At 69.2% G+C, this 57671-nt stretch carries 56 protein-coding genes (1 of these 56 running past the window's edge); 26 read left to right on the forward strand and 30 right to left on the reverse strand.

Going from position 1 to position 57671, the window contains the following annotated elements:
- Positions 1-401 precede the first annotated feature (401 nt).
- The 6 genes from DFR72_RS42135 to DFR72_RS42160 all read right to left on the reverse strand — a co-directional run bounded on the left by DFR72_RS42135 (position 402) and on the right by DFR72_RS42160 (position 8284).
- A complete protein-coding gene (locus DFR72_RS42135; protein ID WP_090073443.1) occupies positions 402-1529 on the reverse strand; it encodes a sensor histidine kinase in 1128 nt (375 codons plus the stop codon).
- A 3-nt stretch (positions 1530-1532) separates the two neighbouring features.
- On the reverse strand, positions 1533-2216 hold the full coding sequence (locus DFR72_RS42140; protein WP_090073441.1) for a response regulator transcription factor: 684 nt from the start codon (positions 2214-2216) through the stop codon (positions 1533-1535).
- Positions 2217-2262: 46 nt separating this feature from the next.
- Positions 2263-2904 (reverse strand): SPFH domain-containing protein, encoded by a 642-nt coding sequence (locus DFR72_RS42145; protein ID WP_090073516.1) that lies wholly within the window; start codon positions 2902-2904, stop codon positions 2263-2265.
- Positions 2905-3120: 216 nt separating this feature from the next.
- Positions 3121-5034: a 1-deoxy-D-xylulose-5-phosphate synthase gene (dxs, locus tag DFR72_RS42150; RefSeq protein WP_090073514.1), complete on the reverse strand. Its 1914-nt coding sequence runs from the start codon at positions 5032-5034 to the stop codon at positions 3121-3123.
- A gap of 62 nt (positions 5035-5096) precedes the next feature.
- A complete protein-coding gene (locus tag DFR72_RS42155; RefSeq protein WP_090073439.1) occupies positions 5097-6302 on the reverse strand; it encodes a class I SAM-dependent RNA methyltransferase in 1206 nt (401 codons plus the stop codon).
- Positions 6299-8284, reverse strand: coding sequence for an APC family permease (locus DFR72_RS42160; protein ID WP_090073437.1), 1986 nt, complete (start codon positions 8282-8284; stop codon positions 6299-6301). Before DFR72_RS42160 ends, DFR72_RS42155 begins: the two co-directional genes overlap by 4 nt.
- An 82-nt stretch (positions 8285-8366) precedes the next feature.
- Here DFR72_RS42160 and DFR72_RS42165 point away from each other — a divergent pair, with 82 nt between their 5' ends.
- Genes DFR72_RS42165 through DFR72_RS42180 form a run of 4 tightly spaced genes read left to right on the forward strand, consistent with a single transcriptional unit; the run spans position 8367 to position 14869 of the window.
- Positions 8367-9029: a potassium channel family protein gene (locus DFR72_RS42165; protein ID WP_090073434.1), complete on the forward strand. Its 663-nt coding sequence runs from the start codon at positions 8367-8369 to the stop codon at positions 9027-9029.
- Complete coding sequence (locus DFR72_RS42170) at positions 9029-9685, forward strand: potassium channel family protein (RefSeq protein WP_090073432.1); 657 nt, start codon at positions 9029-9031, stop codon at positions 9683-9685. The genes DFR72_RS42165 and DFR72_RS42170 overlap by 1 nt, the downstream gene beginning before the upstream one ends.
- A gap of 50 nt (positions 9686-9735) precedes the next feature.
- Entirely contained in the window at positions 9736-12276 is a 2541-nt protein-coding gene (locus tag DFR72_RS42175; RefSeq protein WP_170176656.1) for a LuxR family transcriptional regulator, read from the forward strand.
- Between the two features lie 43 nt (positions 12277-12319).
- Positions 12320-14869, forward strand: a complete 2550-nt coding sequence (locus DFR72_RS42180) for an AAA family ATPase (RefSeq protein WP_170176657.1) — start codon at positions 12320-12322, stop codon at positions 14867-14869.
- Between the two features lie 418 nt (positions 14870-15287).
- Here DFR72_RS42180 and DFR72_RS42185 read toward each other — a convergent pair whose 3' ends face one another.
- The gene (locus DFR72_RS42185; protein ID WP_090073425.1) at positions 15288-16058 is read right to left on the reverse strand and encodes a DUF3159 domain-containing protein; all 771 of its coding nucleotides are present in this window, start codon (positions 16056-16058) and stop codon (positions 15288-15290) included.
- Positions 16055-16435: an OB-fold nucleic acid binding domain-containing protein gene (locus tag DFR72_RS42190; protein WP_030474780.1), complete on the reverse strand. Its 381-nt coding sequence runs from the start codon at positions 16433-16435 to the stop codon at positions 16055-16057. Before DFR72_RS42190 ends, DFR72_RS42185 begins: the two co-directional genes overlap by 4 nt.
- 69 nt (positions 16436-16504) lie before the next feature.
- Here DFR72_RS42190 and DFR72_RS42195 point away from each other — a divergent pair, with 69 nt between their 5' ends.
- Positions 16505-17161, forward strand: coding sequence for an alpha/beta fold hydrolase (locus tag DFR72_RS42195; RefSeq protein ID WP_090073423.1), 657 nt, complete (start codon positions 16505-16507; stop codon positions 17159-17161).
- Here the strand turns inward: DFR72_RS42195 and DFR72_RS42200 are convergent.
- On the reverse strand, positions 17158-17775 hold the full coding sequence (locus tag DFR72_RS42200; protein WP_090073421.1) for a DUF3710 domain-containing protein: 618 nt from the start codon (positions 17773-17775) through the stop codon (positions 17158-17160). The two genes, DFR72_RS42195 and DFR72_RS42200, sit on opposite strands and share 4 nt — an antisense overlap.
- Before the next feature lie 4 nt (positions 17776-17779).
- Positions 17780-18253, reverse strand: a complete 474-nt coding sequence (dut, locus tag DFR72_RS42205; RefSeq protein ID WP_090073420.1) for a dUTP diphosphatase — start codon at positions 18251-18253, stop codon at positions 17780-17782.
- A gap of 24 nt (positions 18254-18277) precedes the next feature.
- Here dut and DFR72_RS42210 point away from each other — a divergent pair, with 24 nt between their 5' ends.
- Positions 18278-18739, forward strand: a complete 462-nt coding sequence (locus DFR72_RS42210; protein WP_245983915.1) for a DUF3093 domain-containing protein — start codon at positions 18278-18280, stop codon at positions 18737-18739.
- Positions 18740-18802: 63 nt separating this feature from the next.
- Here the strand turns inward: DFR72_RS42210 and DFR72_RS42215 are convergent, their stop codons facing one another.
- Positions 18803-19102, reverse strand: coding sequence for a DUF4193 domain-containing protein (locus tag DFR72_RS42215; RefSeq protein WP_030474775.1), 300 nt, complete (start codon positions 19100-19102; stop codon positions 18803-18805).
- 420 nt (positions 19103-19522) lie between these two features.
- Between DFR72_RS42215 and cei the strand changes: the two genes are divergently transcribed.
- The gene (gene cei / locus DFR72_RS42220; RefSeq protein WP_256240785.1) at positions 19523-20239 is read left to right on the forward strand and encodes an envelope integrity protein Cei; all 717 of its coding nucleotides are present in this window, start codon (positions 19523-19525) and stop codon (positions 20237-20239) included.
- A gap of 388 nt (positions 20240-20627) precedes the next feature.
- Here the strand turns inward: cei and DFR72_RS42225 are convergent, their stop codons facing one another.
- Positions 20628-21422: an inositol monophosphatase family protein gene (locus DFR72_RS42225; RefSeq protein WP_090073416.1), complete on the reverse strand. Its 795-nt coding sequence runs from the start codon at positions 21420-21422 to the stop codon at positions 20628-20630.
- A gap of 117 nt (positions 21423-21539) precedes the next feature.
- On the opposite strand from DFR72_RS42225, the gene ppgK reads away from it, so the two are divergent.
- The 4 genes from ppgK (at position 21540) to DFR72_RS42245 (ending at position 25125) form a co-directional block, all read left to right on the forward strand.
- Positions 21540-22301, forward strand: coding sequence for a polyphosphate--glucose phosphotransferase (ppgK, locus tag DFR72_RS42230; protein ID WP_090073414.1), 762 nt, complete (start codon positions 21540-21542; stop codon positions 22299-22301).
- A 218-nt stretch (positions 22302-22519) separates the two neighbouring features.
- The gene (locus tag DFR72_RS42235) at positions 22520-23836 is read left to right on the forward strand and encodes an RNA polymerase sigma factor (protein ID WP_090073412.1); all 1317 of its coding nucleotides are present in this window, start codon (positions 22520-22522) and stop codon (positions 23834-23836) included.
- A 149-nt stretch (positions 23837-23985) separates the two neighbouring features.
- Positions 23986-24528, forward strand: coding sequence for a helix-turn-helix domain-containing protein (locus DFR72_RS42240; RefSeq protein WP_143087004.1), 543 nt, complete (start codon positions 23986-23988; stop codon positions 24526-24528).
- Positions 24529-24945: 417 nt separating this feature from the next.
- Positions 24946-25125 (forward strand): DUF7455 domain-containing protein, encoded by a 180-nt coding sequence (locus tag DFR72_RS42245; RefSeq protein ID WP_030464836.1) that lies wholly within the window; start codon positions 24946-24948, stop codon positions 25123-25125.
- 61 nt (positions 25126-25186) lie between these two features.
- Here DFR72_RS42245 and DFR72_RS42250 read toward each other — a convergent pair whose 3' ends face one another.
- The 4 genes from DFR72_RS42250 to DFR72_RS42265 form a co-directional block, all read right to left on the reverse strand.
- Positions 25187-26341 (reverse strand): ROK family transcriptional regulator, encoded by a 1155-nt coding sequence (locus DFR72_RS42250; protein WP_090073409.1) that lies wholly within the window; start codon positions 26339-26341, stop codon positions 25187-25189.
- Positions 26342-26345: 4 nt separating this feature from the next.
- Complete coding sequence (locus tag DFR72_RS42255) at positions 26346-27776, reverse strand: sugar ABC transporter permease (protein WP_090073510.1); 1431 nt, start codon at positions 27774-27776, stop codon at positions 26346-26348.
- 23 nt (positions 27777-27799) lie between these two features.
- Positions 27800-28573 carry an ATP-binding cassette domain-containing protein gene (locus tag DFR72_RS42260; RefSeq protein ID WP_090073407.1) on the reverse strand — a complete coding sequence of 258 codons (774 nt, stop codon included), beginning with the start codon at positions 28571-28573 and terminating at the stop codon, positions 27800-27802.
- 78 nt (positions 28574-28651) lie between these two features.
- Positions 28652-29776 (reverse strand): sugar ABC transporter substrate-binding protein, encoded by a 1125-nt coding sequence (locus tag DFR72_RS42265; RefSeq protein ID WP_090073405.1) that lies wholly within the window; start codon positions 29774-29776, stop codon positions 28652-28654.
- A gap of 246 nt (positions 29777-30022) precedes the next feature.
- Here DFR72_RS42265 and DFR72_RS42270 point away from each other — a divergent pair, with 246 nt between their 5' ends.
- On the forward strand, positions 30023-30619 hold the full coding sequence (locus tag DFR72_RS42270) for a class I SAM-dependent methyltransferase (protein WP_245983920.1): 597 nt from the start codon (positions 30023-30025) through the stop codon (positions 30617-30619).
- Positions 30620-30685: 66 nt separating this feature from the next.
- Complete coding sequence (locus tag DFR72_RS47635; RefSeq protein WP_256240768.1) at positions 30686-30811, forward strand: hypothetical protein; 126 nt, start codon at positions 30686-30688, stop codon at positions 30809-30811.
- A gap of 17 nt (positions 30812-30828) precedes the next feature.
- Here DFR72_RS47635 and DFR72_RS42275 read toward each other — a convergent pair whose 3' ends face one another.
- Positions 30829-32514: a DEAD/DEAH box helicase gene (locus tag DFR72_RS42275; RefSeq protein WP_245983958.1), complete on the reverse strand. Its 1686-nt coding sequence runs from the start codon at positions 32512-32514 to the stop codon at positions 30829-30831.
- A 156-nt stretch (positions 32515-32670) separates the two neighbouring features.
- Between DFR72_RS42275 and DFR72_RS42280 the strand changes: the two genes are divergently transcribed.
- Complete coding sequence (locus tag DFR72_RS42280; RefSeq protein WP_245983922.1) at positions 32671-33759, forward strand: YihY/virulence factor BrkB family protein; 1089 nt, start codon at positions 32671-32673, stop codon at positions 33757-33759.
- On the opposite strand, the gene DFR72_RS42285 is transcribed toward DFR72_RS42280, so the two are convergent.
- Entirely contained in the window at positions 33756-34277 is a 522-nt protein-coding gene (locus DFR72_RS42285) for an SMI1/KNR4 family protein (RefSeq protein ID WP_170176658.1), read from the reverse strand. The two genes, DFR72_RS42280 and DFR72_RS42285, sit on opposite strands and share 4 nt — an antisense overlap.
- An 86-nt stretch (positions 34278-34363) precedes the next feature.
- On the reverse strand, positions 34364-34615 hold the full coding sequence (locus tag DFR72_RS42290; protein ID WP_090006425.1) for a DUF3039 domain-containing protein: 252 nt from the start codon (positions 34613-34615) through the stop codon (positions 34364-34366).
- A 31-nt stretch (positions 34616-34646) separates the two neighbouring features.
- On the opposite strand from DFR72_RS42290, the gene DFR72_RS42295 reads away from it, so the two are divergent.
- Positions 34647-35537 carry a pseudouridine-5'-phosphate glycosidase gene (locus DFR72_RS42295; RefSeq protein ID WP_090073396.1) on the forward strand — a complete coding sequence of 297 codons (891 nt, stop codon included), beginning with the start codon at positions 34647-34649 and terminating at the stop codon, positions 35535-35537.
- A complete protein-coding gene (locus DFR72_RS42300; RefSeq protein ID WP_090073394.1) occupies positions 35534-36412 on the forward strand; it encodes a carbohydrate kinase family protein in 879 nt (292 codons plus the stop codon). Before DFR72_RS42295 ends, DFR72_RS42300 begins: the two co-directional genes overlap by 4 nt.
- Positions 36413-36588: 176 nt before the next feature.
- Here the strand turns inward: DFR72_RS42300 and DFR72_RS42305 are convergent, their stop codons facing one another.
- Entirely contained in the window at positions 36589-36927 is a 339-nt protein-coding gene (locus DFR72_RS42305) for a DUF3099 domain-containing protein (protein WP_090073392.1), read from the reverse strand.
- A gap of 69 nt (positions 36928-36996) precedes the next feature.
- On the opposite strand from DFR72_RS42305, the gene DFR72_RS42310 reads away from it, so the two are divergent.
- From DFR72_RS42310 to DFR72_RS42330, 5 genes are all read left to right on the forward strand, one after another.
- Positions 36997-38481, forward strand: coding sequence for a PucR family transcriptional regulator (locus DFR72_RS42310; protein ID WP_090073390.1), 1485 nt, complete (start codon positions 36997-36999; stop codon positions 38479-38481).
- Positions 38482-38509: 28 nt separating this feature from the next.
- Positions 38510-39979: a DUF7782 domain-containing protein gene (locus DFR72_RS42315; RefSeq protein WP_090073388.1), complete on the forward strand. Its 1470-nt coding sequence runs from the start codon at positions 38510-38512 to the stop codon at positions 39977-39979.
- A complete protein-coding gene (gene dtd / locus DFR72_RS42320; RefSeq protein ID WP_090073386.1) occupies positions 39976-40401 on the forward strand; it encodes a D-aminoacyl-tRNA deacylase in 426 nt (141 codons plus the stop codon). The genes DFR72_RS42315 and dtd overlap by 4 nt, the downstream gene beginning before the upstream one ends.
- A 250-nt stretch (positions 40402-40651) precedes the next feature.
- A complete protein-coding gene (locus DFR72_RS42325; RefSeq protein ID WP_090073384.1) occupies positions 40652-41641 on the forward strand; it encodes a sigma-70 family RNA polymerase sigma factor in 990 nt (329 codons plus the stop codon).
- A 274-nt stretch (positions 41642-41915) separates the two neighbouring features.
- Complete coding sequence (locus DFR72_RS42330) at positions 41916-43580, forward strand: fumarate hydratase (RefSeq protein WP_425459947.1); 1665 nt, start codon at positions 41916-41918, stop codon at positions 43578-43580.
- A 279-nt stretch (positions 43581-43859) separates the two neighbouring features.
- Here the strand turns inward: DFR72_RS42330 and DFR72_RS42340 are convergent, their stop codons facing one another.
- From DFR72_RS42340 to DFR72_RS42375, 8 genes are all read right to left on the reverse strand, one after another.
- A complete protein-coding gene (locus DFR72_RS42340; protein ID WP_114773978.1) occupies positions 43860-44390 on the reverse strand; it encodes a hypothetical protein in 531 nt (176 codons plus the stop codon).
- Between the two features lie 169 nt (positions 44391-44559).
- Positions 44560-45030: a hypothetical protein gene (locus DFR72_RS42345; RefSeq protein WP_090073379.1), complete on the reverse strand. Its 471-nt coding sequence runs from the start codon at positions 45028-45030 to the stop codon at positions 44560-44562.
- 66 nt (positions 45031-45096) lie between these two features.
- Entirely contained in the window at positions 45097-46227 is a 1131-nt protein-coding gene (locus DFR72_RS42350; protein WP_090073378.1) for a hypothetical protein, read from the reverse strand.
- Entirely contained in the window at positions 46221-47480 is a 1260-nt protein-coding gene (locus DFR72_RS42355) for a glucarate dehydratase family protein (protein WP_090073376.1), read from the reverse strand. The genes DFR72_RS42350 and DFR72_RS42355 overlap by 7 nt, the downstream gene beginning before the upstream one ends.
- A gap of 13 nt (positions 47481-47493) precedes the next feature.
- Positions 47494-48396 (reverse strand): 5-dehydro-4-deoxyglucarate dehydratase, encoded by a 903-nt coding sequence (locus DFR72_RS42360; protein WP_090073374.1) that lies wholly within the window; start codon positions 48394-48396, stop codon positions 47494-47496.
- An 8-nt stretch (positions 48397-48404) separates the two neighbouring features.
- Positions 48405-49286 (reverse strand): carbohydrate ABC transporter permease, encoded by an 882-nt coding sequence (locus DFR72_RS42365; RefSeq protein WP_090073372.1) that lies wholly within the window; start codon positions 49284-49286, stop codon positions 48405-48407.
- Positions 49283-50173, reverse strand: a complete 891-nt coding sequence (locus tag DFR72_RS42370) for a carbohydrate ABC transporter permease (RefSeq protein ID WP_211335762.1) — start codon at positions 50171-50173, stop codon at positions 49283-49285. The genes DFR72_RS42365 and DFR72_RS42370 overlap by 4 nt, the downstream gene beginning before the upstream one ends.
- A gap of 77 nt (positions 50174-50250) precedes the next feature.
- Positions 50251-51570: an ABC transporter substrate-binding protein gene (locus DFR72_RS42375; protein ID WP_090073370.1), complete on the reverse strand. Its 1320-nt coding sequence runs from the start codon at positions 51568-51570 to the stop codon at positions 50251-50253.
- Positions 51571-51694: 124 nt separating this feature from the next.
- Here DFR72_RS42375 and DFR72_RS42380 point away from each other — a divergent pair, with 124 nt between their 5' ends.
- The 4 genes from DFR72_RS42380 (at position 51695) to DFR72_RS42395 (ending at position 55306) form a co-directional block, all read left to right on the forward strand.
- The gene (locus tag DFR72_RS42380) at positions 51695-52483 is read left to right on the forward strand and encodes an IclR family transcriptional regulator (protein ID WP_245983924.1); all 789 of its coding nucleotides are present in this window, start codon (positions 51695-51697) and stop codon (positions 52481-52483) included.
- A 41-nt stretch (positions 52484-52524) separates the two neighbouring features.
- On the forward strand, positions 52525-53349 hold the full coding sequence (locus DFR72_RS42385) for an NAD-dependent epimerase/dehydratase family protein (RefSeq protein ID WP_090073367.1): 825 nt from the start codon (positions 52525-52527) through the stop codon (positions 53347-53349).
- Positions 53346-54848, forward strand: coding sequence for an aldehyde dehydrogenase (NADP(+)) (locus DFR72_RS42390; RefSeq protein WP_090073365.1), 1503 nt, complete (start codon positions 53346-53348; stop codon positions 54846-54848). The genes DFR72_RS42385 and DFR72_RS42390 overlap by 4 nt, the downstream gene beginning before the upstream one ends.
- 68 nt (positions 54849-54916) lie before the next feature.
- Entirely contained in the window at positions 54917-55306 is a 390-nt protein-coding gene (locus tag DFR72_RS42395) for a class I SAM-dependent methyltransferase (protein ID WP_090073362.1), read from the forward strand.
- Positions 55307-55330: 24 nt separating this feature from the next.
- On the opposite strand, the gene cpt is transcribed toward DFR72_RS42395, so the two are convergent.
- Together cpt and DFR72_RS42405 are read right to left on the reverse strand one after the other, a co-directional pair.
- Positions 55331-55876: a chloramphenicol phosphotransferase CPT gene (gene cpt, locus DFR72_RS42400; protein WP_245983925.1), complete on the reverse strand. Its 546-nt coding sequence runs from the start codon at positions 55874-55876 to the stop codon at positions 55331-55333.
- A gap of 154 nt (positions 55877-56030) precedes the next feature.
- Positions 56031-57350: an NAD(P)-binding domain-containing protein gene (locus tag DFR72_RS42405; RefSeq protein WP_090073356.1), complete on the reverse strand. Its 1320-nt coding sequence runs from the start codon at positions 57348-57350 to the stop codon at positions 56031-56033.
- Positions 57351-57517: 167 nt separating this feature from the next.
- Between DFR72_RS42405 and DFR72_RS42410 the strand changes: the two genes are divergently transcribed.
- Positions 57518-57671: the 5' end (the start) of a hypothetical protein gene (locus DFR72_RS42410; RefSeq protein ID WP_177224658.1), read on the forward strand. Its footprint extends 518 nt past the window's final position; 154 of the gene's 672 nt are visible here — the first part of the coding sequence; the start codon lies at positions 57518-57520; its stop codon lies beyond the right edge, outside the window.

Raw genomic sequence — 57671 nt, forward strand, 5'->3', positions numbered from 1 at the left:
ATAAGGATTGTGTTTGATCGCTCCAGACGGAATATGTCTGGCATCAATCTAGTCTTGCCTCAAAGGAACTACCTCGACGAGGAGGTAATTCATATGTTACTGGCTGTGTTTCGGCACGCTGTTGAGTTCTCAAAGAACACGCGCACACCGCAGCTAGTCTCCGAAGAGAGTCACTTCCGGGGCTGTGTCAGGCTTAGAAGTCTTTCGCCGCACTCCGTTCCGGCTGTGTTTCCCGGCCCGTTCCGTGCTGGCATGGAGAAATTTACACGGGGCCCCCAGGAGATCCAAATCGGGGGTCACTAACGGCGTAACCGCAGGTCAGACACCACGCGGACGGCTCAAACCCGCCGAGATCGACGCAGAGTGTGACCGGGACCACGCCGACAATCTTGTATCCGGCCTCAGCGAGGTGCGGCCGGCAGGTGCACGGTGACCGACAGGCCACCGGTCGGCACGGCCACTGCCTGCGCAAACCCGCCGTGAGCGGCGACCGCGGCGCGCACGATCGAGAGCCCCAGACCCGTGCCGGACTGGCTCGTCCGGTCCTTGACCCCGCGGCGGAACGGCTCGAACAGCTCCTCCACGCGGTCCGGCGGGATCAGCGGACCGGACGACGACACCCGCAGAACGGACCACTGCGGCCCCGTCTCCACCACGGTCTCGATCCACCCGCCGACGTGGTTGTGGCGGACGGCGTTCTCCAGCAGGTTGCCGGCGATCCGCTCCAGCAGCGCGGGATCCCCGATCGCGAGCGCCGGCACGCACCGGAACACCGTGCGCAGGTTGCGTGCCTCGGCCTCGGCCCGTGCGGCCCTCCACGCGGACTCGACCACCGCGGACAGGTCGACCGGTTCCCGGACGGCGAGCCCGATCCCGTCCGTGCGCGCGAGCAGCAGCAGCGCGGACACCAACTGCTCGGCACGCTCCCCCGCAGAACGCACGACGCCGGCCATGCGTCGCAGCTCTTCGACGTCGGCATCCGGATCGGACAGGGTCACGTCCAGCTCGGTGCGCACCACCGAGAGAGGAGTGCGCAGTTCGTGCGATGCGTTCGCCACGAACCGGCGCTGCGAGTCGAAGGCGGCTTCCAGCCGGTCGAGCATCGCGTCGAAGGTGTCCGCGAGCTCCGCGACCTCGTCGCGCGGGCCTTCCAGCCGCAACCGCGACCCCAGCGACTCAGCGGACAACCGGCGGGCAGCACCCGTCACGTCGTGCAGGGGCTTGAGGACGCGACCGGTGAACGTCCAGGTCAGCACTGCGGCGGCGACGACCATGCACGCGAACGCGATGAGCCCGGCACGCAGGAGGTCCTGTCGGGCGGTGGCTGTCAGCGCGTCGGTCAGCACCTTCACGGTGACGGTGACGCCGTCCACCGTGACCTGGGTGTCGGAGGGGAACGAGGGCGACGAGTCGAAGACCCGCCCGACCAGCGTCCACCCGAGGAACAGCAGGACAGCGCTCACCACCGCGACGAGCGCGGTGGTGAGGAGCGTGATCCGAAGGCGAAGCCCTGGTCCGCGCCTTCGCATAGGTCAGTCCTCAGCAGATCCGTTCGAAGCACTCGGCACCCGGTAGCCGGAGCCCACGACGGTGTCGATGATGCCCGGTTCCCCGAGCTTCTTGCGCAACGTCATCACAGTTACGCGCACGGTCGTGGTGAACGGGTCGGCGTTCTCGTCCCACACGCGCTCGAGCAGCTCCTCGCTGCTGACGACCGAGCCCTTGGCCGCGAGCAGCACCTCGAGGACGCCGAACTCCTTGCGGGTCAGCTCGATCGGCTGCCCGCCGCGCGACACCGTGCGCCGCGCCGGGTCCAGTTCCACGTCCTGAGCGGCGAGCAGCGGAGGCGTCGCGGGAGTCGCGCGCCGGGCGAGCGCCCGTACGCGCGCGACCAGTTCGGGGAACGCGAACGGCTTCGCGAGGTAGTCGTCCGCTCCGAGCGACAGCCCGGACACGCGATCCTCGATGGACCCGCTCGCCGTCAGCATCATGACCCTGGTGAGCGCGCCGGAGCTGAGGATCTCCTTGCACAGCTCGTCGCCGGACATCCCCGGCAGGTCGCGGTCGAGCACGACCACGTCGTACCGCGTGACGGTCGACTTCTCGTGCCCGGTCTCGCCGTCGTAGGCGATGTCCACGGCCATACCTTCGCGCCTCAGGCCGCGAGCGATCGCGTCGGCCAGAGGCGCCTCGTCCTCGACTACCAGAATCCGCACGCCTCAAAGGTGCCACACGCACCTGAGAAGGCGCTTAACGACACCTTCACTTCCTGCGTGCAGGCCGATCGACGACGACCGTCGAGGCGGTCTGCAGTGCCCGGAGCTCCAGCAACGCCGGGTGCTCCTCCGCCAACCGGGCCGCGTTCAGCAACGACCGCAGCGCAGCCGTCTCCCCGCGTGCCCGTTCCAGCGCCGCACGGCCCTCGGACGCCGCCACCAGCTCGGCCAGGGCGGCCCGGCGCAGCTCACCGGGCATGACGACGTCGCGCACGGCCACGTCGGCAACGGACACACCCAGCTCAGCGGCCCGCGGAGCCACGCCAGCCAGCACCTCGGCGGCGATGGCGTCGCGCTCGGCATCGACGGCTGAGTGTGCGCGCGTGAGAACCGCACCGCGCAGTGCCAGTTGCACAGCCGTGTAGAGCTCAGCCTCAGGACCGGCCGACGCCACCACGAACGTCGTCGGCGAGGACACAGCCCATCGGACGACGACGGTCACACGGACCAGCACGCCGTCGGACGTGGGGACGTCCTGTGCGGCGGGAGTGAGCGAACGCGGACGAACGTCGACACGGTGCAGCACGACGTGACGCGGGAACTTGTGCTGTCCGGGCTCCACCTCACCCACCAGCACGCCGCGGTCGAACCGAACGCCCCGCTCCCACGGGAACAACGTGTGCTTCATCGTCTCCACCTCCGTCCAGGTAGACCAAGACCCCGGCCGGCGAGGCCGCGAACGGGAGTCCACAAGGGACTCGCAAAGCTCGCGACCCCCGTGTGCGACCGGGGTCTTGGCGTTCAGGATTAGAACCTGGTGCCCTTACAGCGCCATGCGCCGCCCCGATCGCGGAACCCGGCGAGGAAGGCCTGCCGGGCCGCAGGAGGCTGCGCGTGGTGGAGGTTAGCCGATCTGCTTGTCCGCGGGCGCGTCGATTTCCACGGGCAGGCACTCCAGGCGAGCGGCCCACTCCGTCACGCGGCGTGCGACGTCCTGCGCGGTGATGCCGCACAGCGCGAGCACCTCGCCACGCTCACCGTGGTCGTGGAACTGTTGCGGCAGAGCGATGTCGCGCAACGGCACCTCGACGTCGGCGTCGCGCAGGGCGGCCGCGAGAGAGGAACCGAAGCCACCGTGGCGGCCACCGTCCTCAACGGTCACCACGAGCTTGTGCGACGACGCCATCTCCACGAGGTCCACCGACATCGGGTAGATCCACCGCGGGTCGACGACCGTCACGCCGATGCCCTGGTCCTCCAGCCGTTGCGCGGCCTCGAGACCGAGCTCGCCCAACGCGCCGACCGTCACCAGCAGCACGTCGGAACCCGACCGCCGAAGCACGTCCACGGAACCCACGCGCTCCAGGGCGGGCAGGTCCGGGCCGACGGAGGCCTTCGGGTAACGGATCACCGACGGTGCGTCCGAGATCGCCACGGCCTCCCGCAGCTCCTCGACCAGGGTGCCGGCGTCACGCGGCGCCGCCACGTGGACGCCGGGGATCACGCCGAGGATCGACATGTCCCACATGCCGTGGTGCGACGCGCCGTCCGGGCCGGTGACGCCGGCCCGGTCCAGCACGACCGTGACGCCCTGCTTGTGCAGTGCGACGTCCATGAGCAACTGGTCGAACGCCCGGTTGAGGAACGTCGCGTAGACGGCCACGACCGGGTGCAGACCACCGATCGCCAGACCGGCGGCCGAGGTCAGCGCGTGCTGCTCGGCGATGCCGACGTCGAAGAACCGCTCCGGGAACGCCTTCGCGAACGCGTCCAGCCCGGTGGGCCCCTGCATCGCTGCGGTGATCGCCACGACGTCGGGGCGCTCGCGGCCGACCTCCACCAGCGAGTCCGAGAACACGTGCGTCCAGGTGCGGCTGGCCGGCTTGACGTTCTCGCCGGTGATCGGGTCGATGACGCCGGTGGCGTGCATCTGGTCGGCCTCGTGGTTCTCGGCCGGCGCGAACCCCATGCCCTTGCGCGTGACCGCGTGCACGATCACCGGGCCGCCGAACGATTTCGCGCGCTGCAGTGCGGACTCCAGCGTCGCCATGTCGTGCCCGTCGACCGGGCCGATGTACTTGAGGCCGAGGTCCTCGAACATCGCCTGCGGCGCCAGCGCGTCCTTGATGCCGCGCTTGGCGGCGTGCAGGGCGGCGTAGAGCGGCTTGCCGAAGAACGGCGTCTGCTGAAGAGCGCTCTTGCCCTTCTCCAGCACGCGCTCGTAGCCGGGCCGCAGCCGCAGCGACGACAGGTGGTCGGCGAGACCACCGATCGTCGGCGAGTACGAGCGGCCGTTGTCGTTGACCACGATCACGACCGGACGCGTCCTGTCCGCCGCGATGTTGTTCAACGCCTCCCAGCACATGCCGCCGGTCAGCGCGCCGTCGCCGACCACCGCGACCACGTGGCCGTGTGCGCCGTTGAGCTGCTTCGCCTTCGCCAGGCCGTCCGCGTAGGACAGCGCCGTCGAGGCGTGCGAGCTCTCCTGCACGTCGTGCTCGGACTCCGACCGCGACGGGTAACCGGACATCCCGCCGCGCTGGCGGAGCCGGTCGAACCCGTCACGGCGGCCCGTGACGATCTTGTGCACGTACGACTGGTGACCGGTGTCGAAGACGATCGGGTCCTGCGGCGAGTCGAAGACCCGGTGCAGTGCCACGGTCAGCTCGACGACACCCAGGTTGGGGCCCAGGTGCCCGCCCGTCTTGGACACCTTGTCGACCAGAAAACGACGGATCTCCTCACACAGCTGCGACAGCTGCGCCTCGTCCATCCGTTTCAGATCAGCTGGTCCGTGCACGGACTCCAGCAGGGTCACCACGCCCACCTCACTCCTGAAGACTTCGGCTCAGTCTACGGAGACGCGACTGAGACGCAGCTTCAGCTCATCTCAGGTACGAGCAGGGCGATGCACTCCATGTGGTGCGTCATGGGGAACGCGTCGAATGCGCGCAGTTCCGCGAGCCGGTACCCCTGAACTGTGAATTCGGCCAGGTCGCGTGCCAGTGCGGCGGGGTCGCAGGCGACGTAGACGACCCGCTCGGGGCGGCGTCGTGCGACTTCAGCCACAACGACCTTGCCCGCACCCTTGCGAGGGGGGTCGAGGACCACGACATGGGGGTTCTCGACGGGCAGTTTGCGCGTCACGGCGAGTTCCACCTTGTCCGCGACCCACTCGACCTGGGACATGCGCCGGAGGTTGCGCCGGCCGTCCTCCACCGCACCGGGGAAAGACTCCACGACCAGCACGGATCCGCTTTCTCCGACCTGCCGTCCGAGCACGGAGGCGAAGAGCCCGGCGCCGCCGTAGAGGTCCCACGCGCGTTGCCCCGGCTCGGCCGCGGCCCACTCCCCCACGACGGACGCGAACGTGTCCGCGGCGGCCGGGTGGACCTGCCAGAAACCATCCGCGGAAACTCGCCACTTTCGTTGGGCGGCGGTCTCGACGGCCGTACCGGTTCCGGCGCGTCGCGCGGTGTGTCGGCCGCGCACCTCACCCACATGACGGTTGCCGTCACCGTCCTGGACGATCGTCAGCTCCTGCGCCCGCCACTTTCGGTCGGCCACGGCCTCGACCATGCCCGGCCGGGAGATCACACAGTGGTCTACCGGGATCACATCGTGGGAACGCAGGCCCCGGAAACCCGGCTTCCCGTCGCGGCCGACGGCCATCCGGATCCGGGTCCGCCACTCCAGCGGACCGCCCGGCAGCGCCTCGACGACCACGTCCCGTTCGATCTTGGCGAGCCTGGACAGCTGCTCCTGGACGACCTGGGCCTTCAGTTGCCGTTGCGCGTCCCACGCGACGTGCTGGAAGTCGCAGCCGCCGCACATCCCGGGCCCGCTGAACGGGCACGGCGCCTCGACGCGGTCCGGTGACGCCTCCAGGACCTCCACGGCGTCCGCGCGGCAGAACGAGCCGCCGTTGTCCTCGTACACGGACACCACGACGCGTTCGCCGGGCAGCGCGTGACGCACGAACAGAACGCGGCCCTCGTGCCGTGCGATGAAATGCCCGCCGTGTGCGACGGGCCCTACCTCTACCTCGAACCTGCGTCCGGTCCAGTCTTCCTTGGTCGTGCTCATCGGTCGTCAAGTCCCCTTCGGACAGCGCCGGGCGCGATGACGTCCTTGTCCTTGACCTTCACCGAGGACTCGAGCTGCCACGGGACGCTGGTCACCATCACACCCGGCTGGAAAAGCAGCCTTCCCTTGAGCCGCAACGCGCTCTGGTTGTGCAGTAGCTGCTCCCACCAGTGGCCGACGACGTACTCGGGGATGAACACCGTAACAACGTCGCGCGGGTTGTCCGTCCGGACGCGCTTGACGTAGTCGAGAACGGGCTTGGTGATCTCCCGGTAAGGGGACTCGATCACCTTCAGCGGGATCCTGAAGTTCTCCTTCTCCCACTCCGCGACGAGCTTGCGGGTGTCGCCGTCGTCGACGTTGACCGTGACGGCCTCCAGCACGTCCGGACGCACGGCCTTGGCGTAGGACAGCGCCCGGATCGTCGGCATGTGCAGCTTGGACACCAGGACCATCGCGTGGTTGCGCGCGGGCAGCGTGCGCACGCGCTCCTGCTTGCGCAGTTCCTCGGCGACGGTGTCGTAGTGCTTGCGGATCGCCGTCATCAACGCGTAGATGGCGGCCATCGCGGCGATGGCGATCCACGCGCCCTTGGTGAACTTCGTGATCAGCACGATGATCAGCACCGTCGCGGTCAGCGCGAGACCGAACGTGTTGATCGCCTGCGAGCGCCGCATCCGGCTGCGTGCCTGCTCGTCGGTCTCGGTCTTGAGCAGCCGCTGCCAGTGCTTGATCATGCCGAGCTGGCTGAGTGTGAACGACACGAACACACCGACGATGTAGAGCTGGATCAGCCGGGTGACCTCGGCGTCGAACGCGATCACCAGCACGACCGCGAAGCCGGCCAGGAACAGGATGCCGTTGGAGAACGCCAGCCGGTCGCCGCGGGTGTGCAGCTGGCGCGGCAGGTAGCGGTCCTGGGCGAGGATCGAGCCGAGCACCGGGAACCCGTTGAACGCGGTGTTCGCGGCGAGCACCAGGATCAGTGCCGTGACGCCGGCGATGAAGTAGAAGCCGGGCGGGAAGTTGTCGAACACGGCGTGCGCGATCTGCGCGACCATCGTCTTCTGCTCGTAGCCCTGGGGCGCGTTGGTGATCTGCTGGGCGGGGAACTCGGCCATCCGCACGTCGGTCAGCTGGGCGAGCACGATCAGGCCCATCAGCATGACCACCGAGATGCTGCCCATCAGCAACAGCGTCGTCGCGGCGTTGCGGGACTTGGGCTTGCGGAACGCCGGTACGCCGTTGCTGATCGCCTCGACACCCGTGAGAGCGGCGCAGCCGGACGAGAACGCCCGCAGCACCAGGAACACGAACGCGAGCCCCATCAGGTGGTCCTGCTCGGCGTGGATCTCCAGGCCGGAGCTCTCGGCCCGCATGTCGTCGCCCATCACGAACCCGCGGAACAGGCCGTAGCCGATCAGGCCGAAGACACCGATCATGAACGCGTAGACCGGCACGGCGAACGCGCTGCCGGACTCCCGGATGCCGCGCAGGTTCACCGCCGTGAGCAGCACGATGGCCGCGACCGCGAACTCCGCCTTGTGGGTCGCGACGAACGGGATCGCCGAACCGATGTTCGCCGCGGCCGCCGAGATCGACACCGCGACCGTGAGGATGTAGTCGACGAGCAGGGCGCTCGCCACCGTGAGGCCCGAACGGCGTCCGAGGTTGACCGTCGCGACCTCGTAGTCGCCGCCGCCGGACGGGTAGGCGTGCACGTTCTGGCGATAGCTGGCCACCACGGTGAGCATCACCACGACGACCGCGACCCCAACCCACGGCGCCATGGCGTAGGCGCTCAGGCCCGCCACCGACAGCATCAGGAAGATCTCCTCCGGCGCGTAGGCGACCGACGACATGGCGTCGGAGGCGAACACGGGGAGGGCGATGCGTTTGGGCAGGAGGGTGTGCGCGAGGCGATCACTGCGGAACGGCCGTCCGACCAGGAGGCGCTTGGCAGCGGTGGCGAGCTTGGACACGGCCAGAGCGTAAGGGGTCCGCTCACCGGGACGGGCTAATGCTCGGTAGGTTCTGCGGAGAGTTCGCCTGAGGAGGCATGTCGTGCACGTGGTGATCATGGGGTGTGGCCGGGTGGGGGCGTCCCTGGCCAGGGCCCTGGAGCGACTCGACCACCAGGTCGCCGTGATCGACAAGGATTCGCAGTCGTTCCGCAGGCTGGGCAGCGACTTCCACGGACAGCAGGTCATCGGCAACGGTTTCGACCGCAATGTCCTGATCGAGGCCGGTGTCGAGCGCGCGGGCGCGTTCGCGGCGGTCTCCAGCGGCGACAACTCGAACATCATCTCGGCGCGGGTCGCGCGCGAGACGTTCGGTGTCGAGCACGTCGTCGCGCGCATCTACGACCACAAGCGCGCCGCGGTGTACGAGCGCCTGGGCATCCCGACCGTGGCGACGGTGCCGTGGAGCACCGACAGGTTCCTGCGGATGTTGCTGCCCGAAGGGGCGTCGACCGCGTGGCGCGACCCGTCCGGCACCGTGGCGGTGCTGCCGATCGAGGTCGGCGAGGCCTGGGTCGGGCGGCCGGTGCGCGAGCTCGAGGAGGCGATCGGCGCGCGTGTGGCGTTCGTGATGCGCTTCGGCACGGGTGTGCTGCCGGACGCGAAGACCGTCGTGCAGGCCGACGACTCCATCTACGTGGCGGCGCTGTCCGGCACGATCACCGACGTCGCGGCGGCGGCGCTGCAGGCACCGGAGGAGAGCTGATGCGGGTAGCGATCGCTGGTGCGGGAGCCGTGGGACGGTCCATCGCGCAGGAGCTCGTCTCGGACGGGCACCAGGTCATGCTGATCGAACGGGACCGGGCGCACTTCGACCCGAACTCCGTCGAGCAGGCCGAGTGGGTGCAGGCCGACGCGTGCGAGTTGTCCTCTTTGGAGGACGCGGGCATGCAGCTGTGCGACGTGGTGATCGCCGCGACCGGTGACGACAAGGTCAACCTCGTGGTGTCGCTGCTCGCCAAGACGGAGTTCGCCGTCCGGCGCGTCATCGCGCGGGTGAACGACCCGACGAACGAATGGCTCTTCACTGAGTCGTGGGGTGTCGACGTGGCCGTGTCCACGCCACGGCTGCTGGCCGCCATGGTCGAGGAGTCCGTGACGATCGGCGACGTCGTGCGCCTGATGACGTTGCGGCAGGGGCAGGCGAACCTCGTGGAGATCACGCTCGACGACGCGACGCCGTTCGCCGGCCGGGCGGTCTCGGAGCTGTCGATGCCGCGGGACGCCGCCCTGGTGACGATCCTGCGCGGCGGGCGGGTCATCGTGCCGCAGCCGGACGACACGCTCGAGGGCGGCGACGAGCTGTTGTTCGTCACGACCGCCGCCGTCGAGCAGGACATCAAGACCGCTCTGGGGTATTAGGCGCGCGCTCCGCTGCGTATCTGCGCAGCGGAGCCGGGCACCTACTTCGTGTGAGCGATCAGCTGCCCCTGGTCGGGCGCGAAGAAGAGTTGCGGACCGCGGTGCGGGCATTGGCCGTGGACGGCGCGGTGCTGCTTACCGGTCCATCGGGCGTGGGAAAGACACGGCTGGCCTGTGAGGCGCTCGCTGCGGTCCCGCATCCGGTCGTGCGCTGTTACGCCACGGCCGCCACGTCCCGGATCCCCCTCGGCGCGATCGCGTCGCTCGTGCCTACCGATCTGCCCGCCTCGCAGAGGTCGATTCTGCCGTCGTCGTCCGTGCGCGCAGCCGCCGAGCACCTCTCTCGTGGCGGGCGGCGGGTGTTGTCGGTCGACGACGCGCATCTGCTCGACGATGCGTCGTTGTTGGTGTTGCAGCACCTTGTGCGTCACCGGCTGATGCGAGTCATGTGCACCGCACGGCCCGGTTGGGGCATGGAGCGGTTGACTGTCATCGCGGTCGACGCGCTGGATCGGGAGCGCGCGGACGCGTTGCTGGCGACAGCTCTCGGCGGGCCGGCCGATGCCTCGACACGGCACCTGGTGTGGACGAACAGCCGCGGAAACCCGTTGTACCTCAAAGAACTCGTCGCGGCGGGCCGGCACCGCGGCGCGTTGACCGAGACCGTGGGCGGGTGGCACTGGAGCGGGCCGCTGGAGCTGTCCGGGCGGCTCGCCGAGCTCGTCGACCTCGCGCTGGGCCGGCTCGCGGATCCGCAGCGGCGGGCGCTGGAGCTGCTCGCGTACGGCGAACCGCTCGAAGCCGGGCTGATGTCCGTGCCGCAGGACCTCGTGGACATGGGATTCGTGCGCGTCGGTGACGACGGACGGGCGCGTGTCGCTCATCCGCTCTACAGCGCGCGCCTGCGGGCCACCTGTCCGACGTTGCGGGCACGGGCACACCGGCGTGCGTTGGCCGATCGGCTGGAGAGTGCCGGCCGTCCCGGTGACGCGCTGCGCGTCGCGACGTGGCGGATCGACAGCGGGACGGCCGAGTCGCCCGGCGTGCTGGCGCGAGCCGCCGAGCAGGCACTGTCCGCTCAGGACTGGGAACTCGCCGAACGGCTCGCGCGTGCCGCGGTGGCCCGTGGGGCGACAGCGCGCGTGGGACTCGTGCTGGGCCTTGTGCTGATGTACCAGCGTCAGTGCGCACAGGCCGAGGACGTGCTCGCCGAGGCCATGGCGGCGGGCGGCGACACGCTGACGTTGATCCAGGTCGGCTGTACACGCGCGTTCAACCTGTTCTTCGGCCTCGGAGACGAGGACGCCGCCGTGGCCGTGCTGGATCTCGTGACAGAACGGAAACTGTCCGCCGAGCTGGAGCACGCGGTGTTGTTCTTCTCGCTGACGATCGCGCTGGAGGCTGCACCGTTGTGCGTCGCACGGCTGGGCGGTGAACTGCTGCTCGCGGAGGGTGGCTGGGCGGCGACGGCGGGACGGCAGGTGCTGGCGTTCACGGACCAGTTAGCGGGCCGCTACACCGCGGCCATCGCACGGACCAAGGACAACCATCAGGCCGTGCAGGCGACAGCGGGGCGGTTCCCGTCGCTGATGAACGCAGCGCAGGGCGTGCACACCGAGAGCATGCTGCGGTCCGGTGACCTGGTGGGTGCGGAGAGGCGGGCTGCGCAGGCGCTGGCGGAGGTGATCGAGGAGGACCGCTGGGCGGTCACCCAGGTGCCGCCGCGGGTGCTCCTGAGCCAGAGCGCGCGGGTACGCGGGAAGGCCGCGTCGGCCGTGCGGATCTCCGCCGAAGGCGTGCCGGACCCGGCCGCGCTGCCGATGATGTGGGACGTGCTGCTGCTGGCCGAGCTCGCGGCCGGCGCGGCGTTGCAGGGGCAGTCGGATCGTGCTTTCCGGGCCTTGGCACGTGCGGAGACCGGTTTGCGGCCCGCGTGGCGTATCGCGCGGTTCGCCGTAGGGGCCGCACGGTCGTGGGTGCTCGCGGGTGCCGGACGCGTCCACGAGGCGATGCAGGCCGCCCTGCACAACGCCGCCCTGGCTCGGGCGCATGGCGCGAACTCTGAGGAGATCGTGTCGCTGCACGACGCCGCACGGTTCGGTGCGGACACCTCACCTCGTCTGCTGGAGCTCGCGAAGTCACGCAAGGAGCCGCTCACGACCGCGTACGCCTCGCACGCCCAGGCGCGCGCGTTGCGTGACCCGGCGGGGCTGGAGGAGGTGGCGGCGGCGTTCACGGCGTGCGGTGCCACGTTGTACGCGGCTGAGGCGCTCGCGGAGGCCAGCAGGCTGTCGCGTCTGCACGACCGGCCTCGTGAGGCGGACCGGCTGGAACGGCAGGCGGCGGCGCTCTCGGAGACGTTCGACGGCGCGACCACCCCTGGTCTCGTGATGACTCGCACGCTCGCCGCGCTGACGCCACGCCAGCTGGAGATCGCGCGTCTCGCCGTGGCCGGACTGACGAACGTCGAGATCGCCGAACGGCTGGCGATCGCCAAACGGACCGTGGACAACCATCTGCACACGACGTACGCGGCAGTGGGCGTGACGGGACGGGGTGGCTTGCGCGAGTTGTTCGGCCACGGCGCGTAAATCGATGTGCGCGGCGGGCGGGACCTTCGGCACACTGCGAGTCGTGTGGCCGTTCGTGGGCAGGGTGCGGGAGCTCGAGGACGTGATGTCCGCGCTCACGTCAGGCAACGGCGCCGCGCTCGTCGGACCCGCCGGTGTGGGCAAGACGCGACTCACGGACGAGGTCGTGGCACGGCTGGAGCGCTCCGGACTCGCCGTGCGGCGCTGTTGTGCGACGGTGGCGACGTCGGCCATCCCGTTCGGGGCGATGGCCGCGATGCTGCCCGCTGACCTGCGCACGGCGAACCCGCTCGGTCGCGCCGTGGAGCACCTTCTGTCCGAACAGCCGCCGTTGGTGATCGTGGTGGACGACGCACATCTGCTGGACGACGCCTCCATCGCGTTGCTGCACCACGTGATCCGGCACGGACACGCACGGGTGCTCGTGACTTCACGGCCAGGTGAGCGCATGGAGTTGTGGCAGGAGGGGCTGCTGCGCCGTTGCCCGCTCGGCGACCTGTCGCGCGCCGAGTCCGACCTGCTGCTCGAACGCGCGCTGGGCGACCCGGTCGACACGCGGTCGGCGTCGCTGCTGTGGTCCGCCAGCGCGGGGAACCCGTTGTACCTCAGAGAACTCGTCGTTTTCGGGCGCGCGGTGGGCGCGTTGCGCGCAGACGACGGCATCTGGTCGTGGCACGGCCCGATCGAGCTCGGCGGGCGGCTCGCGGAGCTTGTGCAGTCCAACCTAGGCCGGTTGGAACCGTCGCACCGGCACGCGCTGGAACTGCTCGCGTATTCCGAACCGGTGGAACTGGACCTGCTGGCAGCGTTGGTGTGCGAGGAGGCGCTGGACGACCTGGAGACGCGCGGGTTGATCCGTGTCGTGCCCTCAGGGCGTCGCACGGTCGTGCGGCTCGGAGACCCGTTGTACGGCAGCCTGCTTCGTGCGACGTGCCCGACGTTGCGCGCGCGGGCACACCAACGCGCGCTGGCCACCGCACTGGAGGCAACGGGCGCGCGCCGCCGTGAAGACCTCATGCGCATCGCCACGTGGCGGCTCGACGGCGGCTCCCCCACCTCGGTGACCCTGCTCGCCGAGGCCGCCGAACAGGCCTGGGCCGCGCAGGACGTGACGCTCGCCGAACGCCTCTGCCGCGCCGCCGTCGAGGCAGGCGGCCTGAGCCGGGTCGGGCACGTGTTCGGCCAGGTGCTGATGCACGGCCACGAACCGTCGCAAGCCGAAGCGACCCTCGCCGACGTGATGGCCGGCCCGCTGTCGGCGGAGGACCTGAGCCATCTCGCCGCGACCCGCGCGATGAACCTGCACTTCGGCCTCGGCGACGCGGACACCGCCGCCGCGACGCTCGACGCCGCCGACACGCCCGGCCTCCCAGCGGACGTGCACGACTGGCTGCAGGTCGTCCGGGTCATCCTCGACGCACAACACCATCACGTGGCAACGGTGCTCGAACGCAGCTATCGCCCCGTGGCACCGCATCTCTCCGTCCACATGCGACGCACCAGAGCGTTGTGCCTCCTGCACGCGGGCCGTTATCGCGAGGTCGCGCGGGAGATCACCGCCTACGAGGCACTGGAAGACCCTGCCGGACCAGACGACGGCGCACTGCGCATGCATTGCTTCGCACTGGCGTTCGCCGGCCGTCTCGCCGAGGCGGAGGCTCTCGCGCTGACGATGTACGACCGGCCGTTCGACGACCTGGCGTTCACGGGCGCGACATCGCTCTACAGCGTGCTGTCGTTCTGCGCGCGCATGCGAGGCAACGGCACCCAAGCCCTGCGCATGGCCCGCGAAGGCAGCCCGAAATCCCGCACGGGTCCCCTGATCTTCGACGCCATCGCCCTGGCGAACCTGGCCGTCGCCGCGGCGATCTCCGGCGACACCACCCTGGCCCAGCAGTCGCTGGCCCGCGCCGAGAAGGCCCGCCGCCCAGCCTGGCGCCTGACCGGCACCACGGTCTCGGTGACCCGCTCCTGGGTGCTCGCGAGCACCGGCGACATCCGCGCCGCCGCCGACACGGCCATGGCCGCCGCCAACGAGTGCGCCGAACTGGGCGCGCACGGCAGCGAGGCCATGGCACTGCACGATGCCGCCCGCTACGGCGTGGACACGTCCACGCGCCTAACGGCCCTCACAACCACCATGGACGACCCGATGACGAGGGCCTACGCCTCACACGCGACCGCCCTCGCGCACGCCGCACCGACCGCCCTGGAGACCACTGCAACGGACTTCCAGCGCATCGGCGCCACCTTGTACGCCGCTGAGGCCCTGGCCGCCGCCACCCGCCTGCACCGAACCCAGGGGAACGCCCGCGCCGCCTCCCAGGCCTCCGCCCGGCAGGCGCTTCTGATGCGCGACTTCGACGGCGTCCACACCCCGGTCCTGCACGCCGGCGACCTCACCCACCTGACCCGCCGCCAGACCGAGGTGGCGCACCTCGCCACGTCCGGGCTCACCAACCAGCAGATCGCCGGGCGGCTCCACACGTCCAAGCGCACCGTCGACAACCACCTGCACGCGATCTACGGGGTTCTCGGGGTGACGGGCCGCGACGAACTACGTGCCGTGCTCGGCCCTTCCCGAACCAGCTGATATCCAATATATCGCATTTTGCTCAGTAGGCCGCAGGGTCGACATTTCCCTGTCGAGGCGCATTGTCGCTGGTCCAGCCGCCGAGCGCGCGTCTCGGCCGACCGCCTCGTCCTCTGCCCCCTTTGCAATGAGTCTTTTGCCGTCGTCCGCAAACGTCTTTTGCATCCGGTCGGTGCCGAGGCGAGCGCAAAGCAGCACCTAAGTCAGTCGTCGCACGACGCCTGCCGCTGTCTCCAGCGCGACGACTTCGCCGCGGACTTCGCGGCCGACGCTCTCCAGCAGATCCCGTCCCGGTCAGCCTCGAACAGGCCGGCGGCGAAGTGCCCACAGGCCCTCGCACTCGATCACCACATCGCGACCGGAAAACGACGCGGCCGGTGCCCCCGAGAGGAGGCACCGGCCGCGAAGGTGGAGCGGGTCAGTCTCTGGACTTGTCGCGGGACTCGGCGTCGACGACGCGCTTGAGTTCGTCCATGTCCGGCGTGAGCAGGTCGTCGGCCGTGCGTGCGAGCACTGCCTCCGTCGCTGCTTCGGCATCCGCCTTGGCCTTGGCCTCGGCGGCTTCCTCGGCCGCCTTGAGGCGCTTGTCCGCGCGGCGGACCGCCCAGACGGTGGCGAGGAGGGCGATGGCCATCAGCGGGTAGCCCATGCCGAGGCGGGCGACGGCGAGCCAGCCGACCTGGTCCTCGTCGTAGAGCCAGCGCTGGACCACGAAGCGGGCGAAGAACACCAGGGCCCACACGAAGGTCGCGATGTCGTAGTCGCGGACCGAGGCCTTGTCGTCGCGCCAGGAGCGGTCTCTGCCGTTGAGGAACGTCCAGATCACGCCGGCGAGCGGCCGGCGCACGATGATCGACAGCAGGAAGGCGCTGCCGTACACGACGCTCTGCCAGATGCCGAAGAGGAAGAAACCCTTGGCTTCGCCTGTCTTGTACGCGATGAACGCCGCGATGCCCACGCCGAAGACGGCGGAGATCGCGGGCTGGATGGTGCCCTTGCGCACGGCCAGGACCACGCCGATGACGACGGCGGCGGCGAGCGAGCTGATGATCGCGGCCATCAGGTTCTTGGTCGTGAAGTTGACGATCACGAAGACGAGCACGGGCAGCGACGAGTAGAGCATTCCGCTCACGCCGCCCATCTGCTCGAGGACGGTGGGCTGCTTTTCTTCGGTCTTGACTGAAGTCATGAAGCGTTCTGCAACTCGTAATAGGGGTTGTAGAGCACCTTGCGCCCGTCGCGCACGGCGATGCGGCCTCGGGCCTTGATCGTCCGACCAGGCTCGATTCCCGCGATGCGACGGCGGCCGAGCCAGACGAGGGTGACGCCCTCGGTGCCGTCGTAGAGCTCGGCTTCCAGGGTGGCGGCCGCGTCCCGCGGGCAGAGCTCCACACTGCGGAGCCTTCCGAGGACGGTGACCTCCTCACCGGACTTGCAGTCGCAGGCCTTCACCGCGCCGACGGCCTCCGCTTTTCGCGACAGGTCGTCCGCGTCGAGCTCGGTCACGTCGCTGGTCAAGCGACGTACCAAGCGGCGCCAATAGCCGCTCATCCCCGACTCCTGCATTGCTCAGGTGGCCCCGTGGTGTGGACCGTCTGACAGTGAGGGTACGCACGGGCGACGACAATCCCGGGCGTGCCTGCCGAGACTGTGCTCCTCCTGCCCGGAACCGCCTCTGACGAGGTGTTCGTCCGTTCTGTGTTCACCGAGCCGTTGTCGCAGGTCGGTGCCGTTCTCAGCGCACCACGTGTCCGCACACTCGGTGAACGGTTGACGGCCCTCGAAAATGCCCCGGCAAGCCACCCGATCGTGGTGGGTGGTGTCTCGCTGGGCGCGCACGTCGCCGCGCGGTGGGCGGTGGCCAACCCGGACCGGTGCGCGGGCCTGGTCCTGGCGCTCCCGGCGTGGACCGGCGCCCCGGACGAGGCACCGGCGGCGCTCGCGGCCAAGGTGAGCGCCCAGATCGTCAGGACCCAGGGCGTCACGACGGCGCTCGCCGGCACGACCGGCTGGCTGCGCGACGAACTGACGAGGGCCTGGCACGGCTACGGCGACCAGCTCGTGCCGCACCTCGAAGAAGCCGCCGAGTCGCTCGCTCCGACGCTCGAGGAGCTGAAGTCGCTGGACGTGCCGACGGGCATCGTCGGGTGCACCGATGACCCGGTGCACCCGATCGCAGTCGCGCGGGCATGGGCAGAAGCCATCCCACGCGCCGTGCTCGTCACAACGACGTTGGACGCCTACCCGCACGCGTTGGGGCGTGCGGTGCAGGCGTGGCAGCAGGCGCGTTAGCCCTGCTGTTGCTGGATGTGCCGGGCGATCGCTTCCGGCAACTCGACCGGCAGCGGGGTCCGAGGCGGCATCGGCTGCTCTCCACGCACGACCACCGTGCCGCGCAACATCTCGCGCAGCGCCTGCGAGTTCTGCTCGAAGTGCTCTTCGGGACCGGCCGCGACACCGCGCAGCATCCAGCGCGGGCCGTCGACGCCGACGAAGAGGATCTGCACGCCCTGATTGCGCGCGGTGATCTCCTCGCCCCACTCGCCGTTCTCGCGGTTGATGCGGGCGCCGTCCTCCTTGAGGCCGTCGATCAGCTCGGCGCCGACCTCCCGCCACAGGCCGCCCGACTTCGGCGCGGCGAACGCGCTGACCGTCAGCTGGCCGACGGACGTGAGGACGTGCACGGCGCGCACGGAGCCGTTCTGCTGGTCCATCTCGACCTGCAGCTGGGCCTCGTCCGGCATCGGGATCAGCACCGATCCCAGGTCGAGCCGCTCCACGTCGTCCTGGGGAGCGACCGTCGAGTCCCACGGGCCCTCGACGTCGTCGAAGACCTCGTCGTGCTCGGGACCGGTCTCGACCGCCCCCGAGGAGTGACGACCGCGCTTGCGGCGCCTTCCGAACATGCCCCTACCCCTCCGCCTTCATCCGGGCGAGCACCACGTGCCCACCGGTCGAGCCATAGCCTCCCGCACCGCGTTCCGTCTCCGGCAACTCGGTCACCTCCCGGAACACCGCGCGCTCGACGCGTTGCACGACGAGCTGGGCGATCCGGTCCCCACGTGACAGCGCGATCGGCTCACGGAGATCATGGTTCACGAGGCAAACGCGGATCTCACCGCGGTAGCCGGAGTCGATCGTGCCGGGTGTGTTCACCACGCTCAGCCCGACCCTCGCGGCCAGGCCCGACCGGGGGTGGACGAAGCCCGCGAACCCGTCGGGCAGCGCGATGGCGACACCGGTGCCGACCACGGCGCGCTCTCCTGGTGGAATGACCACGTCCGACGTGGTGACCAGATCCGCCCCCGCGTCGCCGTAGCGGGCGTAGGCGGGCACGGGAACCCCCGGATCGAGCCGGGTCAGCAACACCTCGACGCTGGACACGGCGGCCGAGATTACCCTGACGACGTGAGTGAGACTGCCGTGACCGCCACTACGACCTTCCGCGAACGCCTGTACGTGACGTGGTGGATCTGGCCGCTGCCGCTGCTCGCGGCCGCGTTGCTGGCCGCCGAGGTGCACATGGGCTTCCCCGGCGTCAGGTCCTGGCTGCCGTACGTGATCCTGCTGCCGCTGACGGCCGTCCTGATCGCGAAGATGGGGTCCACGAAGGTGGAGGTCGCCGACGGCGAGCTGCGCGCGGGTGACGCGCACATCCCGCTGGAGCTGCTCGGCGACGTCGAGGTCATCGCCCCCGAGGACCGCCGCCGGGCCATGGGCCGCGAGCTCGACCCCGCGGCGTTCGTCGTGCACCGGGGCTGGGTCAAGCCGCTCGTGCGGGTGCGCGTGACCGACCCGGAGGACCCGACGCCCTACTGGGTGATCAGCACGCGCCGGCCGGACGAGCTCGCCGCCGCGATCAAGTCCTGAGAAAACACAACTGGGCGCCACCCGCGAGGGTGAGCGCCCAGTTCTTTCTTCGGCGGACTGAACTCAGGCGCAGTCCCGGCAGATGTACGTGCCGCCGTTGTCCTCGGCGAGCCTGCTGCGGTGGTGCACCAGGAAGCACTTCGAGCACGTGAACTCGTCGGCCTGCTTGGGCAGGACCTTGAACGTGAGCTCCTCACCGGACAGGTCGGCGCCCGGAAGCTCGAAGTTCTCCGCGCTCGCGTCCTCGTCGACGTCCACGACGCCGGACTGCGTCTCGTTCCGCCGGGCTTTCAACTCCTCGAGGGAGTCCTCAGCGAGTTCGTCCGCCTCGCTGCGACGCGGCGCGTCGTAGTCGGTCGCCATCTTCTTCACCCCTGCGGTCTACGGAGACTGTTCGTGTCGCTGGTTAACGCTCCAGCGACCTCTTTTGTGCCCCACGTCAAGGTGACGTAGGTCTCGCACACCCGGCGGGCAAGCCAACCCCCTTGACGTGACCGTCGGCTTGATCGAAATGTGTGCGGAGCGCGCAGAGGGTAGCTCATTGCCCGAGTGCCTCGACATCGGGTTACCCCTTACCGACCGGACGGGTGACACAACCTTTCTACGCTGGACCGATACCCTGTGCGGGAGCACGTGTGCTCCGGCGTGCAACCTGACGCCGGGCCGGTACCGTCCTGACTGTGAGCAATCGGGGCGGTGCAGTGGGTCACGCCCGTCAGGGCGCACATCAGCCGGGTTGGGCCTAGGCTGATCTCAGGGACGGATCACGGGGAGGGCTCGATCGTGGGATCCGCATCGGGAAGCTTGACGCCTTACAAGAGGCGTCGGCCCGTGCCCGCGCTCGTCCTGTTCGCGGTGCTGTTGGTCAGTTCCGTGTTCGTGTGGGTGAAGGTGCTCGGCAACGCGAGCGACGTGGACGCGGCCATCAAGTGCAACGCGCCCGGCAACGTCGCGTCATCGGTGAGCGCCGCCGCGGATCCGGCCGCGGCCTCGACGCCGCAGGCCCCGCCGCTGGGCACCGTCCTGGAGCACGACGCGCTGGACCGCACGAACCCGGTGCCGGTCGGCGAGGTCAACTTCAAGGTCGTCAACGCCTCGACGCAGCGCAACCACGCGAAGGCCGTCGCGACGATGTTCACCGAACTGGGCCTCAAGCAGGCGGCCGAACCCGGCAACGACGCGATCTATCCGGCGGGCGACATGACCTGCCGCGGCCAGATCCGCTTCGGCGCGCCCGGCGCGTCGGCGGCCAGGACGCTGTCGCTGCTGGAACCGTGCCTGGAACTCGTGCGCGACGACCGCCAGGACGCCACCGTCGACATCGCGGTGGGCAAGAAGTTCGACGAGGTCAAGCCGAACAGCAACGCGCGCAAGATCCTCGACCAGCTCAGCGAGTGGGCGGCGCAGCAGCCGGAGCAGCAGGGTGGCCAGGTCGCCGCGGTCGCCCCGCCGACGCTCAACGCCGACAACCTGGTCGGCGCACGCGACGTGACCTGCTGACTTCCTGCTGGATCGCGCGCTACTTGCGCGCATGAGGGCTTTCTGAAGCCGGCCCCGCCGCACCACCCACGTCACCGGCAACGCGTCGTGACCGTTCCCGGAAGACCGGCGCGGTCGGTGAAGCTCGTCGACATCGACGGCCCGTTCCGCGCCGGGGAACTGGACGGGATCCGGACACATCAGGTCCGGCCAGCGGGTCATGCCCAACGATTACGACATCGAACGCGCTAGGTCGTCAACACTGCTGTCAACGTTGACGGGCTCCTCGATCAACGTTGATTCGACGTTGATTCGGAGCCGACCCCCAGCACCCTTGTGCAAAAGACGTTTGCGGACGACCGCGAACGTCTTTTGCACAACCACTACATTAGCGCTCTGACCTGCGGATTCAGACCTTGCCGTAGCCGGACTCGACGAGCGCGCTGTGCATGGCGTCGGCGATGCCGGGTGCGGCGGCGAACGTCGCGTCCTCCCCCAGTTCGGGCGACGACCCCGGCAGCCGCACGACCGCGCCGGCCTCCGCGGCGATCAGCCCGCCGGCCGCCCAGTCCCACCGGCCGAGGCCGTGCTCGGTGTAGGCGTCGAGCCGCCCGGCCGCCACCGAGCAGAGGTCGAGCGACGCCGCACCGGCCCGGCGCAGGTCGCGCACCCGAGCCGCCATCCGCGCCCAGGCGTCGGCCTGGCGCTGGCGCCGCTCTGGCCGGTAGGCGAACCCGTACCCCAGCAGAGACAGGGACAGGTCGGTCGTCGCGGAGACGCGCAACGGCGAACCGTCCAGGAACGAGCCGTAGCCGCGTGCGGCGGTCCACATGCGGCCGGTGGCGGGCTCGAACACCGCGCCCGCGACGGACTCGCCGTCGAACTGTGCGGCGATCGACACCGAGTACCAGGGGATTCCGTAGAGGTAGTTGACGGTGCCGTCGATGGGGTCGACGACCCAGGTCAGTCCCTCGACGACGGAACCTCCTTCTTCTTCGCCGAGCACGGGCTCGCCGGGGCGCAACTCGGACAGACGCGTCCGGACGAGTTGTTCTGAGGCGCGGTCCGCTGCGGTCACCACGTCCGTCGAGGTGCTCTTGGTGTCGAACGAGACGACGGCGGAAGCACGCATGCGCTGAACAAGTGCACCCGCCTCACGTCCGATGGCCGTCGCGATGTCGACGAGTGGCCGGGGATCGAACACGACCGGTTCCCTCCTGCGTCACTAGCACGGGACTATCGGACGACGTCAGGCTAATGTCTGCGCACCACAGGTGTACTGAATCGAAGCAAGCAGGATCTAGTAGGAAGGACCACGGGGATGGGCATCACCCGCGGGTTCGGTGTGGACATCGGCGGCTCCGGCGTCAAGGGCGGCCTGGTCGACCTCGAGGCAGGAGCACTGGACGGCGAACGCTTGCGGATCCCCACGCCCCAGCCTTCGACACCGGAGGCGGTGGCGGAGGTGGTCGCGGAGATCGTCGAGAAGTTCCAGTGGGACGGCCCGGTCGGCGTCACGCTGCCGTGTGTGGTGAAGCACGGGGTCGCCCTCAGCGCCGCGAACGTGGACAAGGGCTGGATCAACTGCGACGCCCAGCAGCTCTTCGCCGCGCGCCTCAAGCGCAAGCCCGAGGACATCGTGGTGATGAACGACGCGGACGCGGCCGGCATCGCGGAGATGTCGTTCGGCGCGGGCGTGGGCAAGAACGGCACCGTGGTCCTGCTGACGTTCGGCACGGGTATCGGCAGTGCGGTGTTCCTCGACGGCAAGCTCGTCCCGAACACCGAGTTCGGCCACCTCCAGGTCGACGGGCACGACGCGGAAACGCGCGCGGCCGCCTCCGTGAAGGAGGAGAAGGACCTGTCCTGGGAGGAGTGGACGCCCAGGGTCACGCGGTACATCAACGTGCTCGAGGACCTCATCTGGCCCGACCTGGTCATCGCGGGTGGCGGTGTGAGCAAGAAGGCGCACAAGTGGTTGCCGTTGCTCAAGGTCCGCACCGAAGTGGTCGCCGCCGCGCTGAAGAACGACGCCGGCATCGTGGGCGCGGCGTGGGCCGCCGCGCACGGCGTCAGGCCTTGACGAGCGTTCGACACCGAAACGTGTCCGACTCGATCTAGCTGCGGGAACGCAGGTGAGAGCGCCTCGAAGCACCTCGGGGCGCAACACCGCGTCACGGACGTCGTTACAATGGAACGCACACCCGCCAAGCAAGATCGGCGGGGAGATCCCCCGAACTCTGGCGACCGAGGTTTCGCGCCCTCCGGTTTGCCTTGAACGACCGTCGCGAAAGGGCGTACGTGGCAGCCGCAGAAACCGCAACCCGACGCTCCAGCTCCGCCGCGAGCGCCGCCAAGACCACCAAGGCGACCGCGGCCGGCGAGGCCGAGGAGAAGCCGAAGCGCAAGACGACCGCTGCGGCAGCGAAGAAGCCCGCAGCCGGCGCCAAGGCCCCGCGCAAGACGGCCGGCAAGGCCGATCCTGCCGCGAAGGGCACCGCCAAGAAGGACGGCGACGACCCCGAGGACATCGAAGGCGCTCCTGGCGCCGAGGACTTGGTCGAGGACGTCGAGATCGTCGACGAGCCCGTCGTGGACGAGCCCGAGGAGGCGGAGGACACCAACAAGGGTGACTTCGTCTGGGACGAGGAGGAGTCCGAGGCCCTGCGCCAGGCGCGCAAGGACGCGGAGCTCACCGCCTCGGCCGACTCGGTCCGCGCCTACCTCAAGCAGATCGGCAAGGTCGCCCTCCTCAACGCCGAGGAGGAGGTCGAGCTCGCCAAGCGCATCGAGGCGGGTCTCTACGCCGCCGAGCGCGTGCGCCGTTCCGAGGAGGAAGCGGAGAAGCTCACGCCGCAGCTGCGCCGTGACCTGCGCTGGATCGTCCGTGACGGGGAGCGCGCCAAGAACCACCTGCTCGAGGCGAACCTCCGCCTCGTCGTGTCGCTGGCCAAGCGCTACACCGGCCGTGGCATGGCGTTCCTGGACCTGATCCAGGAGGGCAACCTGGGTCTGATCCGCGCGGTCGAGAAGTTCGACTACACCAAGGGCTACAAGTTCTCCACGTACGCCACCTGGTGGATCCGTCAGGCGATCACCCGCGCGATGGCCGACCAGGCCCGCACCATCCGCATCCCGGTGCACATGGTCGAGGTCATCAACAAGCTCGGTCGCATCCAGCGCGAACTGCTCCAGGACCTGGGCCGCGAGCCCACCCCGGAGGAGCTCGCGAAGGAAATGGACATCACGCCCGAGAAGGTGCTGGAGATCCAGCAGTACGCGCGTGAGCCCATCTCGCTGGACCAGACGATCGGCGACGAGGGCGACAGCCAGCTCGGTGACTTCATCGAGGACTCCGAGGCAGTCGTCGCGGTCGACGCGGTCTCGTTCACGCTGCTGCAGGACCAGCTGCAGTCCGTGCTCGCGACGCTGTCCGAGCGCGAGGCGGGCGTCGTCCGGTTGCGCTTCGGTCTCACCGACGGCCAGCCGCGCACCCTGGACGAGATCGGCCAGGTCTACGGCGTCACGCGTGAGCGCATCCGCCAGATCGAGTCCAAGACGATGTCGAAGCTGCGTCACCCGTCGCGTTCGCAGGTTCTGCGCGACTACCTCGACTAGGTCTTACCCAGTCATACGCAGACAGCCCCGCACCGGTTCGGTGCGGGGCTGTTCTGTTTTCGGAAAATGAGTACCCCTGTACTCATGCGCCCTCTGCCCGTCCCCGGCCAGCATCGGTTCCGGACAACGGAACGAGGGGGCGGGAGAACGTGGGCAGATCGGTACTCGAAGGGGCTTTCTCACTGCTGGAAGAGCTGATGGACGAGGGCGAGCTGGGGCTCACGCAACTCGCTGTCCGCTGCGAGATGCCGAAGACGACGGTGCACCGCCTGCTGGAGCAGATGGAGTTTCTCGGCGCGGTGGAGAACGTGCGCGGCCGCTACCGCATCGGTGCGCAGATGTTCCGGTTCGGGCAGGCCTGGGAACCTGCTCCGGGCGTCCTGCGGGTGGCGCGGCAGCCGTTGCGGGCGCTGTCCGCGACGATCAGGACGTCGGCGATCCTCACGGTGCCGCGCCTCGACCGGGTGCTCGTCGCGGCGGCGAGCATCGTGCGGGCCGAGGACGTGACCCGTTTGCGGCCGGGGGCGACGGTGCCGGCGGGCATGGAGTTCGTCAGCGCACCGGTGCGCACGCCGTCCAGCAGCGTCATCGGGACCGTCTCCGCGGTCCTCGACAACGGCCGCAGCGCCACGGCTCTGAGCGGGGCCGTGGGGCACGCCGCACGAGCGATCAGCGCAGCCCTGGCGAGCTGATCGGACGGTCCGGAACAAGCATTCGGCCGGGATTTCGATCACGGTTCCGCGTCCGAATCGTGGGACGTTCGTGACCTGTTCGCGGAGGGCGGACAAGGGCAACCGATATCACACTCCCGGCCGCACGCAACCGACCGAATGGCCCGAACACACTGCTCCACCAGCGGGTTTCCGGTCGCTCAGCGTGCATGTCAAGACGGTGAACCGGTGGCGAACGCAGGTGTGATCGTGCTGCAGGCGGGTAAATCGCATAGTGACGCGAGTCGCCACGTACACGGGAACACTGACTATCGCCGAAACGTCTGTCAGAGTGGAGCCAGCGAGCACCGCGCACCGGCCAGGGGCGCTGTGGTCGCAGCTTGGTAAGAGGGCACCGAAACACACCGTTTCCGGTGCTGGGACGGAGGGAGATCCATCATGACTGCAGCACTCACCCGCCCCGAGTTGACCGCTGCCGACCGCTGCGACCGCTGCGGGGCTGCTGCCCAGGTTCGCGCCGTTCTCCCGTCCGGGGGCGAGCTGCTGTTCTGCGGGCACCACTCCCGCGCACACAGCGAAAAGCTGCGCGAGCTCGCTGCTGAAATTCAGCAGGGCTGACTTCCACCCCACCTAGCCGCTCGGGGCGGAGATCCTTCTGGGTCTCCGCCCCCTTCGCTTTCTAGATGGCGTCCAGGACGGGCTCGAAGGCGAGCTCAGCCGCTCCGACGAGCTTCGCGTCACGGCCCAGGGGTGATGTCACGACCTGGGTCCCGCCGACCGCGCGGGAGACGAGACTGCGCACCTGCACGGCGGAGCTGACCGAGTCGACGACGGACGCCGGCAGTGCGGTGTAGAGGTCGCCGAGCACGACCATCTCCGGGCCGAGGACGTTGACGATGTTCGCGAGCCCCAGTGCGAGCCAGCCGGCGAACTCGTCGAGCACCGACGGGTCGTCCAACGCCCGCAGCGCGGCGACGACGGCGCCACGCGGAGCGTCGTCGGGAAGGCCCAGCGCCCGGCACAGCGCCGGTTCGCCCACCTCGGTCTCCCAGCAGCCGTCGCAGCCGCAGTAGCACCGCCGGCCGCGCGGGTTGACCACCATGTGCCCGAGTTCGCCGACGTAACCGCCGGAGCCGCGCAACGGCTGCCCGGACAGGATCACTCCCCCGCCGACGCCGACGTCCGCGGAGATGTAGACCATGTCCGAGGACGAACGGGCCGCGCCGCGCACGTGCTCGGCCAGAGCACCTAGTTCCGCGTCGTTGCCGACCTGGACCGGCAGCTTCAGCACTGCCTCCAGGCGTTTGCCGAGCGCGACACCGGTCCAGTGCAGGTTGGGTGCCTCGTGGACGTGCCCGTCGGCGCGGCGCACGACGCCGGGCACCGAGACCCCCACCCCGACGGCGGTGGCGTCGAGGTCGTCGGCCATGAGGCGCGCCGACTCGACGATGTGCGTGATGACCTCCCCCGGATCACGTGTCCGGTGCAGGTTCCAGCTGTCCCGTCCGAGGATCTCCCCGCCGAGGCCGACGAACCCCATCGCGACGTGCTCGACGCGCACGTCGATCGCGATGACGACGGCGGCGTTCGGCTGGGGCAGCACGAGCAGGGACGGGCGGCCCGCTCCGCTGCGCAGAGCGGGCACGCGTTCGGCGACGACACCGGCTTCGGCGAGGCCGTCCACCAGGGCCTTGATCGTGCTGCGGTTGAGGCCGAGCTCAGCCGCGAGCGACGCCCTGGTGGACGGTCCGTCGATGTGCAGGCGGCGCAGCAGCGCCGTCCTGTTGTGCCTGCGGATCTCGTCGGGACGAGTGCCGGACGTGGGGCCGGTCACCGCGTCATCGAGCCGCGGTGGCCGCCCGGCGGCGGGACAACGCGTCGACGCTCGCGGCGAGCAGCAGGACGAGACCGGTCACCATGAACACGACGGCGGAGGGCTGCTTGAGCAGGCCCATGCCGTTCGCGATGACCGCCAGCACCGCACCACCGATGACGGCGTCACGCAGCCGGCCCTTGCCGCCGAACAGCGACGTGCCACCGATGACGGCCGCGCCGACTGACATCAGCAGGGTGTTGCCGCCACCGGCGTTCGGGTCGACGGAGCCGACCTTGGAGGAGTAGACGATGGCGCCGATCGCCGCCGCCGAGGAGGCGATCACGAAGACGCTCATCCGGATCTTCTCCACGTTGATGCCTGCGCGGCGCGCGGCCTCCTTGTTGCCGCCGACCGCGTAGAGGTGACGGCCGTAGCTGGTGCGGTCGAGCACGAACGTGCCGATCACCAGCAGGACGAGCACCAGCGGCACGACGTACGGCACGCCCGCGATCACCACGAGGGTGCTGGGCGACCGGTTCTGCGTCAGTGCGAACGTGGCGACCGCGGCCAGCAGCGCGAGGCCGCCGATCTTGGTCAGCACCAGCGCGGTCGGCTGGGCGACGAGTCCCTTGCGCAGCCGCGTGAAGTGCCGGTTGAGCACGAGGGCCGCGTAGCCGCCGACCGCGACCACGCACAGGATCCACGACCCGGCGGTGCCGATGTTGCCGTTGGCGACCTGGAAGATCGTGTCGTCACGCAGGCCGAGCGTGCCGCCCTGGCCGATGAACTGCAGCACCACACCGCTCCACACGAGGAACAGTGCCAGGGTCACGACGAACGACGGGATGCCGATCTTCGCGACCAGGTAGCCGGTGATGCAGCCGATCGACGCGCCGACGCAGATCGCCAGCAGCATGCCGATCCACGCGTTCGCGGGCACGCCGAGCAGAGCGATGACCAGCGCGATGCCGGACAGCACGGCGCCGGTCCACAGGCGCATCAGCAGCGAGAGGCCGACCGCGAGGACCAGCCAGCCGCAGAAGACGTAGAAGACCCCGTCGCCCATGCCACCGAGCAGGTTGCCGCCGTGGATCAGGTCCAGCGCCATCACCGAGGCCGTCACGCCGGACGCGGTGCCGGCGGACAGGTCGATCTCGCCGAGCAGCAGCACGAACACCAGGCCCATCGCGATGATGGTGATGCTGGCGCCCTGCTGGAGCAGGTTGGCGAGGTTGCCGAGGGTGAAGAACGAGTCGGACAGCGAGCTGAACACGATGAGCAGCACGATCAGTCCGAGCAGAGCGGGCAGTGAGCCGAGCTCGCCACCGCGGACGCTGGACCAGTAGTCCCTGATGGCTTCGCTGGTGGAACGGGAGGTCGTGTCGATGCCGAAGTCGGAGATGGCGCCCTGCTGGGCAGCCTCCGACTCGTGCGTTTCGGTGGTGTCGGTCATGCTGTTCGCCTCTTCGGTACTCATCAGATCGTCGCCGCCTCGGGGCGGGCGATGCCCAGGTCACCGGAACGGCCGGCGGTGATCAGCTCGACCACCTGTCCGTGAGTGACGTCCTTGGTCGACACGACGGCGGCCATGCGGCCGAGGTAGAGGCACGCGATCTTGTCGGCGACCTCGAACACATCGTTCATGTTGTGGCTGATCAGGACGACGCCCAAGCCCTGCTCCGCGAGACGGCGGACCAGGTCGAGGACCTGGCGCGTCTGCGCGACGCCGAGTGCGGCGGTGGGTTCGTCGAGCAGCACGACCTTGCTGTTCCACAGCACGGCCTTGGCGATCGCCACGGTCTGGCGCTGACCGCCGGACAACGACGACACCTGCGTGCGCACCGACTTGACCGTGCGCACGGACAGCGACGCCAGGGTCTTGCGCGCAGCCTGCTCCATGTCCGACTCGTCGAGCAGGCCGCCCTTGGTGCGCTCGCGGCCGAGGAACATGTTCTGGACGATGTCGAGGTTGTCGGCCAGAGCGAGGTCCTGGTAGACGACCTCGATCCCGAGCTCGGCGGCCTCACGCGGGCCCTTGATGTGGACCGGCTGGCCCTCGAAGAGGACCTCACCCGAGTCTGTCGGGTGGATGCCCGCGATGCACTTGACCAGCGTCGACTTGCCCGCGCCGTTGTCGCCGACGAGGGCGGTGACCTCGCCGGGGTTGACGTCGAGGTCAATGTCGTGCAGGACGTGCACGGGACCGAAGCTCTTGTTGATGCCGCGCAGCTCGAGAATCGGCTCGCTCACTGGGGTTTCCTCCGTGGTTACCACGCGGCGAGAGGCGGGGTGCGTCAGACGCGCACCCCGCCTTCACCGCGAGCGGTGTTACTTGATGCCGAGCTCGGTGCAGGCAGCCTGGGTGTCGGCCACGCAGATCTCCGACGCCTTGACGAAGCCGGCGTCCACGACGGTCTTGACCTTGTCCTTGGTGATCAGCTGGGACGTGAGCAGCACGGACTTGACGTCGCGGTTGCCCTTGGTGTCCTTGGTGACGCCAGAGGCCAGCTTGTCGGCGCCGGCGGTGTCGCCCTTGGCCAGCAGACCGGCCAGCTTGGCGGCGGCCTCGGCCTCTTCCTTGATCGGCTTGAACACCGTCATGTACTGGTCGCCGCGGAGCACGGCCTGCAGGCCGTCCGGGGTGGCGTCCTGACCGGTGACCGGAACCTTGCCGTTGAGGCCGACCTTCTTGAGGACCGTGATCACAGCGCCGGCGAGGCCGTCGTTGGCGGCGACGACGCCGTCAACCTTGCCGCCGTTGCCGGTCAGGATCTGCTCGAAGACCTGGCCACCCTTCTGGTTGTCCCAGTCGTCGATCGGCTGCGACTGGACGAGCTTGAGCTTGCCCGAGTCGTACAGCGGCTTGAGGATCTTCTTCTGGCCGTCCGCGAAGAGGGTCGCGTTGTTGTCCGTCGGCGCGCCCTCGATCTCGATGACGTTGGCGCCCTGCGGCTTGTCCTTGAGCGCGTCGGCCAGACCCTGGCCCTGCAGCTCGCCGACCTTCACGTTGTCGAACGACACGTAGTAGGACGAGGTGCCACCGGTGTTCAGGCGGTCGTAGTCGATGACCTGAATGCCCTGGGCCTGCGCCTTCTTGGCGACGGAGGCACCGACCTCGCTGTTGGGCGTGGCGATGATCAGGACCTTGACGCCGTTGTTGATCATGCCGTCGGCGAGGGTGCTGAACTTCTGGACGTCGCCCTGGGCGTTCTGGATGTCAGGGTCGAGACCTTCGGCCTTCAGAGCCGCCTCGAGGAGGGGCTTGTCGAAGCCCTCCCAGCGGGCGGAGGTCTTGGTCTCGGGCAGGATCACGCCGACCTTCGCGCCCGTGCCGCTGCCAGTGTTCGATTCAGTGCTTCCACCGGTGCCGGAGGAGGTGTTGGCGCCGCATGCCGAGACTGCCAGGGCGAGGCCCGCGGTCACGGCGATGGAAGCGAGAGTCTTGCTGCGCATCCGCCATCCCTTTCACTGCGCTGTGTCACAGAGAATGTTGTGGCGCACAACGTATGCCTGACATATGCGTGACCGGAACCACACTGGATCGATTAAGTCGCAACGATGCGGTAACCCTGGCGAAATCTGGTCACTGAGAGTTGTGAGAGCGTTACCACCGCGCTACAGATTTCAGCGTCGATGTATCGGACGCCGCTCGCGGCGGACGCTCACCCGTCACCTCCCGGACATCCCTAGGTTGGGTGCATGACCGTCTACAAGGAAGCCGCCGAAAGACTGGCGAACTCGTTCGGTGCCGAGGCGGCCCGCTACGACCGCACCCGGCCCGCCTATCCCGGCGAGCTGATCGCGAAGATCGTCGCCGCCACTCCCGGGCCGCGGGTCGCCGAGGTCGGCTGCGGCACCGGCGTGCTCTCGCGGCAACTTCAGGCAGCCGGACTGGACGTGCTGGGGGTGGAGCACGACGAGCGGATGGCCGGGTTCGCCCGCGGCACGGGCGTCACCGTCGAGGCGGCGAAGTTCGAGACCTGGGATCCGGCCGGTCGCGAGTTCGACGCCGTCGTCGCCGGGCAGTCCTGGCACTGGGTCGACGCCGAGGCGGGCTTGGCGCAGGCCGCGCGGGTACTGCGGCCCGGCGGGGTGTTCGTGGCGCTCTGGCACGTGTTCGGGACGCCGGAACCGATCTCCGAGGCCTTCGCCGCCGCCTACGACAAGGTGGCGCCGCAGATGCCGCACCGCGTCGGTCACTCCTACGACGAGGCGTTCAAGGCCTACCAGGAGCGCTGCGTGCGCACGGCCGGCGAGTTCGCCGGCACGGGCGAGTTCTCCGGCGCCGAGCAGTAGTCAGCCGACTGGGAGCGGAGCTTCACAACAGCCGAGTTCCTCGACCTCACGCTCACCATGAGCCCGATGTCCATGCTCAGCGCGGAGCAGACCACCGAGCTCATGTCCGACGTCGGCAGAGCGATCGACGCGATCGGCGGCGGGTTCACCATGCGCTACAGCACGCTCGCCGTCGCCGTCACGCGCGACTGACACCTCGGACACCGGCTCTACCAGGAGCGCAGCGTCGAGATCCGTTCTTCGAGCTGCTCGATGGTGGCCATCGCGGTCGGCGGCCCGCCGCAGTACTCGCGCAGCTGGTTGTGGATCTTGCCGTGCGGCTTCTTCGTGCGGTGGTGGTGCATCGCGACGAGGGTGTTGAGCTCCTTGCGCAGCGACGTGAGGCGTTCCTGCACGCCCACGGGCCGTGCCTCGCGCACCGCGACCTCGGGCTTGGGGCGCTTGGCGGCGATCGCCATCTGCTCCTCCTGCCGCTGCAGCAGCAGGGTGCGCACCTGGTCCGGTTCGAGCAGCCCCGGCAGGCCCAGGTACTCCTGCTCCTCGTCGGAGCCCGCGAGGGTCGGGGCGCCGAACGACGAGCCGTCGTAGATCACCTGGTCGAGCTCGGCGGTGGTGCCCAGCGCGGTGAATGCGCGTTCGTCCTCGCCGGGTTCGTCCTTGACCGCGTTGGCCGCGGCCATCAGCTCGTCGTCCCAGCCGTCCTTCTCGCGGTGCGGCTTGCCCAGGACGTGGTCGCGCTCGGCCTCCAACTCGGACGCGAGCGCCAGCAGCACCGGCACCGACGGCAGGAACACCGAGGCGGTCTCGCCGGGCTTCCGGTTGCGCACGAAGCGGCCGATGGCCTGGGCGAAGAACAACGGCGTCGACGACGACGTCGCGTACACGCCGACCGCGAGCCGCGGCACGTCGACGCCCTCGGACACCATGCGGACGGCGATCATCCAGCGCTCGTTCGTCGCGGCGAACTCGGCGATCTTGCCGGACGCCTTCGGGTCGTCCGAGAGGACGAGCGTCGGGATGTGGCCCGTGACGCGCTGGAGCACCTGTGCGTAGGCCTTCGCGACGGTCTGGTCGGTCGCGATCACCAGGCCGCCCGCGTCGGGCAGGCCGTTCTCGCGCTTCTGCGTGAGTCTTTGGTCGGCGGCACGCAGGACGGACGCCACCCAGTCGCCGGCCGGGTCCAGCGCGGTGCGCCACGCCCGCGCGGTCTGCTCCTGGGTCAGCGGCTCGCCCAGGCGCGCGGTGAACTCCTCGCCCGCACTGGTCCGCCACGACGCCTCACCCGAGTACGCCAGGAAGAGCACGGGCCGCACCACGCCGTCGCGCAGCGCGTCGGAGTACCCGTACGTGTGATCGGCCTTGGACGTCTTGAAGCCGCCCGAACCCTCTTCGTAGGTGACGAACGGGATCGGCGAGTCGTCCGAGCGGAACGGCGTGCCGGTGAGGCACAGACGACGCACCGCGGGCGTGAACGCCTCACGGATCGCATCACCCCACGACTTGGCATCACCGCCGTGGTGCACCTCGTCGAGCAGCACGAGCGTCTTGCGGTTCTCGGTGCGCACCCGGTGCAGCGTCGGATGGGCGGCGACCTGCGCGTACGTCACGGCCACACCGTGGTAGTCGCGGGAGGTCATCGCGTTGGTGTTGCGGAAGTTCGAGTCGATGTGGATGCCCTGCTCGGCAGCCGCCTTCGCCCACTGGTGCTTGAGGTGCTCGGTGGGCGTGACGATCGTGACGGCCTCGATCGTCCTGTCGGCCAGCAACTCGGCGGCGACGCGGAGCCCGAAGGTCGTCTTGCCCGCTCCGGGCGTCGCGACGGCGAGGAAATCCTTGGGTTTGACGGCGAGGTACTTGGTCAGCGCGCGCCGCTGCCATGCCCGCAGCGGTCGCATTGCTGCTGTCGCTGTCACAGACGTGTTTCTCCTCATTTATGCAGGTCAAACATGGCAATACCCTCAGGCAGACCGTGGCCGAGGGCACTGCGACTCTACCTGTTCCGAGCGTCGATGCCGCGAAACGTGGCGGTATGCACCATGCTTGTCACTGCGATGGGTTCGCCTTCCGACAACGACGCACGCAGGTCCGGCCGCAAGGGGCCGCTGCGTCTACTCGCGCGCACGTTGTCGAAGGCGTGGCAGGGCAACATCTTCTCAGAAGCCGCCGAAGCCGCGTTCTGGCAGACGCTGTCGTTCCCTCCGCTGCTGCTCGGAGTGCTGGGCTCGATGGGCTGGATCGGCACCTGGTTCGGCCCCGAGATCGTCCTCTCCGTGCAGGAGAAGATCATCGGGTTCACCCGGACGATCTTCAGCGCGGACGTCGTCAACGGCGTGATCCAGCCGACCGTCGCGGAGATCCTGTCGACCGGCAAGGGCGAGATCGTCTCCATCGGCTTCCTGATCTCGCTGTGGGCGGGGTCGTCGGCCATGTCGTCGTTCGTCGACGCGATCACGGTCGCCCACGGCCAGTACGGCGTGCGCAACGAGGTGTGGCAACGGTTCTTCGCGTTGCTGCTCTACTTGGTGTCACTGGTCGCGCTGGTGATCGGCCTGCCGGTGCTGGCGCTGGGCCCGGACATCCTGCCGGAGCTCTTCCCGGCGTCCTGGCAGCCGTACATCGCGACGTGGGTCGGCCGGTTCTACTACCCCGGCGTGGCGCTGCTGCTGGTGCTCTCGCTGTCGATGCTCTACAAGGTCGCGCTGCCGCGAAGACTGCCGTACCACCGTGTGCTGCCCGGCGCGATCCTCGCGATGGCGTTCTTCATCCTGTCGTCCATCGGCCTGCGCCTGTACATCCAGTGGATCACCACCACCGGCTACACCTACGGCGCGCTGGCGACGCCGATCGCGTTCCTGCTGTTCGTGTTCTTCATCGGCCTGGCGATCACGATCGGCGCGTACTTCAACAGCGCCGTCCAGGACATGTGGCCGGCCCGGATGACCCGCCGCCAGCGCCGCCGCTGGCGCAGGCTCGAGATGGAGCGCGCGGCGTCCCGCATCCGATCCGAGGAGAACGCGCCCAAGCAGGAGGACGACAACACGGGCTACTCGGCGCCCTCTCCCGCGGACACGCAGCTCACGACGCCGCTGAAGATCCAGGAGCAGCGGTCGCACAGCGAGGAAGAGAAGCAGCGGGGCTAGTCCGCCGTCACCTCGTAGTCCTCATCTGGAAAATCTTCCGTGAGGAGCGGGCACACGATGTCCCTGCGCAGAATTCCGGTGAGGAAGCTCAGCATCGTTCCCTCGTACGTCCACCACTCGTGGACGGTCGTGACCACCACCGGCCACTCGTCCGGCTCGCCCGTCATGAGCCAGCAGAGGAAGTCGTTGTTGTCGGTGACTCCCCAGGGAAGCAGGCCGCCGGGCTCGGGGTACAGCGGGTGCGGCACCGCCCTGGGGACGTCCACCCGCAGCTTTCGCCAGTTGCCGAGCGTCTGCTCCGCGAACTCCAGCAGGTCGAACTCGTCGTCCTTCTCGCTCACGACGTGGAAGACCGCCATGAAGTCGTCGACGGACAAGCCGGGGTAGTTCTCGGCCAGCACCCTGTAGTCGGCGGGCAGCGCGGTGCCGAGCCGGGACTCGACCGCGGGCCAGTCCACCGCGGGCGCCGGCTTCCCGACGTCCCCCAGCACCGCCCGCCACGCAGCAAGAAGATCCACGCCGTTCCTCACGTCGACCCGAGACAGCAGCGCCCGCCGCCTCGAGTCAGCTCAAGGCGGCGGGCGCCGTGAGGCTCTGGGTGCGACTAGTCGCCGTCGCCGCCGGGCGGGAGGTTCTCGTAGATCTTCTTGCAGTCCGGGCACACCGGCGAACCGGGCTTCGGCGACCGCGTGACCGGGAAGACCTCGCCACACAGCGCGACCACGTGCGTGCCCATCACGGCGCTCTCGGCGATCTTCGCCTTGCGCACGTAGTGGAACATCTTCGGCGTGTCGTCCGAAGACTGGTCGGTCTCATCCGGCCGTACGTCGACCTCGGGAAGAGTCTGGGTGCTCACGCGCCCAGGGTACCTGGGATGATGCCCACTCGTGACCACGCTGCACATCGCTGAAGAAGTTGCCACCGCACTGGCCGAGAACCGGCCGGTCGTCGCTCTCGAGAGCACCATCCTGTCCCACGGCCTGCCCGCGCCGCGCAACCTGACGGTCGCCGCACGCCTGGAGAAGGTGGTGCGGGAGGCCGGTGCGGTCCCCGCGACGATCGCCGTGCTCGACGGCGTGCCGCGCATCGGTCTCTCCTCGTCCGAGCTCGACCGGGTCTGCAACGCGGGCGACCTCGTGAAGCTCTCGCTGCGCGACCTCGGCCCCGCCTACGCCCTGGGACGCAGCGGCGCGACGACCGTGGCCTCCACGACGGCCCTGGCCCACCAGGCGGGCATCCGCGTGTTCGGGACCGGCGGTCTCGGCGGCGTGCACCGCGGCGCGCGCGAGACGTGGGACGTGTCCGCCGACCTCGACGTGGTGGCGACGACGCCGGTGCTGATCGTCTGCTCGGGTGTGAAGTCGATCCTGGACATGGGCGCGACCCTGGAGGTCTTCGAGACCCGTTCGGTGCCGGTCGTCGGCTACCGGACCTCGCGCTTCCCGGCCTTCTACCGCCGCGAGTCGGAGTTCGACCTGTCGTGGCGGGTCGACACCGCCGCCGAGGCCGCGGCCGTGTTCGCGGCCGGTGGTCGCGGCATGGTCCTGGCCAACCCGATCCCCGCCGCCTTCGAGATGGACGCCGCCCTGCACGACCGCCTGCTCGCCGAAGGCCTGCAGAAGCTCGTCGACCAGGACGTGCGCGGCAAGGACGTCACCCCCGTCCTGCTGGAGCACTTCCACACCGCGAGCGCCGGCGTCAGCCTCGACGCCAACGAGGAGCTCGTCGTCAGCAACGTCTCCGTGGCCGCCGCTGTCGCCGTCGAGCTGTTCCAGTGAGGCCGGTGGTCGTGGTCGGTGACGCGGGCCTCGACGTGGTGGCCCGCCACGCCGGTCCCATCGCCCACGGTGGCGACGTCCGCGCCAAGGTCACCATCGAGCCGGGTGGCGCGGGCGCCAACACGGCGGTCTGGCTCGCGGCCTGCGGCGCCTCGCCGGTCCTGGTGGCCCGCGTGGGCGCCGACTCGGCCGGCCGCCAGGTCCACGCCGAACTGACCACGGCGGGCGTCCAGTGCGCCTTCGCGGTCGACCAGGACCTGGCGACCTGCTGCGTGGTCGTCCTCGTCGACGAGGACGGTCAGCGCTCGATGCTCCCCGACCGCGGCGCAAACGCTCGCTTCTCCCCCGCCGACCTCGCCCCGGGCCTGCTCACCGAGCCCCACGGCCACCTGCACCTGTCCGGCTACGTCCTGCTCGACGCCACCTCACGCCCCGCCGGCCTGGCCGTGCTCGAGGCCGCCCGTGCCGCGGGCTGGACGACGTCCGTGGACCCCCAGGCAGCCGTCCTGATCCACTCGCCCGAGGCGTTCCTGGCGGACGTGCGCGGCGTCGACTTCCTGCTGCCCAACGCCGACGAACTCCTCGCCCTCACCGGCTCCTCGGAGCCGTCGTCGGCGAAGTCGCTGCTCTCGCACGTCGGCGCTGTGGTGGTGACCTCGGGCCCCGATGGTGCGTCCTGGGTCGACGCCGACGAGCTGATTTCGGTCCCCGCTGAAGTTACCGAGTGCATCGACTCGACGGGTGCCGGCGACGCCTTCGACGCGGGCTTCCTCGCGGCTTGGCTGTCCGGTGCGTCGAAGCGCGACGCTCTCCTCGGCGGCGTCCGCGCGGGCTCTCGCGCGGTCAGCGTCGTGGGCGCCCAACCCCCTCGCTAGCTCTCCGGCTGAACCGATATATCAGTTCTCGGCTGATATATCGGTTGCCCGCACGCCTGGCATGACCGCTTTCCCGCCCACCGGATGCAAAAACGTTTGCGGTCGACGGCAAAAGACTCATTGCGAAGGCACGAGCGGCGTCGGACCGGTGTGCGATTTCGAGCAGGTTCGGACGGTCAGCCGTCGATGACGGTGGTGCTCTTCGGGGCGATGGCGCGGCGCTCGACCTCGTAGCGGTTGGCCTTCTCGGTCTTACGCGGCGGCCGGTCGTTCGCGATCAGCACGGCCATCCACGGCAGCGGCACGGACAGCACGATGAAGAACAGGGCCAGCCACCAGGTGTGGGCGAACAGCGCCGCGAGGATGAGGCACGGGAAGCGCAGGCTCATCATGATCGCGTACTTCCGGCGCCGGGCGGCGTGCTGCTGTTCGTAGGAAGGAGCCGCCTCGGTGATCAACACCGGGGTGTCGGTCCGGTCGGGACTGCTCACGACACCACCTCGTCCAACTTCCATCGGCTACGCCTCCATAGTCCCACGTCCGAGTGACGCCGGGGACGCCCGGTTGGCGGTTAACATCCGCGGGTGGTCGCCCTTGATCGCCTCGTGGACGTGCTCGGCAGCCTCGGCACGCACCTGGCCTGCGCGCCGAGGGGGCGCGACGCCGAACTCCGCGGGGTCGCCCTGCACGATCCGGCCGAGAACACGCCGGCGGCCGCGGGGGACGTGCTTCTCGGGCTGGGTACGCCGTCGGTAGCGGCGGCGGTGCGGCTCGTGGCGTCCACGGTGGCGTCCGCGGTGGTCCTGCACGGCAAGCCGCCGCTCGACGAGCGGGTGGTCGCCGCGGCCAAGAAGTCCGGTGCGGCCGTGTTGCTCGTGGACCCTTCCGTGCCGTGGAGTCAGCTTGCGAACGTCACGCAGACGCTGGTCAACGGCGGTACGCGGACCGGGGACCTGTTCGGGCTGGCCGACGTGATCGCGGGCGTCGTGGGCGGGCCGGTGACGATCGAGGACCAGCAGTCCCGCGTGCTCGCGTACTCCTACCGGCAGGAGGACGTCGACCCCGTGCGGGTGCAGACCATCCTCGGGCGGCGGGTGCCGGAGGAGGCCCGGCGGGCGCTGGACGAGTTCGGCGTGTTCACGCACCTCGCGTCTTCGGACGAGCCGATCTTCGTGCCCAAGCTGACCCCGCAGCTGGGCAACCGGCTCGTCGCCGCGGTGCGGGCGGGCCGTGAGCTGCTGGGGTCGGTGTGGGTCGAGGTGACGGGACCGGTGGACGCCGCTCGAAGTGCCGCGTTGGTCGACGGCGCGCGCACGGCGGCGTTGCACCTGTTGCGGTCGCGGGCGTCGACGGACCTCGAGCGCCAGGCCGAGGCCGATCTGGTGATCAGGCTGCTCGACCAGCCCGAGTCCGCGGACGTCGCGCGCCTCGGGCTGCCGTCCGCCGATCTGCGGGTGATCGCGGTGCAGGCCCACGCGGGCGAGGGCGAGCACGGTGCGGCGGTGCTCGCGTTCCAGCGGGCCACCGCCGGCTTCGGCTGGTCGCGGCCTGGGCGCAGCGCGTTGTTCGGCAACGTCCTCTACACCGTCATCCCGGCCGCCGACGACGCCGTCGCGTGGGTGCGCTCGCTGGTGCGCGAACTGCCCGCCGAGGCGACGGTGCTGGCGGGCATCGGGGGGCCGGCCGAGGCGACGCAGCTGCCGACGTCACGGCAGGAGGCGGACGAATGCCTCGCGCTTTCGACCGGTGTACCGGTTGTGTACGACGACGCGTGGGCGCAGGTGCTGCTGCACCGGCTCGCCGCCGTCGCCGAGGCTGGACGGCTGCCGACCCGCGGGCCGATATCCACCATAGTGCGGCACGACGCCGAGAACGGGACGCAGTACGCCACGACGTTGAGGGCGTGGCTGGCGGCCCAGGGGGACGTGCGGGCGGCGGCCAGGGATCTCAAGGTGCACCCGAACACGTTGCGGTACCGCATGCAGAAGATGTCCGAGGTGACGCCACTCCCCCTCGACGACCCCGACCAGCGTCTCGCGATGGCCATCGCCCTCCAGATCACGCGGTGAACCACGGGGCGTGAAAGCATCTCCACCCGTGCACCCCGATCTTTCCGTTGAACTGTGCGCCCGTTTGCGCGAGGCCTTCCTGAACACCGGTTACACCGCGGACGGCGTCGTCGACGCGCTCGGCCTCCAGGCCCACGCCGCGCTCGGCCGCGGCGAGCCGGAGCCCGCCCGCCGCGCGAGCAAGGACGCCGGGCCGCTCGGCACGCTGATCCGCATGTTCCTGCTCGGCGACCACGAGCCCGAGCAGGACGTCCGCAAGGCGCTGGACGGTGTCGACATCGACGACGCCGTCCAGAACGAGGTCCTGTCGTCCGTTCCCGGTGCGAGCAGCCTGCGGGCCGGGCTGGACGTCCGGCCGTACGAGGACAACTGGTGGGTCGTCGCCGACCTCGACTCCGACCTGCGCGGCAGCGCCGTCCCCGAGGACCACGTGCTCGGCGTCGGCCACGCGTCCATCAGCCTCGCCCGCGCGACCAAGCGCACGCCCGTCGGCACGGTGCTCGACCTCGGCACCGGTTGTGGCGTCCAGGCGCTGCACGCCAGCACGCACGCTCAGAAGATCACCGCGACTGACCTGTCCGAGCGCGCGCTGAGGCTCGCGCAGGGCACGTTCCGCCTGAACGAGCTCGACGTGGAGACGCTGCAGGGCGAGTGGTTCGGGCCGGTCCGGAACCGGCGGTTCGACCACGTCGTGTGCAACCCGCCGTTCGTCGTCGGCCCGCCGCGGGTGGACTTCGTCTACCGCGACTCCGGTCTCGGCGGCGACGACGCGTCGGCGCTGGTCGTCCGGCAGCTGCCCTCCTTCCTCAACGAGGGCGGCGTCGGCCAGCTGCTCGCGTCGTGGGTGCACCGCGAGGGTGAGGACTGGGAGGAGCGCGTCTCCGGCTGGCTCCCCCGCGGCGGCATCGACGCGTGGTTCGTGCAGCGCGACATCGCCGAGCCCGCCCTGTACGTCGGCACGTGGCTCAAGGACGCGGGCGTCGACCCGCGCAGCCCCGAGGGCCGGCAGAAGGCCGCGGCGTGGCTGGACTGGTTCGAGGAGAACGACGTCCAGGGCGTCGGCTTCGGGTACGTGACGCTGCGCCGCACCGACGAGATGCACTCCCAGGTCATCTGCGAGGACCTGCGCCACGCCTACGACGACCCGCTGGGCCCGGAGGCGGCGCGCTGGCTCGACAACGTCGCGTGGCTGCGCGCGAACCCCGACCTGCTGAGCCGGCGTTTCCGGGTCGCCGACACCGTGCTGCTCGAGGAGGTGTCCGAGCCGGGCGACGAGGGCTGGCGCAAGGTCGTCGCACGGCTGCACCGCACGGACGGGCCCGGCTGGCAGCACGAGGTCGACGAGGCGACCGCCAAGCTCGTCGCCGGTTGCAACGGCGCCTTGCCGCTGGAAGACCTGCTCGCACTGCTCGAGTTCGCTTACGGGGAAATCGATGCGGAAGCGGCCTTGCCGATCGTTCGTGATCTCATCCGGCACGGAATGTTGATTCCCGCGTGAAAGCGGTTGTGGCGCGCGTCACAGAAGCGAGTGTCGAAGTCGAAGGGGCGATCGTCGGCGCGATCGACGAGCCCGGATTGCTGGTGCTGCTCGGCGTTCACCACGACGACACGGCCGAGCACGCCCGCAAAATGGCGCAGAAGCTGCACGGTCTGCGCATCCTCGACGACGAGCAGTCGTGCGAGTCGACCGGTGCTCCGTTGCTGGTCGTCAGCCAGTTCACCCTTTACGGGGACACACGCAAGGGCCGCCGTCCGTCCTGGACGGCGGCCGCCCGGCCCGAGCACGCGGAACCGTTGGTGAACGCGGTCGTGCAGGAGCTACGCCAAAAGGGCGCGCGCGTCGAAACGGGACGATTCAGAACCGAGATGAAGGTACGGAGCGTGAACGACGGTCCGTTCACGGTGATCGTCGACCTCTGACTAAACGGTTCTCAGGGAATCCTCAGATTAGTCGCGCAACCGCTGTGACTGTGGTGACGTCTTCAGGTCATGGAAGTCGGGAACGAATTCGGAATCGTCTTCGTTACCCAGGTATCAGCCAGCTAGCGATGGGATCCCGAGCGGGCCCGCCGCAACCGGCAACCAGGGCGCAGCGCCGCGCCGCCTTGACCGCCACGCGCGACTGTCCTGACCGACAGCAGCGTCGCCCGCACCAGGGGGAGGGAGATCCATGACCGTCACGAGGATCTCCGACCGTGAAGTCGGAGAGAACACGCCCACCGTCGTCGAGCACGAACTCGACGCGCAGGGACCAGCAGCCGACCTCGTTCGAGTCTACCTGAACGGAATCGGCAAGACCGCGCTCCTCACCGCCGAGGAGGAGGTGGAGCTCGCGAAGCGCATCGAGGCAGGTGTGTTCGCGCAGCACGTCCTCGAGACGGCCAAGCGCCTCACCCCCACCCGCCGCGATGAGATGGGGGCGCTCGTCCGCGACGGCCGCCGCGCCAAGGACCACCTGCTCAAGGCCAACCTGCGCCTCGTCGTGTCGCTGGCCAAGCGCTACACGGGCCGCGGCATGCCGCTGCTGGACCTGATCCAGGAAGGCAACCTGGGCCTCATCCGCGCGGTCGAGAAGTTCGACTACACCAAGGGCTTCAAGTTCTCGACGTACGCGACGTGGTGGATCCGCCAGGCGATCACCCGCGGCATGGCCGACCAGGGCCGCACCATCCGCCTCCCCGTCCACCTCGTCGAGCAGGTGAACAAGCTCGCGCGGATCAAGCGCGACCTGCACCAGACGCTCGGTCGCGAGGCGACGAACGAGGAGCTCGCGAAGGAAGCGGGCCTCAACCCGGACAAGGTCGCCGACCTGCTCGACCACGCGCGTGACCCGGTATCGCTGGACATGCCGGTCGGCACGGAGGAGGACGCTCCCCTCGGTGACTTCATCGAGGACTCGGACGCGACCGACGCCGAGAGCGCCGTCATCTCCGGGCTGCTGCAGGACGACCTGCGCCGCGTTCTGGCGACGCTGGAGCCGCGCGAGCAGGCCGTGATCCGGCTGCGCTACGGCCTCGAGGACGGCCAGCCGCGCACCCTCGACCAGATCGGCAAGCGCTTCGGGTTGTCGCGCGAGCGGGTCCGCCAGATCGAGCGCGAGGTCATGTCGAAGCTCCGCCAGGGCGAACGCGCCGCGAAGCTGCGGGCCTACGCCTCGTAGTCCCGAAGTCGTCACGGTCGGGTCTCACCCGCTGAGCAGTATTGACTTGTGACTCAACTCACGGCACGGTCGGGCGTTACCAGAGCCAAGCGACGCCCGTCGTGAGTCGGGTTTCGCACGCGAAGGAAGGTCGGGACGGCCGGGGGCCGCCTCGGCCTTCCGCGTTTGCGGCCCCTGCGCGGAACACGGTTGCGAAGAACACGGTGGACGGGGACCAGCACGTCCCTTTGATGGCGGTACGGTTTTCTGATCCGAACTGCACACCGTTGGAGTTGTGTACCCCGTGCCCACCACATTCGAGTACACCGACGTCCTCCCGCTCGCGAAGGACACCGAGACCGAGTACCGCCTCGTCACCTCCGACGGGGTCAAGCTCATCGAGGCCGGTGACCGCAAGTTCCTGGAGATCGCTCCCGAGACGCTCACGCTGCTCGCGAAGGAGGCGATCCGGGACATCCAGCACCTGCTGCGCCCGTCGCACCTCGCCCAGCTGCGCAAGATCATCGACGACCCCGAGGCCTCCGGCAACGACCGCTTCGTCGCCATGGACCTGCTCCGCAACGCCGCCATCTCGTCCGGCGGCGTGCTGCCGATGTGCCAGGACACCGGCACGGCGATCATCATGGGCAAGCGTTCGGAGACCGTCCTGACCGGCGGCGACGACGAGCAGGCCCTGGCCCGCGGCGTCTACGAGGCCTACCAGGAGCTCAACCTGCGCTACTCGCAGATGGCCCCGGTGACGTTCTGGGACGAGAAGAACACCGGCACCAACCTGCCCGCGCAGATCGAGGTGTTCCACAAGCCCGGCCAGGAGCCCGTGTACGAGTTCCTGTTCATGGCCAAGGGTGGCGGCAGCGCGAACAAGACGTTCCTCTACCAGGAGACGAAGGCGGTGCTGAACCCGAAGCGCCTCGCGTCGTTCCTGGACGAGAAGCTGCGTTCGCTCGGCACCGCGGCGTGCCCGCCGTACCACCTCGCGGTCGTCGTCGGCGGCCTGTCCGCCGAGCAGAACCTCAAGGTCGCGAAGCTCGCCTCCGCCCGCTACCTCGACACCCTGCCGACCGAGGGCTCCGCGACGGGCCACGCGTTCCGCGACACGGACCTCGAGCAGCAGGTCCTCGAACTCACCCGCAACTTCGGCATCGGCGCCCAGTTCGGCGGCAAGTACTTCTGCCACGACGTGCGCGTCATCCGCCTCCCCCGCCACGGCGCGTCCCTCCCGGTCGGCATCGCGGTCTCGTGCTCGGCCGACCGCCAGACCAAGGCCCGCATCACGGCCGAGGGCGTGTTCCTGGAGCAGATGGAGCGCGACCCGGCCCGGTTCCTGCCGGAGATCGAGGGCGAGGACCTGTCCGACGAGGTCGTCCAGATCGACCTCACCCGTCCCATGACGGAGATCCGCGACATCCTCACCAAGCTCCCGGTGAAGACCCGCGTCTCGCTGACCGGCCCGCTGGTCGTGGCACGCGACATCGCGCACGCCAAGATCAAGGAACGCCTCGACGCCGGCGAGGAGATGCCGCAGTACCTCAAGGACCACCCGGTCTACTACGCCGGCCCGGCCAAGACGCCCGAGGGCTACGCCTCCGGTTCGTTCGGCCCGACCACCGCCGGCCGCATGGACTCCTACGTGGAACAGTTCCAGGCCGCGGGCGGCTCGCTGGTGATGCTCGCCAAGGGCAACCGCTCCAAGCAGGTGACCGACGCCTGCTCGTCGCACGGCGGCTTCTACCTGGGCTCGATCGGCGGCCCGGCGGCGCGGCTGGCGCAGGACTGCATCCGCAAGGTCGAGGTGCTCGAGTACCCCGAACTGGGCATGGAGGCGGTCTGGAAGATCGAGGTCGAGGACTTCCCGGCCTTCGTCGTGGTCGACGACAAGGGCAACGACTTCTTCGCGGAGACGTCGACGCCGACCCTGCAGATCAGTTTCCGCCGTTAGACCCCTTCACCGAGCCGCCCAGGTCTCGCCGAGTCGTCGGCGGGGCTTGGGCGGCTTTGTGGTTTGCGGGTGAACCGCAACGAGGCCGGCGTGGCGATGTCGACCGGGTCGCCGCGGCGGTGGCGGTGGGCCATCAGGTTTTCTGGGCGGACCCGGCGGAGTCAGCGGTCGTGCGAGGGCCGGGCAACAGGGCGGCGCACGCGAGGGCGTGAGGTGCGCCGCCGGAGTCCGGCCACCGCGAACTTCACGACGCCGAGCGAATCGGCGACATGCGATCTGTCAGCCGGTTTCCTCGCGAGCCTCGAGGACCAGGCGGCGGTTGCCGAGAGGGGCGTCCAGGCGGACCGTCAGTGGCACCTGACGGATCTCCTGGCTGCAGATGGTACCCGCGGGCTGCTTGGTGATCGTGACCAGCGTGATCTGGACGACGTCGGCGGACTGGCCGGTGATCTCGGCGCGGGCCTCCTTGCAGCCGCCGCCCACGCCGAAGACCTCGACGTCGCGGCCGTCTCCGAAGACGTAGGCCTCGTCGCGGTAGGTGTCTGACAACGATGTCGTGTCGACCTTGTCCTTCGCCACAGGCGTGACGTCGGGCGGGATGACGGGCTTCTCCTCCGAGATCGAGACCGGAGGCTGGACGGGCGCGCTGGGGTTCGCACCGGACGAACCGGGGGTGCCGCTCGAACCGGGTGCGGTCGTGCCCGTGGGCGTGGCGCCCGACGAACCGGAGCCGGGTGCGCTTGATTGCGTGCCGGACGAACAACCGGCGAGCACGACGGCGAGAGCAACGGCAGCGACGGCGTTTCTCATGCGCACCATCCTCGCAAACCGGGACGAGAAGTCCCTGTCAAATGTCTTACGACCTGTCCGGTCGAATGTTCCCGGACCAGCCCCCGAAAAAGCTGTCAGAAATGGTTGGGAAGTAGAGATGCCCGGCCGACGGGGCAGTTGCCGACCGGGCACCGTGGGGGAGGGAGGTCTACTTCTGTTCCTGCCGCGACGTCAGCACGACCGTGCGCTCACCGAGGGGCTCGGACAGCTGCACCGTCAGCGGGGGGAAGCGGATGTCCATGGTGCACATCTGCTTCGTCAGCGGCAGCGTCTCGAGCAGCTCGATCTTCACCGTGGAAGCGTTCTGCTCCAGCACGGACGCGCTCGCCTTGCCGCATCCGCCCTCCTGGGCCACGACTCCGACGGTCTTCCCGTCGCCCTGGGTCCACGCGGTGCGCGGCTGGTCCGGCGGCAGCGCGCCGGCGTCGAGCTTCGTCACGGGTTTGCCATCCGGCGGCACTTCTCCGGGGGCGACGTTCGGGGGCACCTCGGAGGACGAGGTGGCGGTCGGCAACTCCTGACCGCCACCTGCCCCGATGCCCGCGTTCTGCGCACTGCCACAGGCCGAGATGACCAGCAGCAGGACGCCAGTGCCAACTACGGTTCCTATGTGCCTCATGTGGAGAGGACGGAACCGCGCTCACAACGGGTTGCAGTGAATTCCCTCAGGGACTTCTCTTCACAGTTAGCGGCTAACGGCCGTTACAGCCTCTCGCAAAGCTTCCAACCGTGCCGCGGACGCGAGACCGCCGTGGTAGAGGTGGAACTCCTCCACGCCTGCGTCCAGGTACGCGAGCCATTCCTTCGACAACGCCGCACCGTCGGCCGGCTTCGGCGGCAGCCCCAGCACGTACGCGGCGATCCGCGTGTCCGGGGCGGCGGCGCGAAGAGCCTCGATGCCGGGAACGGCGACCTCCGGGCCGGGCCAGCACATGGTCGTCAGGACATCGATGTCGGCGTCGACACCACCGGCCACGGTCGCGAACGGCCCGGTTCCCCAGGGGTCCGCCGTCACGTGCATGCCGATCCGGGTCGAAGGCGCGGCAGCGCGGATCTCCGACACCAGTCGCTGCCGCAACGACCGCACCACGCCGGTGCGCACCGCTCGAACGTCGTCCGCGAGCGCGCCCAGCGCGTCCTCGACGCTGGACGCTCCGCGATCGACCCCAGTTCGGACCGCTTCACGCAGGGCATCCGGGTCGGCGTACAGGGCGGTGCAGGCAGAGCAGAAGCACAGCGACAACAGCTTCTGCTGCACCGCGTTCCAGTCCGTGCCGTCGGTCTTCTCGTGGTGCCCGCCGTGGAAGAACCCCAGCGGCCCGCAGGCCTCCAGGATGATCCCGTCCGGCGCGCCGAGCTCCAGCACCTCGGACACCAGCACCGACGTGTAGTCCACGACGTCGGGCTGCGCGGTGCACAACGCGTACGGGTAGCGGTCTCCGAACGCGTTCACCACGGTCACGTCGGGGTGCAGGTCGCCGAGGCGCGAGTTGTGCGTCAGCACGGTCCACGCGTACACCGGCAGACCGGCGGCACGAACCAAAGCCGCCGCCGCGCCGAACGAGTCGGAACCGTCCACCCAGGACGGTTCCGCGGGCACGAGCCGGCCGTACTTCTCCGACCGCACCGGCAGGTAGAACGCCGCGTGCCGCGCATCGACCATCCGATGCGACGGGTGAAGCGGCGTCGCGGCCCGCACGGTGTGATAGGACGCCGCGAGGGCGATCGCGTCGACCCCGAGGTCCTGATACCGCGCGACGGCCTCAGGGTCTCCGATCAGGTCCCACGGATAGGCGTGGACAACCGACTTCACCACCGGGGGCGCTTCCTCTCGTAACTCGGGTCGAACTTCTGCATGTAGCCCGTGTCGTCGCGAGCCGTGATGCCGCAACGGACGTAGTTCTCGGCCAGGCGCGCCAGCGCGTCACGGTCCAGCGACACACCGAGCCCCGGCGTCAGGGGAACCGGAACCGCACCGTCCACGAAGGACAGCACGCCCGGTTCCACGACCTCGTCCTGGGCGTTCCAGGGGTAGTGCGTGTCGCAGGCGTAGTTCAGGTTCGGCGTCGCCGCGGCCAGGTGCGTCATCGCGGCCAGCGAGATGCCGAGGTGCGAGTTCGAGTGCATCGACAGGCCGATGCCGAACGTCTGGCAGATCATCCCCAGCTGACGTGACCGCTGCAGTCCGCCCCAGTAGTGGTGGTCGGACAGCAGCACCTGCACGGCGTCCTGTTCCACGGACGGCTTGAGGTGCTCGAACGCGACCACGCACATGTTGGTGGCCAGCGGCATCGGTGCCTTGGCGGCCACCTCCGCCATCCCGGAGATCTCCGGCGTCGGGTCCTCCAGGTACTCCAGCACGCCGTCGAGCTCCGCCGCTACCTTCAACGACATCGCCGCCGACCAGGCCGCGTTCGGGTCCAGCCGCAGCGGGTGGTCCGGGAACGCCTCGCGCAGGGCGCGGATCGCCTCGATCTCCTGCTCGGGAGGGAAGACACCGCCCTTGAGCTTGATCGACCCGAAGCCGTACTGCCCGATCATCTTGGTGGCCTGGGCCACGATGCCGGCGGGGTCGATCGCCTCGCCCCACTCGTCCGGTTCGGCGCCGGGGTGCCCGTCCCACTTGTAGAACAGGTAGGCCGAGTAGGGCACGGACGAGCGGACCGCGCCGCCCAGCAGGTCGTGCACCGGGCGTCCCAGCGCCTTGCCCTGGATGTCCAGGCAGGCGACCTCGAACGGCGAGTACACGCGGTCGACGGTGCTCTCCGCCGTGATCTTGCCGGTCAGGCCGTGCTTGTCGAGCCCGGCCTTGCCACCGAGAACGGTGGCGACCCGCGCGTGCATCTCGTTGAGAGCGAACACGTCGAGGCCGATCAAGGAGTCCACAACGGACCGTGAGCGTTCCAGGTGCCCGAGGTCGCCGTAGGTCTCCCCCAGCCCCGAAATGCCTTCGTCGGTGTGCACCTCGACGATCGTGCGCAGCGCCCACGGCTCGTGCACGCCGGCCGAGTTGAGCAATGGCGGGTCCCGGAACGCGATCGGTGTCAGGACAATCTCGGTGATCTTCATGCCGAACGCCCTCTCAGCTCAGCAGGGCCTTGCCCGCGGCGATGATCTTGTCGAGAGCGGCCAGGTGCTCGTCGAGCGGGTCGATCAGCGGCGGCCGCACGCCGCCGACCTCGAGACCGTTCGCGCGCACCGCGGCCTTCACCAGGGCGACCGCGTAACCGGGGACCTTGTCGCGCAGCTCGACCAGCGGCTTGTAGAACTCGTAGAGGAACCGGTTCACGAGCTCGATGTCGCCGGACTGCACGGCGTTGTAGAAACCGAGGGAGATCTCCGGCGCGAAGCAGAACACCGCCGACGAGTAGAGCTCGACACCGATGGCCCGGTACGCGAGCTGCGTCATCTCCGCGGTCGGCAGGCCGTTGAAGAACTGGAACGGCTTGTCAACGTTGGCACGGACGGACAGCACGATCCGCTGCATCTGGTCGAGGTCGCCGAGACCGTCCTTCAGGCCCACGACGTTCGGGATGCGCGCGACCTCGACCGCGGTCTCGGGCGTGAACCGCGCGTTGTTGCGCTGGTACACGATGATCGGCAGCTCGGTGGCACCGGCGACCTCGGCCACGTACCGCACGAGACCGGCGGCCGGGTTGGTCACCAGGTACGGCGGCAGCAGCAGGATGCCGTTGGCACCGGCGCGTTCCGCCGCCTGCACGAACTGCTTGGTCGCCGCGACCGATCCACCCGCTCCGGCGAACACCGGCACCTTGCCCGCGGTCGCCTCGACCGCGACCGCCACCGCGCGCTCGAACTCGCCCAGCTCCAGCGCGTGGAACTCGCCGGTGCCGCAGGCGGCGAACACCGCGCCCGGCCCGGCGGAGACACCGTGCTTGACGTGCTCGGCGAGCACGTCGTACGCGATGTTCCCCTCGCTGTCGAACGGGGTCACCGGAAAGAACAGCACACCATCGAGTTGCATAACCAGACTCATCCCTTGATCGCTCCGGTGGTGATCCCACGCAGGAAGGACTTCTGCAGCGACAGGTACACGACCAAGCTCGGTACCAGCGCCAGCAACGCACCGGCCAGCACGATGCCCGTTCCGACCATGTCGTCGGATCGAAGCGCGAGGAGTGCGACCGTGAGCGTGTAATCGGAGGGGTCAGCGGCGACGATCAGGGGGAGCAGGTACTGCTCCCAAATCATGTTGAAGCCGAACACGGCGATGACGCCGAGGGCGGGCTTGCACAGCGGGAGAATGATCTGCGCGAAGAGGCGCAGCTCCCCGGCACCGTCCACTTTGGCCGCCTCCTCCAGTTCGCCGGGGATCTCCTTCATGAACTCCGTCATGACGAAGATGGAGAATCCCCAAGCCCCCAACGGGAGGATGACGCCGAGCAGGGTGCCCTTGAGACTCACGTGCACCAGAGGCAGGTCTCCGATCACCAGCGACAGCGGGATCGCGATGACCTCCTCAGGCAACATCATCGTGGCGAGAATGACCAGCAGGGCGATGGCCTGACCGCGGAACTTCTTGCGCGCCAACGCGTATGCGGCGAAAACGCTCACCGACAGCTGCAGCAGCAGCGCACCACCCGCGATGATCAACGAGTTCATCAGGTAGTGCCAGATCTTGTTCTCCGCCGCGACCTGGAAGTTGATCAGCGACGGGTTGGCCGGGATCACCGACAGCTTGGTCGGGTCCGGGTTGTGGTCGAACGCGCCGGAGAAGATGACCAGCAGCGGGCCGCAGAAAAGGATTACAGCGAGGGCGCTGAAAAGGAACCGGACACCCCTGCTGACCCACGCGTCCGGGCGGGCGGACCAGCCGATGGCGCTGTCGAAGCGGCTTGAGTTAACGGTGCTCATCGCGCTTCCCTCCTGCGGCGGTACCACTGCACGCTGACCGTCAAAATCAAGGTAACCAGGAACAAGAGCACGGAGCCAGCGGATGCCAGTCCGGCTTCGGACTGTTCGAACGCCGTGGTGTAGACGCGAGTCATCCAGACGTCGGTCGACCCGGCGGGACCACCTCCAGTGAGCACGTACACCTCGGTGAAGACGCGCAGGCCGCGGATGGCCGCCAGCGTCAGCAGGATCGTGATGACGGGCCGCAGCGCGGGGAGCGTGACGTTCCAGATCCGCTGCGGCGTCGTGGCGCCGTCGATCGCGGCGGCCTCGTACTGCTGGCGGTCGATGCCGGCCAGCCCGGCGAGGATCAGCACCATGTCGTACGGCGCGTGCTTCCAGATGCCGACGAACATGACCGACACCAGCGAGGTGTCCGTGCTGTGGATGTACTCCCAGGGCCCGAGGCCGACCCACGAGATGAGCTCGTTGAGGAAGCCTTCGGGCGCCGGGTAGAAGAACAACCGCCAGATCTCGCCGATGACCGCGGTGGCCGCCACGACGGGCAGGAACACCGCGGACCGCACGAACCACAGCGACTTGGTGTGACCTTCCAGCAGCAACGCCAGGAAGAAGCCGATCACCATCGCGCCGATCGTCTGACCGCCGGCCAGCACGAGGGTGTGCCAGCTGGCGGTCAGGAACTTCTCGTCCTGCAGGATCGTCGCGTAGTTCTTGAAGCCGACGAAGATGTCGCCGAGGAACGGCCTGACCTCGAACAGCGAGAGCCGGATGCCCTCGGCCATCGGGATGAACTTGAAGACCAGGAAGATCAGCGCGGCGGGGAAGAGGAAGAGCCACGGGATGAAGGTGGCTCCCGTGAGGCGGCGCCGGCGGCGCCGCCTCACGGGGTGGGTTTCGACGGCACCGCCGCCACTAGCCGTCGAGCCCACGTCTCGGGTGTCGCCGAGTGGTTGAACAGCCGTCACTTCGACGCCTTCTGGTTCTCGAGTTCCTTCTTGAGCGCGTCCGCGAGCGTCTTCAGCTCGGCCGAGGAGTCGGCGGGGCACTTCGCGAAGATGGAGTTCAGGGTCTCCGACGTCTTCTGCCGGAACGGCGCGAAGTTCGGAACGCTGGGGAACGGCCGCGCCTCGCTGGAGTACACGCTCGCCACGGTCGCCCAGCGCGGGTCCTTGTACGTCGCGTTGACGTCGACGGTCTTGTTGACGGGCAGGCGGACGACCGGCTGCGGGTCGCCCTTCATGCCGGCCTGCTGCGCCTCGGGCGTGATCAGGTACTCGGCGAGCTTCTTCTGGTCGGCGGTCTTGGCGGAGCCTGCCATCTGGTAGATGTTCTCGCCCTCACCGAGCACCGTGGCGCCGGCCGGTCCCTTCGGGGACGCGACGACCTCGTACTTGTCCTTGCCGATCGACTTGTCGAAGCGGCCGATCATGTACGGGCCGGTGAGGTAGATGCCGCTCTTGCCCGACTCGAACAGCGGGTGGGCGTCGTTCGTGCCCAGGGTCAGCGAGCCGGGCTGCATGACCTTGTCGTCGCAGAAGAGCTTGCGCAGCCGTTCGACGGCCTTGGTCGACTCCGGCGAGTCGATGCCGACGCGGAACTTGCCGTCGCCCTCGTCCTCGAGGATGTCGCCGCCGCCCTGCCAGATGTAGCTGGCCGCCCACCAGCCGAGGTATCCGCGGTCGGTCGTGCCCGGTACGAGCATGCCGTAGGTGTCGTTCTGCCCGTTGCCGTCGGGGTCGTCGCGGGTGAAGGCCCTCGCGAGGTCGTCGAGCTCCTCCCACGTGGTGGGGACGGGCTTGCCCAGCTTCTCGCGCCAGTCCTTGCGGATCAGCGTGACCATCGCCTGGGTGGAGTAGGGGATGGCGTAGAACTTGCCGTCCGCGCCCTTCCCGTTGTTCCAGGCGCGTTCGACGATGTCGCCGCCGCCCGCGATGTCGCTCTGGCTGACCTCGGTCGTCCAGCCCTGCTTGACGAAGTTGCCGAGCGAGCCGGTGTCGGTGATGACGACGTCGGGGAGGTCCTTCGACGCGGCGCGCTGCTGCACCTGCTTGTCGAAGTCGTTGAAGATCGGCTTGTAGTCGACCTGCACACCGGTCTTCTCGGTGAACGACTTGAAGATCTTCTCGTAGACCTTCGCCGTTGCCTCCGTCGAGCGGGTCCACACCTCGAGGGGCTTGTTCGGGTCCTTGCTCGACGCCGCCGTGGTGCCACCGCCGCCGCAACCCGCGAGCAGCGCGGCCACGCCCAGCGTGGCAAGTGTGGTGGCAGTTCTACGGCGCATCGTCGGAGCCCTTCGCGTTCAGATACGTGAATCTGGGTCGTACTTGTGAACCTGGTGCAGGACTGTAAGAATCGGCACAGCAACGTGTCAAGGGCAAGTTGCTTTCCTGTTACGAGGAGGCCAGGTGGCGTCGCCGATCGACAAGGGCACAGCTCGTCCGGGCGCGGTCAAGTCCGCCGACCGCACGGTGGAGCTGCTCGAAGTGCTGTCCGCGTCAGACCGCAGGCTGACGCTCACCGAGCTGCACCGCGAGCTCAGCTATCCCAAGTCCAGCCTTTACATGCTGTTGCAGACGCTCGTGGCGCGTGGCTGGGTGGAGGTCGACTCGGACAGGGGCACGTACGGAATCGGCGTGCGCGCGCTGCTCGTCGGTACGTCCTATTTGGACCACGACCCGGTGGTGCGCGCGGCGATCCGCGTGATGGAGCAGGTCCGCCAGGAGATCAACGAGACCGTCCACCTTGCCCGTTTGGACGGCGCGGACGTCGTCTACCTGGCGAGCCGCGAGTCGGAGCACCACCTGCGCGTCGTCTCGCGCGTCGGCCGCCGGCTGCCCGCGCACTCGACGTCGCTGGGCAAGGCCGTGCTCTCGACGCGCACGCCGGAGGAGGTCGATCTGATCCTCCCCGGCGAGCTGGCGCCGCTGACGCCCAACACCCTGGTCGACCGGGCGGCGTTGCACGAGCAGCTCGCCGGGTTCCGCAACGTCGGGTACGCCCACGAACGCGAGGAGAACACGCCCGGCCTGGGCTGTTTCGCGGTGGCGCTGCCGTACCGCAATCCCGTGCTGGACGCCATGAGCTGCTCGGTCCCGCTGGGCAGGCTGACTCCGGAGCACGAGCGGCAGGTCATCTCCGCCCTGCTCGACGCCGCCCGGACGATCACCGAGCTCCTCCGCCAGTTCGGTCGCTGAGATTTGCCGGAACACCTGAACAAGACGGAGGGGTCCAACCCGTGACCGCACGCATCCTGATCACCGGCGCCGGCGGTGGGGTGGGCACGCTCATGCGCACCCGCCTCGCCGCGGAGGGCCGCGTCCTGAGGCTGCTGGACATCGCGGAACTGCCCGCGGCCGCCGAGGGCGAGAACGTCGAGCTCCTCGAGGCGTCGGTGACCGACATGGCCGCGATGGAAGCCGCGATGAAGGACGTCGACGCGGTGATCCACCTCGGTGGCCACAGCCTCGAGGAGTCGTGGGACAAGATCCTGCGCGTCAACATCGACGGCACGCACACGGTGCTGGAGGCCGCGCGGCGTTGCGGCGTCCGCCGGGTCGTCCTGGCCAGCTCGAACCACGCCGTCGGGTACCTCGAGCGCGCCGACGGCGAGGCGGGCGACTACGCGTTCCCGCGTCCGGACACCTACTACGGCGTGTCCAAGGTGGCGTTGGAGGCGTTGGGCTCGCTGTACGCCGACCGCTACGGCATGGACGTGATCGCGATCCGCATCGGCTCGTGCTTCGAAAAGCCGCGCGACGTGCGAATGTTGTCGACGTGGATGTCACCGGACGACGGCGCGCGCCTGTTCGAGGCGTGTCTTTCCGCTCCGTCGCCGGGATTCCGGGTCGTGTGGGGCGTTTCGGACAACAAGCGCGGCTGGTTCTCGCTGGACGAGGCCCGCGCTCTCGGTTACGAACCGCAGGACGACTCCGAGGAGTACGCGGCCGCCGTGCTGGAGCAGCACGGCGAGCTGGACCCCTCATCCCCCGCGGCGAAGTACGTGGGCGGGGCCTGGTGCGGCCCCGATTTCGACACGGCAGTCAAGGAGGCAGGGCGTTGAGCCACGTCGTGCAGGGATACAACCCGCGCACCGGTCAGCCTTTCGGCGAACCGGTTGCGAAGACCCCCGACAGCGAGGTCGACCGCATCGCGTCCGCCGCGGCCGTCGCGTTCTCGGCGTGGTCGGTCGTTCCGGCGGCGGATCGTGCCGTGGTGCTGGAGAAGGTCGCGGACGCGCTGGACGCCGAGTCGGCGTTGCTCGTGGAGACGGCGGACGGCGAGACGGCGCTGGGCGTGCCGCGGCTGACGACCGAGCTCAAGCGCACGACGAACCAGCTGCGGCTGTTCGGCGAGGTGCTGCGCGAGGGCAGCTACGTCGAGGCCACCCTGGACACGGCGAACCCGGACATCATCCCGCCGCGGCCGGTGCTGCGGCGCGTTCTCCGTCCTTTGGGGACGGTCGCGGTGTTCTCCGCGTCGAACTTCCCGTTCGCGTTCTCGGTCGCCGGCGGTGACACGGCGTCCGCACTGGCGTCCGGTTGTTCCGTTGTGGTGAAGGCACATTCGGCGCACCCGTCGACGTCGCGCGAGACCGCACGAGTGGTGATCGACGCGCTGCGCGAGGCCGGTGCGCCCGAGGGCGTGTTCGGAATCGTGTACGGCACCGAGTCCGGTGTCGCGCTGGTCAAGCACTCCGCGGTGCGCGCCGTCGGTTTCACCGGCTCGACCGGTGGCGGCCGGGCGCTGTTCGACCTGGCGCAGGGCCGGCCGGACCCGATCCCGTTCTACGGCGAGCTCGGCAGCGTGAACCCGACGGTGATCCTGCCCGGTGCGGCCACCCCGGAGATCGCCGCCGGTTTCGCGCAGTCGCTGGTGATGGGTGTCGGGCAGTTCTGCACGAACCCCGGCCTGGTGTTCGCGCCGGAGTCGATCGTGGAGTCGCTGGGCGAGGCGGTCGCCGCCTCGTCGGGTGGCGCGATGCTGAACGAGCGGATGTGCGACTCCTACAAGGCGGGCACGGACGCGCTGGCCGCGTCGGACCTCGTGTCCGTGGTGTCGACGGGCGTCCGCCCGGACGAGGCGTGGGCCGTGGCACCGTTGCTGTTCAGCACGTCGGTGAAGGTGTTCGAGGAGAACCTCGAGAAGCTGACCGAGGAGCACTTCGGCCCGGCCGCGCTCGTCGTGACGTACTCGTCGCCTTCGGAGCTGCACTCGGTGCTGGCGAAGCTGCCGGGCACGCTGACCGGCACGGTGCACGCCGCCGAGTCGGACCACGCGGAAGCCGGTGAGGTCGCTGAGATCCTTCGCCGCGTGGCGGGCCGGATCATCTTCAACGCCTGGCCGACCGGTGTCGCGGTGGCGTGGGGTCAGCACCACGGTGGCCCGTGGCCGTCGACGACGAACCCGCTGCACACGTCGGTGGGCGCCACGTCGATCCGCCGCTGGATCGCGCCGGTGACGTACCAGTCGTGGCCGGACGCGTTGCTGCCGGCGGAGTTGCAGGACGCGAACCCGCTCGGCATTCCGCGCCGGGTGGACGGTGTGCTCGGCGTGCACTGAGACGACAGCCGGATGAGCGGGGCCGCTGACACGTGTCGGCGGCCCCGTTTTCGTTGGGAGGACGTGAGATGGTCGGTCGTCGAGCCTACGACTTCATGTACCGGACCTGGGCACCGTGGGAGGGCGAGGCCCGTCCCGAACTCGTGGACCTGGTGACGTCGGGCCGGATCGCCCCCGGCCGCGCGATCGACCTCGGCTGCGGCAGCGGGGCGAACTCGATCTTCCTCGCGGAGCACGGCTTCGACGTGACGGGCGTCGACCACTCCCCCGTGGGCCTCGCGAAGGCCCGGCGCGCGACGCCGCCGTCGTTGTCTGTCGGCTGGCTGCCCGGCGATCTGACCGCGACCTCGATCCCCAGGGGCTCAGAGACAGCTGCCGAGCTGCGGCTGTTCGGAACGTCGTTCGAGATCGAGCGACTGGCCGAGCCTCCTCGCGGAAGCGGTTCGCGCGCTTCCTGATGAGGCGCACCTGATCGCGCTGTCTCAGGCTCTCCCGACCCTCGCGGCGATCACCCTCGCGCACTCGACCGCCTCGGACTTCGCGCTGTCGACCTCGACGTCGTAGGTCATCCCGCGATGCACCAACTCGGCCTGCGCCTCGGCCATCCCGGCGACCCGGTCACCACGGGCAAGCTCCCGCCCGGCGGCGACGGCGGCGTCACACCGCACCCCGACCCACACCACGTCCAGCCCGTCGAGCGCCTTCTCCCACCGCCGCCGGGACTCGGCACCACCCAGGAACACGTCGTCCACGATCACCCGCGCCCCCGCACGCACCATCGAGGCGACGCCCGCCATCCACGCGTCCTCCAGCACCCGGAACTCGGCCCCGACGCTGACCTCACCGTCACCCGCTAACCCGATCCCCTCCGAACCGAGCCGCAACCGAGCGGGCATCACGTCGATCAACGTGTCGACCCCGACCGCCAGCCACGCCTGCGGCAACACCGCCTGCAGACACCGCGCGATCCCCGACTTGCCCGAGCTGGACCCACCGTTGAGAACGATCACCTGAGTACTGGACGACACGTCCCGACCGTACCCAGACGACCTCGCTCTCACCCCTCGTTCGCCTCTCGCCACGGCCTTGGCAACGGGTCTTTTGCCGACATCGTCAGAAGACTCATTGCAAAGATCGAAGTCGAGAGTGGCGCAGGCACTACGGCGAGCGTCGCCGAGGGAGTCAGCGGCGGCCGGCGGCGGCCCGCCGTTCCTGCTGCAGCTCCCGCTGATACCCGAGGAAGTCGACCTCCAGCGTGTGCCGCTTCGACTTCACGTACCGGCGCCGCAGCCTCTCCCGGTAAGCGGTGATCTCGGCCTTCATCTCCGGCACCGGAGGCAACGCCCCACGCCCGGAGATCAGGTCGGCGACCCACTCCGCCTGGGCCTCGGCCAGCGGCATGATCGCCCCGAGCGGCTGGATCAGCCCGAGGAAGTACAGCCCGGGATGCGCCGGGTCCACGACCCGCCGGTACAGCGACACGTCGTTGTCGGCGGACGACACGGCGGGGTACTCGGCGGCGGAGAGGAACGGGAACTCCACCTTGTAACCGGTGCAGTAGACGATCACGTCGACGTCCTCGCGCGACCCGTCGGCGAACACGACGCCGGAGCCGTCCAGCCGCGTCAGGTTCGGCTTCACGGTGATGTCGCCGTGCCCGAGCCGGGTGAGGAGGTCGTCGGACACCGTCGGATGCGCGGCGAGGATGCCGTGCGACGGTTCGGGCAGGCCGTAGTCGGAGAGCTTGCCCCGCGCCAGCCGCAGCATCACCCGCACGGACAGCGCCTGCAGCCACGCGGGCGCGAAGCGGGCGAGCGGCGAGGTGGTCAGGTGGTCGGTCGGCATGCCGAAGAGGTACTTGGGCATGATGTGCGCTCCGCGGCGCATGGCGAGGAACGTCCGCGACGAGACGCGCGATGTCTCGACCGCGATGTCGCAGGCCGAGTTGCCTATGCCGAGGACCAGCACCTTCTTGTCCGCGAACCGTTCGGGCGTCTTGTAGAAGTGCGCGTGGGTCTGTTCACCGTCGAACGTGCCGGGGAAAGCGGGCTCGGGCATCCGCGGCGACCAGTGGTGCCCGTTCGCGACGATCACCGAGCCGTAGACGCCGGACATCTCCTCGCCGGTGTCGCGATCGCGCGTCGTGACGGAGTAGCCACCCGGCGCGACGGAGACCGACGTGACCTCGGTGCGGAAGCGGATGCGGTCGCGGAACCCGTGGTGCTTCACGAAGTCGTCGAAGTACTCGGCGATCTGGAAGTGGGAGGGGTACGCGGGCAGCCGCGCGGGCATCGGGAAGGACTTGAACTCCATCATCTGCCGCGAGGTGTTGATGTGGAGGGACCGGTAGGCCGACGACATGCCGTTGTCGTTGAGGTAGCGCCAGTTGCCGCCGATCTCCGACCCGGCCTCGAAGCAGTCGAACTCGATGCCGCGGGCGCCGAGCACCTGACAAGCGGCGATGCCGGACGACCCCGCACCGATGACGCACACGCGTTCCATGCGACCGAAGTATTTTCACGTTCGCAGCGGCTGTCAATCACCGGACTCGATCGTGGCCGAACGCCTGCTCGGAGCCGCGGGGAGGCGAGGCGCGCGTCACCGGGCTCGGTAGCCCGCTGAGTGGAACGGGGTGCACCAGACCGGCCCCGGCCAATACGTTGTGGCCCATGCGAAATCTTCTCGTGGCAGTCACGTCGGTACTGGCGTTCGCGGTCTCCACCGGCACGGCGGCGGGCGCGCCGCTACCGTCCCCGGAGATCTTCGCGTCGAACAACACCGCGATCATCACCGATCCCGCCGACCCGAGGTTGCGGGACAGAT

It is taken from the genome of Lentzea flaviverrucosa, from assembly GCF_003350445.1.
Taxonomy (GTDB): Bacteria; Actinomycetota; Actinomycetes; order Mycobacteriales; family Pseudonocardiaceae; genus Lentzea; species Lentzea californiensis.

Coding starts and splice junctions, on each gene's coding strand:
- DFR72_RS42135 (WP_090073443.1), bottom strand. CDS start 1,529: ATGCGAAGGCGCGGACCAGGGCTTCGCCTTCGGATCACGCTCCTCACC.
- DFR72_RS42340 (WP_114773978.1), bottom strand. CDS start 44,390: ATGAGAAACGCCGTCGCTGCCGTTGCTCTCGCCGTCGTGCTCGCCGGT.
- DFR72_RS42245 (WP_030464836.1), top strand. CDS start 24,946: ATGACTGCAGCACTCACCCGCCCCGAGTTGACCGCTGCCGACCGCTGC.
- DFR72_RS42305 (WP_090073392.1), bottom strand. CDS start 36,927: ATGGAAGTTGGACGAGGTGGTGTCGTGAGCAGTCCCGACCGGACCGAC.
- DFR72_RS42200 (WP_090073421.1), bottom strand. CDS start 17,775: ATGTTCGGAAGGCGCCGCAAGCGCGGTCGTCACTCCTCGGGGGCGGTC.
- DFR72_RS42155 (WP_090073439.1), bottom strand. CDS start 6,302: ATGAGCACGACCAAGGAAGACTGGACCGGACGCAGGTTCGAGGTAGAG.
- DFR72_RS42145 (WP_090073516.1), bottom strand. CDS start 2,904: ATGAAGCACACGTTGTTCCCGTGGGAGCGGGGCGTTCGGTTCGACCGC.
- DFR72_RS42215 (WP_030474775.1), bottom strand. CDS start 19,102: ATGGCGACCGACTACGACGCGCCGCGTCGCAGCGAGGCGGACGAACTC.
- DFR72_RS42255 (WP_090073510.1), bottom strand. CDS start 27,776: ATGACCGACACCACCGAAACGCACGAGTCGGAGGCTGCCCAGCAGGGC.
- DFR72_RS42345 (WP_090073379.1), bottom strand. CDS start 45,030: ATGAGGCACATAGGAACCGTAGTTGGCACTGGCGTCCTGCTGCTGGTC.
- DFR72_RS42275 (WP_245983958.1), bottom strand. CDS start 32,514: ATGCGACCGCTGCGGGCATGGCAGCGGCGCGCGCTGACCAAGTACCTC.
- DFR72_RS42405 (WP_090073356.1), bottom strand. CDS start 57,350: ATGGAACGCGTGTGCGTCATCGGTGCGGGGTCGTCCGGCATCGCCGCT.
- DFR72_RS42170 (WP_090073432.1), top strand. CDS start 9,029: ATGCGGGTAGCGATCGCTGGTGCGGGAGCCGTGGGACGGTCCATCGCG.
- DFR72_RS47635 (WP_256240768.1), top strand. CDS start 30,686: ATGTCCATGCTCAGCGCGGAGCAGACCACCGAGCTCATGTCCGACGTC.
- DFR72_RS42270 (WP_245983920.1), top strand. CDS start 30,023: ATGACCGTCTACAAGGAAGCCGCCGAAAGACTGGCGAACTCGTTCGGT.
- DFR72_RS42265 (WP_090073405.1), bottom strand. CDS start 29,776: ATGCGCAGCAAGACTCTCGCTTCCATCGCCGTGACCGCGGGCCTCGCC.
- DFR72_RS42280 (WP_245983922.1), top strand. CDS start 32,671: ATGGGTTCGCCTTCCGACAACGACGCACGCAGGTCCGGCCGCAAGGGG.
- ppgK (WP_090073414.1), top strand. CDS start 21,540: ATGGGCATCACCCGCGGGTTCGGTGTGGACATCGGCGGCTCCGGCGTC.
- DFR72_RS42360 (WP_090073374.1), bottom strand. CDS start 48,396: ATGCAACTCGATGGTGTGCTGTTCTTTCCGGTGACCCCGTTCGACAGC.
- DFR72_RS42365 (WP_090073372.1), bottom strand. CDS start 49,286: ATGAGCACCGTTAACTCAAGCCGCTTCGACAGCGCCATCGGCTGGTCC.
- DFR72_RS42355 (WP_090073376.1), bottom strand. CDS start 47,480: ATGAAGATCACCGAGATTGTCCTGACACCGATCGCGTTCCGGGACCCG.
- DFR72_RS42325 (WP_090073384.1), top strand. CDS start 40,652: ATGACCGTCACGAGGATCTCCGACCGTGAAGTCGGAGAGAACACGCCC.
- DFR72_RS42395 (WP_090073362.1), top strand. CDS start 54,917: ATGGTCGGTCGTCGAGCCTACGACTTCATGTACCGGACCTGGGCACCG.
- DFR72_RS42375 (WP_090073370.1), bottom strand. CDS start 51,570: ATGCGCCGTAGAACTGCCACCACACTTGCCACGCTGGGCGTGGCCGCG.
- DFR72_RS42185 (WP_090073425.1), bottom strand. CDS start 16,058: ATGACTTCAGTCAAGACCGAAGAAAAGCAGCCCACCGTCCTCGAGCAG.
- DFR72_RS42190 (WP_030474780.1), bottom strand. CDS start 16,435: ATGCAGGAGTCGGGGATGAGCGGCTATTGGCGCCGCTTGGTACGTCGC.